Below are 55,772 nucleotides of genomic sequence, written 5' to 3' on the forward strand. Positions count from 1 at the left end.
CCGTACTGAATGCACCGCCATTGCCGCCGGTGTTGGCGGAAGGTGCTGTCCCGGCGTAATTTCCGCCCTGTATCCCGACGCGGCCTGCGATGCCGCCGTTCTGGCCACCGATACCGCCACCGCCACCACCGCCGCCACCGTAGTAGCCGTTGATTGCACCACCGCCACCACCACCGCCCGAAGCGACGTTGGAGGTGACTGAAACGTTCAGCAGGGTCAGGTTACCGGCGTTGACAATACCGGCGCCCATCGAGTCGGCAGCCGATAAGCCATTGTTGCCACCAGCACCGGCCACCAGACCTCGCGTAATCACCAGACCATCAAACGTGGCGGTAACCCCGGAATTGACCCTGATGACGCTCGTGCGGTACTGACCATCCAGCGTGACATCGGCAACACCGTCGTTATTGAGGTCGCCATCAATGGTGATGTTTCGGGTAACGGCCAGTTGAGACGTCAACTGGACTGTCATGTTGGTGCTGAACGTCACGATATCGCCGTTCTGGGCGTTGCCCAGCGCCTCACGCAAAGACCCGGTACCGGTGTTGTTGGTGGAGGTTACGGTAAAGGTCGCCAGACCCCACTGGTAGGAATCCATGGCTTGTCGGGACAGGGCACTGACACTTTCGATGCTGCCGGTCGCGATTTCCAGATCCCAGTCGCCGCCCACACCGGTGCGGTTGGTGGAGGCTGCGATATCACGGCCGGTGAGACCTGCCAGGGAATCGATGAAGCTCAGGCCCTGAGCGCCTTCGGCGGTATTACAGGCATAGATCAGAATATCGCCGCCGTCGGCCATGTCATTGCCGATCTCGGCCAGCAAGGCACTGCGCTGGGCAATATTGTCGGCCGACAGATAGCTGTTGCCCAGCCACAGATCGCCCGAGTTACCGTGGGCAATGATCTGCACCGAACTCGCGCCCTGGTGGGAATCCAGGTAATCCGCGATCTGTTGCAAACCGTCTTTGGTGGCATCCAGCACGACCACCTGAGCGCCGGGCGCGACGCCCGCCAGCAGGCTGTCGGAGTCCTTGACCCGCGAGTCGACGAAGACCACGGTGCTACCCGGTACGGCAGCGGCAGTCGTGGTCACCTCGGAGGTGGCAGCCGATTGCGCATGGCTGTCACTGCTGCTGTCTTTGGCAGCAGCATGATCGCTGGTCTTGGCAGCCTCGGCCGTCGCCGAGCTGTCCGCCTGGGCCGTGTCGGCAACCGTGGCAGCTACCGCGCCGTCGAACAGCATGCGCGGTTCTAGGAACATGATCATGGGGGCAGCGGAGGATTTCACACCCGAAGATGCCCGCTGTACAGTCGGCGACTTTTTCTTATTCCACCACATGCTGCTCACCAGAGATCGAACGTTGTAACACTGATATGGAAAACCGCGATCACTTGACCGCGGCGTCGGATTTCATGCGGATGACGTTGGCAGCGCTTGCCGAACCGTCATTCCAGAACGACAACTTTGAGTACTGCTCGAACAGGTCGGGCGGCAGAATCGTGCGCCGCTCTTCAAAGGCAACCCGGGGTTTAACCTTGTGCAGGCCGGAAACGCCCAGAGCATCGTCGAACTGCGGAGCGTCATAGGAAAGGTTGTTGAAGTCGTGCTCGAACCACGGCTCGCCGATAAAGTCATACACCAGCCTCATGACCCGATCCGGGGCCTGGGAAAGCAGGTCGTAATCGATCAGCAGCAGCGAATCGGCATGTTCGCCGTAATAGGCTTCCTTCAGCGAAGCCCAGGCAAAGCCAACCAGGCGGTTGCGCTGAGCCAGTGTCTCGACCCGGCTGTAGACAGTGCTGCGCTCGGTATCGTCGACAAACAGCTTGGTGTTCTCGAAAGGGTTGCCGCGATAGACCCGCTCGATGCTGTCCATGACCCAGGCCACATTACGCACGCAGGCAATGACCTTGGATTGCGGGAACAGATCCATCAGCGCAGGCAGGCGCGAGCACCAACTCCGGTTGGTATCGAAGACGATGGATTTATCGGCCTTGTCGGCGTAGTAGGAATCGAAAATTCCGCGCAGCAGGCGGCGGCGCGCACTGGTATCGATCACCGAGGAGAATTCGCTGCCGGCACTGCACTGGCCCAACACACTGGAAAACAGGGTTGCGACCGGGCTGCTCATGCCAGCATGAAAGCGGGGATTCTGCAGAAGAATGGCTGACAGCAGGGTAGAACCCGAACGTGGCAGACCCGATATGAAGTGGAAGTCGTGCATCCTTTCCCCTGCCCTGAACGTCCTGTCCCCCTTCTCGGGGCCAGTGTCAGCCTAACGTAACAAAATGTATGCGCATAGTAGTACTTCGACATCAGTTCCCTGAACTTAAGCCAGAAAATCCAAAAAACATGCCCCCCATGAATCAAAAGGCTCTATTCCGGGGACCTGGCGGCTTTTCAAATGACAGCTATCAGATGAACGGTCAAAAATCAGTCCGAAATAGCCGTCATCCACCTCCTCAAATACAGCAGGAACGGTCGCATAAACGGCACCCAGGCAAGTGATTGTTTCAATAGCGACATGCCTTGGTAAATCCTCTGCAACACTTCAAACAGCGTCTACGCTCTCACCTTGCCACTGACACAGGCAGGTGCCTGGGTGGCTCGCGCAACACCCCATAACATATGAAGGATGAGGGTTTATGGAAGTTTTTATGGGCTCGATCATGACGTTCGGTTTCCCGTTTGCGCCTTACGGCTGGGCGCAATGCAACGGCCAGACAATGAACGTCAACCAGTACAACGCCTTGTATGCGCTACTGGGAAACATTTATGGAGGGACTGCCCCGCAGAACTTCATGCTGCCCAATCTGCAAGGCCGGGTGCCTGTAAACCAGGGCCAGGGAGTCAGCCTGACCAATCGGGTGATCGGTACAGCTTCCGGCGTTGAAAAGGTCACCGTAGCGATTGCCAACATGCCGGCGCATGTTCACCCGATGACCACGCTGACAGCGAGCACCACCATCAATCTGGCTGCCCAGCCAAGCCCGACGGGATCTATCGTGCCCACCGCCACCAACTGCTACGTCGGTGGTTCAACGGCCGGTCCGACTTCTGCCAACATCTTTTCCCCTGACCTGGGCACCGGAGCTCCTATCGTGCAGAAGGGCGTCACAACAGCCATCAACGGCACCATGGGCTCCGTCGGAGGCAGCCTGCCTCTGGACAGCATGAACCCCTTCCTGGTCCTGAACTTCAGCATTGCCCTGCAGGGTCTTTTCCCTACTCGCAACTGACACGCCCGGGCCCAGGGAAGGGCTCTTCCACCTTGCTGGAGTCATTACATGCTGCAAAACGTTAACGCCGAACATTTTCGCGCATTGCTGGGCAATACCTGTTCGCTGCAACTGGACGATGGCAGCCAGTTGTCGATTGCGGTCTCATCCGTGGATGAAAAGCCCAACGCGCGGCTGTCCGACAACGAACGCCTGCCCTTCAGCGTGACCCTCAACTCGCTACAGCCCACCGACTTCGTCGATGGTCTGTGCACGATTGAATTACCCGAGCTGGGCAGGCTTGAAGAGGTTTTCGTCTCGCGCATCCCGCCCATGGGACGCGATGCCAACCAGGCCTATTACTGCATCAGCTTCAACTGATCAGGCAGTTCTGGCCTGGCCGGGATACCAGACCAGCCGCTCGGCCGCCACATCCCGTTCCTCGACCTGAAACCCAAGCGCCAGATAGTGCTGGCGCGCATGGGGGTTATTGGCCCATACCACCGTAGCCACCGGGCAGCAGATCTTTTCCGCAGCCTGCTGCACACCCTGCAATACCGTCCGCCCGTAACCCTTGCCCCGCGCTGCCGGGATGAACGCCAGATACAACACGCGAATTTCATTGGGGCCGAAGTCCGTCACCAGTGCGCCGATCAACGTCCCGAGCTTCTCGATCACGTAATGCATCGCATTGGGAAACTCGCCGCCCATGCCGGTTTCCTGCACCCGAAACTGCTGGGCAATGACCTCTTCGACAAACTCGCGCTCACCATCGATGAACTGCAAGTCCGGTCGGGCCGAATGGTAGAGCGACTGGATGAAAGCAGCATCCGAGTCACGGGAAGGCCGTACTTCCAGCCCGTCTGCATTGTTCAACATCAGTGTTGTCCTCTTCCCTAGAAACCACTTTCACGAACCCCCAGGGCCGCCAGTCGCCGCCAGGTTGCACCCAGCAACGATTCGCTGCGACCTTGCAGGACCGCCACGCCGCGCAACGGTTGAGTCGGTGCCTCGATATTCTCCAGGACTTTCAAGCGTGCGCCATATTGGGCCTGCACCGGCTCAGCACGCTGGTTTTCGTCGCGGCGTACGGCAATCGGTCCGTGGTGATCGGAGGTCAGGGCCTCCTGATCCAGATACGACACGCCATTGGCATCCACGTCCAGCAACTCCACTTGCAGCGAAGGGCGCATGGGGTCATCGGCGATAAAGCGACCCTTGTCGCCAGGAGCGATACGCCACAAGGCATCTTCGGCCAGATAACCACGAATCCGGGTGCCACCTTCGACGATGCGCGCCAGAGGCGCCTGTGTAGAAACCCAGCGTCCCGGGCTCAACTTTGGCATCAGATCACGCACCTGACCGGCCTGCGGAGCCCGCACCAGCAAACGTTCACGCTGGGCGGCCAGACCACGGTACTCGGCCACGGCACTGGCCAGCCGCTGCTCGATCACCCCGACATCGGCGACCGTTTCGCTACGTCCGGCCTGACGGCGGATCTGCAACTGCAGAATCTCGATTTCGCGGCGCACGATGGCCTGACGCGAATCGACATCCGGCGACTCCAGCTCCACCAGTACCGCGCCCTGCTCTACCGTCTGGCCATCCTGCACATTCACCTGTTTGACCCTTGCGGCGACCGGTGCATGCAAGGCCGTGACCCTGCCGGCCTCAAGCATCACCGGCAGCTCGACACTGCTGCGCCAGGGCACCGCCAGCAACAACACCAGCAGCAACAGCCCGGCGCCGCTGAGCAGCACCCGCGGGGTATGCGCCTGCTCACGGTTGGCCCACCAGTGCCGGGTTTCCTTGAAGATCGGCAGAAAGATGAACCAGCCCAGTTCCACCAACATCAGGAAGATCCCCAGCAACTTGAAGAACAGGTGATAGACCGCCAGCGCGATCCCGAAAAACAGCGCCGCACGCCACAGCCAGGACAGATAACCCCACCACAGCAGGCGCCGCTGCATGACCGGCGTCCACGGTTCAGGTGCCGGCAGGCCGTAACCGAACAGGGCTTCGCGCAAGCGCCAGCGGCACAGGGCAAAGGCCCGGCCCTGAAGGTTGTCGACTTCCCAGAGATCGCTGATCAGAAAGTAGCCATCAAAACGCATGAACGGGTTGAGGTTGACCACCACGGTGGTCAGCCAGGTCGCGCTGGCCAGCAGGAAAGCCGCCGTGCGCGCCGGACCGTCAGGCAACAGCGACCAGGCCAGCAAGGCAATACAGGCCAGCAGCATTTCCGCCAGCACGCCTCCCGCACCGATCAACAGCCGGGCGCGCCGGTCATTCACTCGCCAGGCATCGCTGACATCGGTATAGAACAGCGGCAACAGCACCATGAACGCGACACCCATGCTCTGCACCCGGCATCCGGCGCGCTTGGCCATGAACGCATGGCCGAACTCATGACACAACTTGGCGAAAAACAGTGCCACGCCGAACGCCATGGCGCCGCCCAGGCTGAACAGGTGCGGGAAGGTGCCAATGAAGCGCTGCCAGTCACGCGCCACCAGAAACACCCCAAGCAACAGCGTGAAAGGCAGGCCGTAGCGCAGGAGTGCCGGTCCGAAGCGTTTCATCCAGGGCCAGGCGCGATTGAGAAAGGCATCCGGGCGCCACAGGGGAATGCGGAAGAACAGATATTGATGCAACAGCATCTGCCACAGGCCTTGCCGTGAAGCCGCAGCCTTGTAGGCATAGCTGGCGCGCTGCTCAGGATCGACCGAGGTGATCAGGTCATGACTGCGCAGAAAGATCAGCAGCTCTTCGACTTCGCTACTGCCCAGCGGCAGGCCGGGCTCACGGTTGGCGGCCTGTAGCACCTGCGCGGGATCACCCAGCGACCAGTGGCGCAACAGGCGAATCGCCTGGGCCCCGAGCTTGAAATAACGCCCGCGCACCGGATCGGCCAGAGTCCAGCGCGGCGATCCATCGAGTGCCGGGGCCGCTGAAGTCAATTGCAGATCCGCCCGCAGGCTGGGCAGCGCCATTTAAAGACCTACGCTCTGGCGCAAACCGGCCAGGGGCCTGCGCAACAGATACAGCGCCAGCGGCGCACGCTCGCCAAAGACCTTCGCCGTACCGCGCAAACCGATACGCGGCGGCGGCGAATCAAGGAAGCTGGCATCCAGGCGATAGGCCAGTTGGCCGCCCGGCGTCGGCTGCGCCTCATAGGCGGCACGCTCCAGACGCGCCGAATGCCGATGCAGGGGATCGCTGTCGAGGAACAGAGCAATTTCGGCGTCCGGCTCAAGAGCAATCGCATCGCCAACCGCCAGCTCGATACGCAACTCGGCCTGGGCCGGATCGGCGATCTCCAGCAACCGCTCGCCGGTCTGCACCGGTTTGCCGGTCCAGCGCTGGGCATCGGCAAAGACTGCGATACCGTCACGCTCGGCACGCACTTCGCTGCGCTTGAGCAATTCGCGGGCGTAGTCGCGCTCTGCACGCTTCTGCTCGACCCGAGCAGCCAGCAAATCGATTCTGGAGTTCGACTCGGCATCGGCGAATGCACGCTGGGCATTGGCTTTCAGCTCGGCCTCGGCAACACCCAGCGTACGCTCGGCGACATCGGCCTGGGCCTTGAGCGTGGTGTTTTCAAAGCGCACCAACAGGTCGCCGGTCTTGACTGCCTGATTGGGTTTGATCAGAAATTCGGCAATCACGCCATCCAGCGGCGCGGCCACCACACGCCCGGCCAGCGGCACGACTTCGGCAGGAGCCAGAACCGACTGCCGCACCGGAATCAACAGACTCAGCAGCGCCACGGCCACCAGAGCGACCTGACGCTTGCGACTCAGGCGCAGACGCCACGGCTTGCGCGGTTGCAATGCCAGCCATGCATGGCTGTAGGTATCGCCGAGTTGCGAAAGCAGGACCTGCTCGGGGGTCGCCCAGGGCTTGTCGCGAGCCAGCCACAAGCCGCCGAATACCTCGCCTTTGTGGTCCAGCAACGGCAGCCAGAATACATGGGCGGCAGACAGGCTTTGCCAATCGTCACGCACTGAGGCGCTGAGGGTTTCCATGGCCACGACACTGGCCGGACTGGCCTTGTCGAGCTTGAACAATTGGGCAACCGCATGCTCGACGAAGGCGACAAAGGGCGCGTTGGGGTCAATCACGCTGACGCCGGTCACGGCCCGCACCTTGCCGGCGATCACCAGCGCCGCATGGCGAAAGCCAAACAGCGGCTGGCCGTCATTCACCAGGCTGTAAGCCAGTTGATCGGTGGTCCGCGCAGCGCGGGTCAGGCGTTCAAGATCGAGAAACTGGGCAAAGACCCGCTCCACTACCCCAGGAACGGAAGCGTTCACTTAAGCTCCGGGAAACGTGCGGTACCGCTCATGCCCGCCAGCAAGCCTTCGACTTTTGGCAATCCGGCCACCAGCAGCAAGGTCTGACTGCCCTCATCGATCCGCGCACCGAAGCGCTTGATGGTCGCGGTCAATGGCTTGCCGGTTTCGTCGGGAACGAAGCTGAAGGTCTGGCCGGCCTTGAGTTTGCCCATCCAGCGGGACGGCACCAGCAGATGGATTTCCAGGGTACGGTTATCGACGATTTCCATCAGCGGCGTGCCGGGGGCAACACTTTCGTAGCGCTGGACCTTACGCTCCACGATCTGCCCGTCATACGGCGCAATCACGCTGCAACGCTTGACCTGAACCTGATAGACACTGGATTGCGCCTGGGTTTCGGCAACCCTGGCTTCGGCACGGGCGACCTCGAAACGGCCGACCGAATTGAGCGCTGCCAGTTGTCGGTTATGCGCCAGTTCTTCACTGGCTCCGCGACTGGCAGCCTGGGAAGCGTTGAGCTGGGCCTGATAGGCCGAGCAATCGAAACGCGCCAGGGTATCGCCCTTGTTGAAGGTCTCGCCTTCACGCAACGGCAGGTCCACTACCCGCCCGGCCAGTTCGCTGGCCAGCACGGCCTGATCCTGCGCACGCAGGACACCACGCGCCTCACTGGAGGCCGCTGTCTGAGCGCCTGTCGCAGCGTTATCCAACAACGGATCAACCTCGGCAGGGGTTTGCGCCTGAGCCACGCACACCACACCGAACAAACCGAAAAACAAACCGTGCAAACACCGCATACCGGAGACTCCTTGTCGGATGAAGTCAGTCTACGGCAGCCGCGATGAGCGTCAAGCCAATAGCCAGTATCTTTGATCTGCGGTGGCTGTTATTTGTCTACACGGGCCTTGAAGTCTGTGTGGGAGCGGATTCATTCGCGAAAAGCCTCGCGAATGAATTGGCTCCTACTGATGACTGAGGTATCTCAAATCAATCCGGCATCCACGACCCATTGTTCCAGTGCCACAAGGTCCGGAATCCGCGCCACGTTTTCGCCGGCCTGCACGGCGGCCAGTTCCAGTTCGGCCAACGGAACGTCCACATAGCTCAACTGGCTGTCGACCTTGAAAGAACGCGGAATGCCCTGGGTCAGCAAGGCGATGAACCTGATCTCGTTGCGTCCGCCCAGGGCGTTGAGCACCACGATGCGGGCCCGGCCTCCCACGCGGGGGCGGCCGCCACAGGCTGCCTCGAAACTGATCAGCGGCAATTTCAGCTCACGCCAGCTGATCGGCCCCAGATACCACTCGGGCGTATCCGGCCCGGCCGTACAATCCTGATAGTCGATCAACTCTGCGACCGCGACATTGGGCAGCAACAGGCAGCGGTCGCTCAACGGCAGAACCAATCCTGTAAGCGTGGTCAGACGGCTGGCCTGCAAGGCTTTTTCAGACATCGACCTGACTCCAGTGCGCAATGCTTTCCAGCAGAGCCGACTCTTGATACGGCTTGCTCATGTACTCGTTGACGCCAATGGCCATGGCCCGGTCGCGGTGTTTCTGGCCGGAGCGGGAAGTGATCATGATGATTGGCAGGTCCTTGAGTCGTTCGTCCTGGCGAATCTGGCTGGCGACCTCGAAACCGTCCATGCGCGGCATTTCGATATCCAGCAGCATGACATCCGGCATGTGCTCCTGTAGCAGGCCCATGGCGTCGATGCCGTCCTTGGCGGTCAGCACATGCATGCCATGGCGTTCCAGCAGACGGCTGGTGACTTTACGCACGGTCACCGAATCATCGACCACCATGACCAGCAGAGGCCGGGTGTGTTCGACTTCACTGAAGGCCGGCGCGGCAATGCCCTGCACCTGCTGCATCTGTGCGCGGCTCTGCATGACCCGAATCTGTGCCAGCAGGTCAAGAATGAAAATCACGCTGCCATCGCCAAGAATGGTCGCTCCGGAGATGCCCTGTACGCGGAAAAACTGAGGGCCGAGGCTCTTGACCACGATTTCACGCGAGCCCGCCAGGGCATCGACCTGCACCGCCAGCCACTGGTCCTGCAAATGCACCAACAATACCGGCAATGGCTGTAACTGGCCGGCAAACCGGGGCTGGACGCCATGCAGCAACTCGCCCAGATAGCGCAATTCATAACTGCGTCCGCCATAGCGATAACGCGGCGGACTGGTCTGGTAGCAACTCTCCAGGTCGTTGGGCAGGACCTGCACAATGCCGTCGATGGTATTGAGCGGCACCGCATATTGCTCCTCGCCACACTGCACCATCAGGGCGCGGTTCACCGACACCGAATAAGGCAGGCGAATCCGGAAACTGGTGCCCTGTCCCGGCACCGAGTCGATGACGATCGAGCCGCCCAGTTGCTTGACCTCGGCATGCACCACATCCATGCCGACACCACGCCCGGAAATCTGGGTGATGATTTCGGTCGTGGAAAACCCGGCCTGGAGAATGAAGGGCAAGACCTCGTCATCGGACAGCTGCGCATCTTCCTGGATCATGCCGCGCTTGATCGCCTTGCGCCGCACGGCGGCAATATCGACGCCGGAACCGTCATCGCTCAGCTCGATAACGATATCGCTGCCTTCATGCATCAGGTTCAACTGGATATGGCCCTGCTCCGGCTTACCGGCAGCCAGGCGCTTTTCGGTGCTTTCCAGGCCATGATCCACCGCATTGCGCAGCATGTGCTCAAGGGGCGCGACCATCCGTTCAAGAATCGTGCGATCCATTTCGCCGTCGGCATTGCCGACATCGAAACCGACATTCTTGTGCAGTTGCGTAGCGACCTGGCGCACCACGCGGCGCAAGCGCGGCACCAGCCGCTCGAAAGGCACCATGCGGGTTCGCATCAGGCCTTCCTGCAACTCCGTATTGACCTTGGCCTGCTGCTGCAACAGCGTTTTCGCATCCCGGGCACGACTGCCGAGGGTTTCCTTGAGGTCCATCAGGTCGGAAGCAGACTCGAACAAGGCTCGCGACAACTGCTGAAGCTGTGAATGCCGATCCATTTCCAGCGGGTCGAATTCTTCGTAGCCCAGACGCTCGGCCTGTACCTGATCGCGACTGAGAATTCGGCCCTGAGTCTCGATATCCAGGCGCCGCAACTGGTCACGCATACGTTCGATGGTGGTTTCCATCTCTGCCAGAGTGACTTGCGAATCAATGATCTGCTGTTCGATGCGGCCACGGAAAATCGAGGTTTCACCAGCCAGGTTGACCAGCGTCTCCAGTTGTTCGGCGGCCACCTTGACCGTTTCCGGACCGCTGCGCTCGGCGTCAGGCTCGTTGCTGCCCGGCTGCGCGGGAGGCGCCACAACCGGCGCGGGCACCGGCACTTCAATGATCGGGGTGTGCACGACCGGGTCGAGGCTGGCCAGCTTGCGGATGTTTTCGATCAGCAAGGCAGCGCTGGGCAAAGGTTTGTCGGCACGCACGGCATCGAGCATGTCGAGCAACAGGTCATGGCCACTTTGCAGCAGGCTCAACATCAGCGGGCTCGGCTGCAGCTCGCCCCGTGAAAGCCCTTCGTAGAGGGATTCAAGTTCATGGGCCAGATCGCCGATGGGGGCAATCTCGACCATGCGTGCACCACCCTTGAGGGTGTGCAGGTCGCGCAACAGGTTTTCCACTTCCAGCAGGTTCTGCGGATCGGCCTGCCAGCGCGCCAAGGCTGCGCCCGAGCTTTCACTGAGGTCGAAGCCCTCCTCAAGAAAGATTTCCAGCAGTTCCGGGTCGCGCTCCGCCGAGTCCTCGACCGGAGATTCGACCGGTTCGCAAACCGCTTCGAGCGCACTGTCGGAGGCAATAAAGGTGCCCTGGCGAAAACTGCCGATGGCTTCGATCAGCGGCGCAGGATCGGTCAGTCGATGCTGGTTCTGCAGTTGTTCCAGCATGCGCGCCAGATGGTTGTGGCTGGCGCGCAGCAGACCCGCCAATTCAGGCGAGTAACTGTAACGGCGGTCCACCAGGCCTTCATACAAGACTTCCAGCTCATGACCCAGCGCGGCCACCGGCACGATTTCGGCCATGCGTGCGCCGCCCTTGAGGGTATGCAGGTCGCGTTGCAACGAAGACAGCGGCAGCGGGTTTTCCGGGTCCTCCAGCCAGCGCTGCAAGGCATGCCCGGCGCTGTCGAGAATATCGACGGCTTCTTCGAGAAAGATTTCCACGATCTCGCCATCAAGATCCGTCAGCTCGGCATTCGCCGTTTCGTTCGCCAGTTGTGCAGTGGCCGCATTGAATTCGGTAATGCTCGGCGCCCGCACGCCATCGCTCTTGATAAGGCCCATCGCAGAAGGGTCCAGTGCCTCGTCGAGCAGTTCATGCAAGGCACGAATACATTCCGGGCGCGGGTCGACATCCTGACCGGCGGCCACCTGATCGAGCATGTTGATCAAGGCTTCATGGGCATTCTCGGCTTCGCTGAAGAAGCGCTCGCTGACCGCAAGACTGCTTTCCTCAACCGCGCCATACAGGTCCAGCAAGGCCTCGCACAGCTCATCGACCTGGGGCAGATCGGCCAGATGGGCGCCGTGGCCGAGAGTCGTCAATTCATCGAGCAAGGCGCTCAGTTCCTGCCGCTCGCCGGGATGTTCGCGCCAGCGCTGCAACAGGTTCTCGGCGTCCAGAACGATATCCATGCCTTCGGCCAGAAAGGTGGCGATCAGCTTGGGATTGCGCTTGATGCGCAAGCCACTGTCCGACTCGCGCAATGCCGTGGTGAGTCGCTCATTGAGCAGCTTGTGGGCCGCATCGATCAATCTGGCCGCTCCGGGAATCTCGGCCAGAGGCTCGCTGTCCAGTTGTTCGAGTCCCTGGTGCAGCAACGGCTCGGCACTGCGCAGCAACTTGAGCTCCGGCGTGCCGATGGCAATCAGGTTGGCCTTGTACTCACGCACCAGTTGATCCAGCGGGCTGGCCAGTTCGGCAATCGGCAATACGCCAGCCATGTGTGCGCTGCCTTTGAGGGTATGCAGCGAACGCAACAAGGCGTCGCTGATCGAAGGCGCAGCACTGTGTTCGGCATGGTCGAGGTAACGAGCAAGCGCACCGAGATGCCCCAGTGCTTCCTGACGGAAGATCTCCACCAGTTGCGGGTCTAGATCCTCGCCATCACGAACAGTCGCGGGCATGCTTTGCGGCGCTTCCAGGCCATTGGCCAAGGCATGCGCACGGGCAGCCAACAGGTCGACATCGTTGCGCTGACGCTGCGCATCCTGTGCAAAATCACTGATCACCGAAGGCAGCAGGGCCAGCACTTCGTTCAACAACTGCTGCACTTCCAGGCCTGGCATGACGCTGCCTTCCAACACCCGGTTGAGCAGGTTTTCCACCGACCAGGCCAGTTCGCTCAGGACCAGCGCACGCACCATCCGCCCGCTGCCCTTCATGGTGTGGAAAGCCCGGCGCACTTCGGTCAATGCCGGGTTGTCGTCATTGCCCGCGCCAGCCAGAGAAGCAAACCAGCGCGGCAGGTATTCGCGTAGCGCATCCAGCACTTCCTCGGTTTCTTCGAGGAAGACTTCGCGCAACTCCTCGTCCACCGCGTCTTCACCGGCGGGCGGCGGCAACAGGCTGGCCGGCATGTTGCGGGCTGGCGGGTTGACCGCAGAAACCGGGCTGGCCAGCACCTGGGCGATGGTTTGTGCCGGGCTGACGAGCACCTGGCGTTCATCCAGTTCGAGCAATTCGTCCTGGGTAATGACTTCATCGAGCAACGGCACGTCCAGCGTGTCCGGAGCAGGCGAATAACCCAGTCGGGCGAGACTTTGCTGGGCCATGTCGAGGATCTGGTTGCCCGGCGCCTCGTGATCCTCGCCCATGCGTTCCAGGTAATACTCGATCCCGGTCAGCGTGTCGGCCAGGCAATCGAGCTGGGTCCAGGTGGGACGGTTATCGTCCACCAGCAATTGCTCGACAATGTATTCGTTGCAGGCCGCCAGCAGGCTCGCCGCACGGGCCAGCGGGATCATCGCCAGGGCGCCACGCACCTGGGTCAGCAAGGCACACAGTGGTTCAAGCCGCTGGCGGTCCCATTCACCATTGATGTAATCGAGGATCACATCCTTGGCCTGCTGCAGGACCAGTCGCGCTTCGCGAATCACCAGTTGATGGATCTGCATCAGGTCGGTGGTCGGCAGGCGGCTGTCTTCTTCGCTGGCCTGCTCGGCGCTGCCGATCATTCCGGCCAGGGTCGACTCGACATACAGCAGCGCGCCAGCCACATCCATCAGCGCAGCATCGCTGGCTTCGCGCTGCCCCTGTGCCAGCCCCAGAACCACCGCCAACTGATCGATGATCACCTTGCGCGGCTGGCCAAAACCGAGCACCGCCAGGGTATCGGCAATCTGCCGCAACGGCGGCAGCAGCGCATTGAGTTCACTGACGGACTGGCGGTCGCCACGCACGAAGACGTCCAGCCGTTCCTTGACCCGCACCAGACCTTCGCACAAGGCCACGATCACCGAACGCATCGCATCGCGATCCGGCCCGGCCATGCGCGCGCGTTCTTCATTGACCACGTCATTGCCAGGCAAGGCTTCGGCCAGGGCGTACTGATCCTTGAGGTCCTGCATCTTCGGCGCCTGACTGTCGGATTTGGCGATGTAGAACAGCAGGCTTTTCAGCAGCTCTTCAGGCGCGGCCTGGTTAATGCCTTCGATTCCCTGTTCCAGCAGACGCTTGAGTTCCTTGTCTGCATCCTTCAACAGGCTGCGCAACGCGGGACTGTTGGTGAAGTTGCCGTTGGCCATGGTTTCCACCAGCGCCGAGGCGATACGCCACAGCGGGCCGAGCGGTGCGTCTTCACACAACAGCTCCAGACGTGCAAAGACCCTGGCCATGAAACCCAGTTGGGTCTGCACATCCTTTTCACGCATCAGCCCCGCCAACGCGGCCTGCAGGGTCTGGCGCAACTTGCGCAGCAAATCGGGCAATTCCGGGGTGTTGCGCAACGCCAGGGTCTCGGCGTCGAGCGGCGGGACGCTGACCAGTTGTGGAGCGAACAGGCTGGTTTCGGACAACAGGCTTTCGCCACGGGCGCTGCGCAGGTCGTTGAGCAACGGCAGGACGATCAGGGGCAGATCGCGCCGGGCGGAATGAACCCGCTCCAGATACACCGGCAGTTGGGTCATGGCCTGATCCAGCAATTGCATGGACTCGGCCTGCTGGGTCACGCGATTCTGTTGCAGGGCCAGCGCCAGTTGTTCGATTTCCTCGGCGAGCAGTGCCGCGCCATAGAACTCGATCATTTGCAGGCTGCCATGCACCTGATGCACGAGGTTCAGGCACTCGGCCATGGCCGCAGTGTTCGCCGGTTCGCTGGCGAACTCGTCCAGCGCCTGACGGGCCTGCCGGAGGGTTTCCGCTATCTCGCCCTTGAGCCACTCCAGGGCGACATAATCGCGACGATCAGCCATGCAGAATCCTGCCTCTTGCCCAATCAAGACTGTTCATGTGCGCAGCATCATCCGATTTCCCGGGATGGCGGCAAGGCAAACCCCGAGACCGAGCGGCGCATTTCACTGGCCATTTTCGCCAGATTGCCGATGCTTTCGGCTGTGGCCGCCGTACCCGAGGTGGTTTGCGTGGTGGTCTGCTGAATCACGGTCATGGTCTGTGATATCTGCCCGGCAGACGACGCCTGTTGGCGCGCCGCATCGGTGATACTTTCGATCAGTTCGGCCAGCACTCGGGAAACGCCTTCGATTTCTTCCAGCGCCACTCCGGCATCCTGCGCCAGCCGGGCGCCACGCACCACCTCGCTGGTAGTCTGCTCCATGGAGATGACCGCTTCGTTGGTGTCGTTCTGAATGGCGCGTACCAGCATCTCGATCTGTTTGGTCGCGGACGATGAACGCTCGGCCAGCCGCTGGACCTCGTCGGCAACCACGGCAAAGCCGCGCCCGGCATCGCCAGCCATGGACGCCTGAATCGCCGCGTTGAGCGCCAGGATATTGGTCTGGTCGGCAATGTCGTCGATCAGGCTGACGATGTCGCCAATTTCCTGGGAGGACTCGCCCAGCCGCTTGATGCGTTTGGCGGTGTCCTGAATCTGTTCGCGAATGTTGTCCATGCCATGGATGGTGTTATGCACCACCTCGTTGCCCTTGTTGGCGATGGCTACCGAGCGCTCCGCCACTGCTGAGGATTCCGAGGCATTGGCCGAAACCTGATCGATGGAAACCGCAATGTCGGTGATCGCGGCCGAAGCGGCACTGATCTGCAACGCCTGATGCTCGGACGCCGCCGCCAGTTGCATGGCTGTGGCCTGGGTATCCTGGACCGCCGCCGCAACCTGCTCGGCGGTGAGGTTGATGGTCACCACCAGCTCGCGCAACTGGTCGATTGAGTAATTGATGGAGTCGGCAATCGCTCCGGTGAAATCCTCGGTTACCGAAGCGGTCACGGTCAGGTCGCCGTCGGCGAGATTTTCGATCTCATCGAGCAGGCGCATGATCGCGTGCTGGTTGCGCTCGTTCTTCTGCGCGGTTTCCCGCAACTGGCGATTGGTCTCGCGCACCATCACCAGACCGATGAGGATGATCGACATCAACGCCAGCAGGCCGAGCACGTACTCGCCGATGGAGTTGGCCGAGCGGGTGGTCGCCAGGTTTTCCAGGCCGTTGGCCAGGTTCGAGGCTTCATCGAGCAGTGTCTGGGAAGTATTGAAGATATTGCCCGACGCTTCACGCACCTGGAACAGCTCGGGAGAGGTTTCGAGAATCTCGTCGACCGAGCCGGAAACGAACTCGAAAAGCTCGGAGATTTCCGCCAGCCGCGCCCGTGCATCCCGGTCCTCGACCTGGGCGATGCGCATGCTCGGATTACCTTCGAGCATGCCATTGAGCACCCGCCCGAACTGGCTGGCATCGCGGCCAAAGGCGTCGGCGGCCTGCACTGCGGTTTCGTCTCCGGACAGAACCGTATTCACCGCACCAAGAATCCGTTCCGCCAACAGGGCCTGACGCTGCGCCAATACCACCTGACTGGCGGGCGCATGGCTCTTGAGCAGGATTTCAACGACCTTTTCGTACTCGACCTGCAATTGCGGAATGGTTTCGGACAGGGTCGCAGCCACTTGGTGCAGCGACAGGACCGTCTGTTCGCTGGCCAGAATCACATCGGCATTCTTGCGCAGGTTTTCCCAGTCGTTCTGTACCGTGTGCAGCTCTTCGCGCACAGCCGACGGCGCAGCCGGCAGCCCCGTGGCCGGATCGCCTTTTTTCAGGTAACCCCAGCGCAGATCGAAATCGTTGCGTGCATCGGTCAGCAACTTGAAGGCCTGCGCCTTGCCGGCCGCAGCCTCGGTGGCGTTCTTGGCAATACGCTGGGACAACACGCGCAGCTCACCGGCATGCCCGATGTACTGTTTGTCGTAGTTCGACTGGGTGTTGAGGTACGTAAAGTTGGCGAACAACAAAATAATGAAGACGATGAGCGCAACGAACAACAGAATGATCTGCGCCCGGCTCTGTGCGCCTTCCAGTGACCTGCCAGTCTTACTCATTAATCAGGCCCTCACCTGGACCAACCGCGATTCGTGAAACACAACACGCCCGACTATGCCGGGCCGACCTGTCACTCAAGATGCAACGTCCATGAAATCCGCGGATTGCGCCAGCGCCCAGGGGCTGAACACCAGCCAGGCCTGCTCGCGCAGGAACTGCCCGCGCAAGAACGGTGTCACCGCCGCGTCAGGTACGCCAAGCGTTTCGGGCATCAGGCTCAACTGACTGAAATGCTGCATGCCCAGGACTTCATCCACCAACAGGCCGGCGAACACGTCCTGGTGCTCCACGACCAGTACCCGTCGCTGCTTGCGCACTTGAGACAGTTCGTGACCGAAGAAACCGCACAGATCCAGAAGCGGCAACAGCCGTCCGCGCAGATTGGCCATGCCCACTACCCATGGCTTGACGCCGGGCATCACGGCATAGCGTGGCTCATGCAGAATTTCGGCGATTTCACCCATGGGAGCCACAAAACGCTGCTCGCCCATGCGAAAGCCGATACCGCTCCAGTCCTGCTGATGGGTTTCCTGTAAAGGCAAGCCTGCCGCCAGGCAACGGCACCGCTGATCGATATCGAGCAGCAGTTCAAAGGCAGTACGCGACTCGACCATGAAAGACCCGGCTATCAGCCGGCCAGCACCGCGTTCAGGGTTTTCATCAGGGTTTCTTCGTCCACCGGTTTGGTCAGATAATCCCTGGCGCCCTGGCGCTTGCCCCAGACCTTGTCGGTTTCCTGGTCCTTGGTGGTGATCATGATCACCGGGATCATGTTGGTGTCGGCGTCCTTGGTAAGCTGGCGGGTGGCCTGAAAACCGTTGAGCCCCGGCATGACGATATCCATCAGTACCGCATCGGGCTTTTCCTGACGGGCCAGGGCCACGCCATCGGCGCCGTTTTCCGCCTTCAAAACCTCATGCCCGTGCTTTTCGAGCATGCCGGTGAGTTTGTACATTTCGGTCGGCGAATCATCGACGATCAGTATTCGAGCCATGGTGTTCCCCATCAGGTTGCGAGCTCACGCTCAGGACGCAAGCATCACGATATTTGTTGTTCTACTGCAACGAAGCCAGGCACGTGCGCCTTGATGGCGTTCAATAGTTCTTCCTTGCTGAAAGGCTTGGTCAGGAACTGGTCGGAACCGACAATCCGCCCCTTGGCCTTGTCGAACAACCCGTCCTTGGAAGAAAGCATGATGACCGGAGTCGACTTGAAGGCCCGGTTGTTCTTGATCAACGCACAGGTCTGATAGCCGTCCAGGCGCGGCATCATGATATCGACAAATATGATTCGCGGATGGTTGTCGGCGATCTTGGCCAGCGCATCGAAGCCGTCGATGGCGGTAATGACTTCACAGCCGACGTTCTTGAGCAACGTTTCGGCGGTGCGGCGGACGGTCTTCGAGTCGTCGATGACCATGACCTTCAATGCTGTGGCGTACTGTTCCATATGTGTTCTTCCGTCGCCGCAGCGATTTCTGCGTGTTCTGCGCGGCACTGGAGCCGGATCGTGATCCATTAAGGCAGAAGACCGGATGCCGAGCCTTTTTAGCACACTCTCCAGACTCAATCCATAAAGCGCTGCCCCTTGACCCGAAGCAATCGGAGCGCCACCCTGACGCCTATTTCAAGGCCGCCGTGGCCGTTATCGATCAGAGGATATTACCCATGAGCGTTCGCTTAGGGATTGTCATGGACCCCATTGAGCGCATCTCCTATAAAAAGGACAGCTCGCTGGCCATGCTGCTTGCCGCACAGGAACGTGGCTGGTCGCTGTTCTACATGGAGCAGCAGGACCTGTACCAGAACGCCGGTCAGGCGCGCGCGCGGATGAAACCGCTGAAGGTTTTTGCCGACCCTGCGCACTGGTTCGAGCTGCAGGACGAAATCGATACCGGCCTGGACGATCTGGACGTGATCCTGATGCGCAAGGATCCGCCATTCGACATGGAGTTCGTCTACACCACTTACCTGCTGGAACAGGCCGAACGTGCTGGCGTGCTGATCGTCAACAAGCCGCAGAGCCTGCGCGACTGCAACGAAAAGCTGTTCGCCACGCTGTTCCCGCAGTGCACGCCGCCAACCCTGGTCAGCCGTCGCCCGGACATTCTGCGTGAATTTGCCGCGCAGCACGGCGATGTGATCCTCAAGCCGCTGGACGGCATGGGCGGCGCCTCGATCTTCCGCCACCGGGCAGGCGATCCGAACCTGTCGGTGATTCTGGAAACCCTGACCGCCCACGGCACCCAGCAAATCATGGCGCAGGGCTATCTGCCGGCAATCAAGGACGGCGACAAGCGCATTCTGATGGTCGACGGCGAACCTGTGCCCTACTGCCTGGCACGCATCCCGGCTGCCGGCGAAACCCGCGGCAACCTGGCGGCTGGCGGCCGTGGCGAAGCACGTCCGCTAACTGACAAGGATCGCTGGATCGCTGAGCAGATCGGGCCTACCTTGCGTGAAAAAGGGCTGCTCTTCGTCGGTCTGGACGTGATCGGCGAGCACCTTACCGAAATCAACGTCACCAGCCCGACCTGCATTCGCGAGATCGACAATGCTTTCGGCACCAACATCGGCGCCATGCTGATGGACGTGATCGAGAAGAAGCTGCAGGCGCGGTAAGCTCCTTCCGCGGATGAATTCGCTCCCGCAGCCTGTGTGCAGGAGCGGATTCATTCACGAAAAGACTATGATAAAACGGATTTTGAACGAGACACTGAACCGCCAATGACCTCCATGGCCAGAAACGACCTGCCCCTCGAACTGTCGACCGTGGGTGTGCGTCCAGCCGATCGTCTGGGCTTCACCATGATGATTGCCGCGCTGATCCATGCTGCGGTGATTCTTGGCGTGGGCTTCACTTATGTAAAACCGGAACAGATCTCCCAGACCCTGGAAATCACCCTCGCTACCTTCAAAAGCGAAGAAAAGCCAAAGCAGGCCGATTTCCTGGCGCAGGACGATCAACAGGGCAGCGGCACGCTGGACAAGGCCGAAACGCTGAAGACCACGGAAATCGCGCCCTATCAGGACACCAAGGTCAACAAGGTCACGCCGCCACCAGCCAACAAGCCCGTGGTCAAACAGGAAGCCGCGAAAACCGCAGTTTCCACAACGGCGCCTTCCCCGCAGCAAACCATCGCCAAGCGCGAGGAAGTCAAACCCGAGCCAGCCGTCAAGGAAGCGCCTTCCTTCGACAGCTCGCAACTGAGCAATGAAATTGCCAGCCTGGAAGCCGAACTGTCGGCCGAACAGCAACTGTATGCCAAACGACCGAAGATCCATCGACTGAACGCCGCCTCGACCATGCGCGACAAGGGCGCCTGGTACAAGGATGACTGGCGCAAGAAGGTCGAGCGGGTCGGCAACCTGAATTACCCGGAAGAAGCCCGCCGCCAGCAGATCTACGGAAACCTGCGCCTGCTGGTGTCCATCAACCACGATGGCTCGCTGTATGAAGTGCTGGTTCTGGAATCGTCGGGGCATCCCCTGCTGGATCAGGCTGCGCAACGAATTGTGCGTCTGGCAGCACCATTTTCGCCGTTCACCGGCGATCTGGCCGATATCGATCGACTGGAAATCATCCGCACCTGGAAGTTTGCACGCGGTGACAAGCTGTCCAGCAACTGACGGTCTCTTCACAAACCAGAGGGGATGCTACAACTGACAGTTGTCAGGCTGGCCCCGCAGCGCCACACTAAGGCTCATGAAAAACGTATCCCCAAGCTATCTCAAGCACCAGTTCCTGATTGCGATGCCGCACATGCATGATCAGAACTTCGCGCAGACCTTGACGTATATCGTCGAGCACAACGCCAATGGTGCAATGGGTCTGGTGATAAACCGCCCACAGAACCTGAATCTGGCCGATGTACTGGAACAACTGCGGCCGGAGCTGCCCGCTCCCGTACGTTGCCAGTACATCCCCATTCATGCAGGTGGTCCGGTACAGACTGACCGTGGTTTTGTGCTGCATCCTAGCGGCCAGGTATTCCAGGCAACGGTCGAGCTGGGCGGCGTCTCGCTGTCCACTTCCCAGGACGTGCTGTTCTCCATCGCCGACGGCTACGGTCCCGATCAGAATGTGATTGCCCTTGGCTACGCCGGCTGGGACGCGGGTCAACTGGATGCCGAAATGGCCGCCAATGCCTGGCTGACCTGCCCGTTCGATCCGGCAATCCTGTTCGATACCGACAGCGAACTGCGGCTCGACGCAGCGGCTGCGCGGCTGGGGATCAATCTCAATCTGCTTTCGACACAGGCGGGCCACGCCTGATGGCTGCATTGCGCCTGCTTCTGGGTTTCGACTACGGCACCAAACAGATCGGCATTGCGGTCGGCCAGGCCATTACCGGCCAGGCGCGTGAGCTTTGCACCCTCAAGGCGCAGAACGGCGTGCCGGACTGGGACAAGGTCCAGGCGCTGATCAACGAGTGGAAACCCGACGCTATCGTGGTTGGCCTGCCGCTGAACATGGATGGCACGCCCAGCGAAATGAGCGCCCGCGCCGAGAAGTTCTCGCGCAAGCTCAATGGCCGCTTCAATATCCCGGTCTACACCCACGACGAACGCCTGACCACCTTTGAAGCCAAGGGCGAGCGTATGGCGCGTGGCGGCCAGCGTGGCAGCTATCGCGACAACCCGGTGGATGCAATCGCCGCCGCACTGTTGCTGCAGGGTTGGCTCGATGCCAACTCCGAGTTGCTGAATGCGTGACTTTTTGCGTCGCAACAGCTTCGAGATACCCGGATTTCAAGTTTCCGCTTGAGCAACGCGCCCCTGGGCAGTGCTCAAGCCTTTCAAGGAGCAATCATGAGCTTGCCCAACCCTTCCAGTCTGATCAGTCAGATGGCCACCGATCTGAGCGCTCACCTGAGCAAGCGCGGCATCAGCGATCCTCGTTTCATCGGCATCCGCACCGGCGGTGTATGGGTCGCGCAGGCGCTGCTCAAGGCTCTGGACAACGATGCGCCGCTCGGCACGCTGGATGTTTCCTTCTATCGCGATGACTTCAGCCAGAACGGCCTGCACCCTCAGGTTCGCCCCTCGGAACTGCCCTTCGAGATCGAGGGCCAGCACTTGGTGCTGATCGATGACGTGCTCATGAGTGGCCGCACCATCCGCGCCGCCCTCAACGAACTGTTCGATTACGGACGTCCGGCCAGCGTCACGCTGGCCTGCCTGCTGGATCTGGACGCCGGTGAATTGCCGATTCGCCCCAATGTGGTCGGCGCGACACTGTCACTGGCACCCGACGAGCGCGTCAAGCTGACCGGCCCCGAGCCGCTGGCGCTCGAACTTCAAGACCTTTCCACCGCCTCAGCCCTTTAAGAGTCCCTTGCGATGACGCCTCTCGACGCCAAGCGCCCGCTGCAACTCAACCATCAGGGTCAGCTGCGCCATTTTCTGTCTCTGGACGGCTTGCCCCGCGAGCTGCTCACTGAAATCCTCGACACGGCTGACTCGTTCCTTGAAGTCGGCGCCCGGGCGGTGAAGAAAGTCCCGCTGTTGCGTGGCAAGACCGTCTGCAACGTGTTCTTCGAGAACTCGACGCGCACCCGTACAACTTTCGAGCTCGCAGCCCAGCGGCTGTCCGCCGACGTCATCACCCTCAACGTCTCGACCTCTTCCACCAGCAAGGGCGAAACGCTGTTCGACACCCTGCGCAATCTGGAAGCGATGTCGTACGGCATGCCGACTCCGGCGCGGCGCACTTCATTGCCGAGCACGTCTGTCCGGAAGTGGCGATCATCAACGGCGGCGATGGCCGTCACGCGCACCCGACCCAGGGCATGCTCGACATGCTGACGATCCGTCGGCACAAGGGCAGTTTCGAGAACCTGTCGGTGGCCATTGTCGGCGACATCCTGCATTCGCGGGTGGCACGCTCGAACATGCTCGCCCTCAAGGCACTGGGCTGCCCCGACATCCGCGTCATCGGGCCGAAAACCCTGCTGCCGGTCGGCATCGAACAATACGGCGTCAAGGTCTACACCGACATGGCCGCCGGCCTGAAGGATGTCGACGTAGTGATCATGCTGCGCCTGCAACGCGAGCGCATGACCGGCGGCCTGCTGCCCAGCGAAGGCGAGTTCTACCGCCTGTTCGGCCTGACCACGGCACGACTGGCCGGCGCGAAGCCGGATGCAATCGTCATGCACCCAGGACCGATCAACCGCGGCGTGGAAATCGAATCGGCGGTGGCCGACGGCCCGCATTCGGTAATTCTCAATCAAGTGACCTACGGGATCGCCGTGCGCATGGCCGTACTGTCCATGGCCATGAGCGGACAAACCGCACAACGACAATTCGAGCAGGAGAACGCCCTGTGAAGCTCAGCATTCTCGGCGCTCGCGTCATTGATCCGAACAGCGGTCTGGATAAAGTTACCGACCTGCACATCGAAGCCTGCAAAATCCTAGCAATCGGCGCGGCGCCTGCCGGCTTCGAGGCCGCGCAAACCATCGACGCCAGCGGCCTGGTCGCCGCTCCGGGTCTGGTGGACCTCAACGTTTCCCTGCGCGAGCCGGGCTACAGCCGCAAAGGCACCATCGCCAGCGAAACCCGCGCGGCAACGGCAGGTGGCGTGACCAGCCTGTGCTGCCCTCCGCGTACCAAACCGGTGCTCGACACGTCAGCGGTTGCCGAGCTGATTCTGGATCGCGCCCGCGAAGCCGGTTACAGCAAGGTTTTCCCGGTCGGCGCACTGAGCAAAGGCCTGGAAGGTGAACAACTGGCCGAACTGATTGCCCTGCGCGACGCCGGTTGCGTGGCTTTCGGCAATGGCCTGAGCAGCTTCAACAATACCCGCACGCTGTGCCGGGCGCTGGAATATGCCGCCACTTTCGACCTGACGGTGATCTTCAATTCCCAGGACCGCGACCTGGCTGAAGGCGGCCTGGCCCATGAAGGCCCGACTGCCAGCTTCCTCGGTCTGGCCGGAATTCCGGAAACCGCCGAGACCGTAGCGCTGGCCCGCGACCTGCTGCTGGTGGAACAAAGCGGCGTGCGTGCGCACTTCAGCCAGTTGACCAGCGCCCGTGGTGCCGCGCTGATCGCTCAGGCGCAAGCCCGCGGCCTGCCGGTCACCGCCGACGTGGCGTTGTATCAACTGATTCTGACCGATGAAGCGCTGATCGACTTCTCCAGCCTGTATCACGTCCAGCCGCCACTGCGCACCCGCGCCGACCGCGACGGTCTGCGTGAAGCGGTGAAATCGGGAGTGATTCAGGCGATTTCCAGCCACCACCAGCCTCACGAGCGTGACGCCAAGCTGGCACCGTTCGGCGCAACCGAGCCGGGCATCAGCAGCGTCGAGTTGCTGCTGCCACTGGCGATGACCCTGGTTGCAGATGGCCTGCTTGACCTGCCGACCCTGATCGCTCGCCTGAGCGCTGGCCCGGCAGCCGCCTTGCGCCTGCCGGCCGGACATCTGAGCGCAGGTTCGGCCGCCGATCTGGTGCTGTTCGACCCGACAGCCTCCACGGTAGCCGGCGAGAACTGGCTGTCCAAAGGCGATAACTGTCCGTTCCTCGGCCATTGCCTGCCGGGCGCGGTACGTTACACGCTGGTGGACGGCCGGATCAGTTACACCGCCTGACCCCGCCTCACGGATGAATACCGTCTTGCCCCGTCGCGGACAAGCCTCCTCCCACAGATTGAAATTCACCCTGTGGAAGGGAGCTTGCCCGCGACAGCGGCATTACAGGCATCAAAAACACATGGGAAGCGGATTCATTCAAGAACAACCTCAGCCGCGCTGCGCATTCCTGATGGAAATCTGGTTATTCATGGTCCAGAAGTCGTACAGCACGCCCAGCAGAAAAAGCCCGCCAGTCAGCAGATAGATCAGCCCGGTAATCCACTTGCCCTGATACATGCGGTGCACGCCGAAAATCCCCAGGAACGTCAGCAGCAGCCACGCCACACTGTAATCGGTGGAGCCCTGGGTGAAGCGCAGGTCGGCTTCACGGTCCATGGCCGGAATCAGAAACAGGTCGATCAGCCAGCCAATCCCCAACAGGCCAAAAGTGAAGAACCAGATGGTCCCGGTCACCGGCTTGCCGTAGTAAAAACGGTGCGCGCCAAGAAAGCCGACGATCCACAGCAGATACCCCAACACCTTGCTGTGCGTATCCGGACGATAGCTGTTCATTTCTTACCCCTTTGAACTGATAGAAAAAAATATGTGTGAGTTTTGTGACTTTCACGCCTTCTTCCGACGTATGGCACAACCCTCTGAATGGACAGGCCAACCCCTTGTAAGCAAAGGGATTGAGCAGAAACTGGAAAGAGTGTGTCGCATAAAACGTAAGGATGCGACTGTGATCGAGTCGACAAATGGGGTCAGGTTTTGTCAAAAAGCTGTTATAAAGTTGCGCGCTGACCACTACGAGCCCTGCCGCATGCGTCCTTTTTTCAAGACATGGCTAACCATTTGCCTATTTATGCCTCTGGCCGCCCACGCCACCAACCGTGAGCAACAGCTTCCTGCGAGCTTCACCGGCTACACCGCGAAGAGCCACTTTTCACCTGTTATCACGCCTCGCACGATTTCTCCGCAGACCACTATCCCGCTGAGCATTCAGAGCACAGCCGAGACTCAGATTCCGGCACCGCGAAAGAATTCAGCCAAGTCGGCAAAAGCCAGGACACTGCCGACCGCCAATGCAAATGCCAAACAAGGCAATGCCGTTGTGAAACGCGCCTTGCAGGCAGTCGGCACCCCTTATCGCTGGGGCGGCAACACGCCTGGCAAGGGACTGGATTGCAGCGGACTGGTGAAATACGCCTTCAACGATGTGCAGGAAGTCGATCTGCCACGCACCTCCAATGCCATGGCCGAAGGTCACGGCCAGAAAGTCGAGCGCAAGGACCTGAAACCGGGCGACCTGCTGTTCTTCAACATCAAGAGCCGCAAGATCAACCATGTCGCCATCTATCTGGGCAATGACCGCTTCGTCCATGCCCCGCGTCGCGGCAAGGCAGTGACCGTCGATACGCTGAAAAAGCCGTACTGGAACAGTCACTACAAGATCGCCAAGCGCGTACTGCCAAAGCAGACAACGCCGCTGCACGTCGCCCAGCGCTGAGAGCAAGGCCTGCCTTCCCGGGCAGGCCACTGCCTGACTAGAAGTTGTCAGGCACCTTGGCCCGTTCACGGGCACTTTCGCGGGTAACCAGCCCCCTCTTCACCAGATCTGCCAGACACATATCCAGGGTCTGCATGCCTATCGAGCCGCTGGTCTGGATGGTCGAGTACATCTGCGCCACCTTGTCTTCGCGGATCAGGTTACGAATCGCCGGGGTGCCCATCATGATTTCATGGGCCGCCACCCGGCCGCCGCCGACCTTCTTGAGCAGCGACTGCGACACCACCGCATGCAGTGACTCGGAGAGCATGGAGCGGATCATGGATTTTTCCTGCGCAGGAAATACGTCCACGACCCGGTCGATGGTCTTGGCTGCCGAAGTAGTGTGCAAGGTGCCAAATACCAGGTGTCCGGTTTCGGCGGCGGTCAGCGCCAGGCGAATGGTTTCCAGGTCACGCAGCTCACCGACCAGAATCACGTCCGGGTCTTCACGCAGGGCCGAGCGCAGGGCCTCCGAGAAGCCCAGCGTATCGCGATGCACTTCACGCTGGTTGACCAGACACTTCTTCGATTCGTGAACGAATTCGATAGGGTCTTCGATGGTCAGGATATGGTGATGCTTGTTGCAGTTCAGGTAATCGATCATCGCCGCAAGGGTGGTCGACTTGCCCGAGCCGGTCGGCCCGGTGACCAGGATCAGGCCACGCGGCACGTCGGTAATCTTGCGAAATATTTCCCCCATCCCCAGATCTTCCATGCTCAGGATCTTCGAGGGAATGGTCCGAAACACCGCGCCAGCACCGCGGTTCTGGTTGAAGGCATTGACCCGAAAGCGTGCGATCCCCGGCACCTCGAACGAAAAGTCGGTCTCCAGGTTTTCCTCGAAAACCTGACGCTGCTTGTCGTTCATGATGTCGTAGATCAGCGCCTTGACCTCCTTGGCATCCAGCGGCGGCAGGTTGATCCGCCGCACATCGCCGTCAACCCGGATCATCGGTGGCAGGCCCGCAGAGAGGTGCAAGTCCGACGCGCCCTGTTTGGCACTGAAAGCCAACAGCTCGGTAATATCCATACAGCTCCTCAATCACATAGAATGCCGCAGACTTTAGCCCTGCTGGCGCAAATCAATGTCCACGATAGCAGCGAACATTTCAACGCTCGAAGCACGAATTAGCGCAGCGGCCCACGCGGCGCAACGCGAACCGTCCGCCATCGGCCTGCTGGCGGTCAGCAAGACCAAGCCGGCCAGCGATCTGCGCGAGGCCTTTGCTGCCGGTCTGCGCGACTTTGGCGAGAATTATCTGCAGGAAGCCCTGGGCAAACAGCTCGAATTGGCCGACCTGCCCTTGTGTTGGCATTTCATCGGCCCCATTCAGTCGAACAAGACGCGCGCTATCGCCGAGAACTTCGCCTGGGTACATTCCGTGGATCGCCTGAAAATCGCTCAACGCCTGTCCGAACAACGGCCTGACAACCTTGAGCCGCTCAATATCTGCATTCAGGTCAATGTCAGCGGCGAAGCGAGCAAATCGGGTTGCACGCCCCAGGACCTCCCGGCGCTGGCTACCGCCATCGGCGAATTACCGCGCCTGAAACTGCGCGGGTTGATGGCAATTCCCGAACCGACAGAAGACAGCGCCGCACAGAACGCCGCGTTTGCTGCCGTGCGCAAGCTGCAAGAACAGCTGAACCTGCCACTGGACACACTTTCCATGGGCATGAGCCACGACCTGGAGGCCGCCGTTGCACAGGGCGCGACCTGGGTGCGGATCGGCACTGCTCTTTTTGGCGCCCGTGACTACGGCCAGCCATAACCCCACGTATAAGGACCCCTGTCATGAGCAAGACTCGTATCGCCTTTGTCGGCGCCGGAAACATGGCCGCCAGCCTGATCGGCGGGCTGCGCGCCCAGGGAGTGGAAGCTGCACAGATCCGCGCCAGTGATCCGGGCGCCGAAACCCGCGAGCGGATCGCCGCCGAACATGGCATTGTCGTCGTTGCCGATAACGCAGAAGCCATCGAAGGCGCGGATGTGGTGCTGCTGGCAGTCAAGCCGCAAATGATGAAAGCCGTTTGCGAAGCCTTGCGCCCGAGCCTGAAACCTCAGCAACTGATAGTCTCCATTGCCGCAGGTATCACGTGTGCCAGCATGACCCAGTGGCTGGGCGAACAGCCGATCGTGCGTTGCATGCCCAATACCCCGGCGCTGCTGCGCCAGGGCGTCAGCGGTCTGTACGCCACCGACAAGGTGAACGGCACGCAACGCGATCAGGCCGAGCAGTTGCTGTCGGCGGTAGGCATTGCGGTATGGCTGGATGAAGAGAAGCAACTGGATGCCGTGACGGCTGTTTCCGGCAGCGGTCCGGCGTATTTCTTCCTGATGATCGAAGCGATGACCACTGCGGGCGTAAAACTGGGGCTGCCTGAAGAGGTCGCGAAAAAACTCACCCTGCAAACCGCTCTCGGTGCCGCGTTGATGGCCACCGGAAGCGATGTGGATGCAGCCGAATTGCGTCGTCGCGTCACCTCCCCTGCCGGCACCACGGAAGCCGCCATCAAGGCATTCCAGGCGGGTGGTTTTGAAGCGCTGGTAGAAACGGCCCTCAGCGCCGCCGACAATCGTTCGGCAGAGCTGGCCGAACTACTGGGCAAATAATTTTCTAGGCCTTTCTGGAGCAGATCGATGATTGGATTGAACACCGCTGCAATTTACGTCTTGCAAACCATCGGCAGTCTTTATCTGTTGATCATCCTGCTGCGCTTCGTGCTGCAACTGGTGCGGGCGAACTTCTACAACCCGCTGAGCCAGTTCACCGTAAAAGCCACCCAGCCCTTGCTCAAGCCTCTGCGCCGGATCATTCCGAGCGTGTTTGGCCTGGACATGTCTTCCCTGGTGCTGGCGATCATCGTGCAACTGGTGCTCATGGCCCTGACCCTGCTGCTCAGCTATGGCACCACCGGTGATCCACTGCACCTGTTGCTGTGGGCGATCATTGGCGTGACCGCGCTGTTCCTGAAGATATTCTTCTTTGCCCTGATCATCAGCGTGATCCTGTCCTGGGTTGCACCGGGCAGCCACAATCCGGGCGCCGAGCTGGTCAACCAGATCTGCGAACCGGCACTGGCGCCGTTCCGCAAGATCCTGCCCAATCTGGGCGGCCTGGACCTCTCGCCGATCATCGCCTTCCTGGTGCTCAAGCTGCTGGATATGCTGGTCATCAACAACCTGGCGGCCATGAGCATGATGCCGCAGGTTCTGCGCATGCTGATCTGACTCTTTCGCGGATGAATTGGCTCCTACAGCCTGTGTGGGAGCGGATTCATCCGCGAAGACCATTTACTTTGTTGCCGCTCCCCCCCGCGATCTTTAGACTTACGCCTCATTCAAGCGAGAGCAGGGTCGATGCCCACGGTCTTCCCCCACGATTCTGTCGGTCTGGTCACACCGCAACTGGCGCATTTCAGCGAGCCCCTGGCCCTGGCCTGCGGTCGTTCCTTGCCAGCCTACGACCTCATTTATGAAACCTACGGCCAGCTCAACGCTGCGCGCAGCAACGCCGTACTGATCTGCCATGCACTCTCCGGGCATCATCATGCTGCCGGCTTCCACAGCCCGGAAGATCGCAAGCCCGGTTGGTGGGACAGTTGCATCGGTCCCGGCAAGCCTATCGATACCAACAAGTTCTTCGTGGTCAGCCTGAACAATCTGGGCGGCTGCAACGGCTCGACCGGTCCCAGCAGCATCGACCCGGAAACCGGCAAGCCGTTCGGCGCCAACTTCCCGGTGGTGACCGTGGAAGACTGGGTCAACAGTCAGGCACGGCTCGCCGACCGGCTGGGTATCGAGCAGTGGGCGGCGATTGTCGGCGGCAGCCTGGGCGGCATGCAGGCGCTGCAATGGACCATCAGCTACCCCGATCGCGTACGCCATTGCCTGGCAATCGCTTCGGCGCCAAAGCTGTCGGCACAGAACATCGCCTTCAACGAGGTCGCCCGTCAGGCGATTCTCACCGACCCGGAATTCCACGGCGGGTCCTTCCAGGAACAGGGCGTGATTCCCAAGCGCGGCCTGATGCTGGCGCGCATGGTCGGGCATATCACCTATCTGTCCGATGATTCCATGGGCGAGAAATTCGGCCGAGGCCTCAAGAGCGAAAAGCTCAACTACGACTTCCACAGCGTGGAATTCCAGGTCGAAAGCTACCTGCGCTATCAGGGCGAAGAGTTTTCCGGGCGCTTCGATGCCAACACGTATCTGTTGATGACCAAGGCGCTGGACTACTTCGATCCGGCAGCGAACTTCGATGACAACCTGGCAAAAACCTTCGCCGCAGCCACCGCGAAGTTCTGCGTGATGTCCTTCACCACCGACTGGCGTTTCTCGCCGGCCCGCTCGCGCGAGCTGGTGGATGCGTTGATGGCTGCGCGCAAGGACGTCTGCTACCTGGAAATCGACGCGCCGCAAGGGCACGACGCCTTTCTGATCCCGATCCCGCGCTACCTGCAGGCTTTCGGTAACTACATGAACCGAATTTCGTTGTGAGGACGCCATGAGAGCCGACCTTGAGATCATCCAGGAATGGATCCCCGCTGGCAGCCGCGTGCTCGACCTGGGGTGTGGCGATGGCGAACTGCTGACCTGGCTGCGCGACAACAAGCAGGTCACCGGCTACGGCCTTGAAAATGACCCGGACAACATTGCCGAGTGCGTGGCCAAGGGCATCAACGTGATCGAGCAGGACCTGGACAAGGGCCTGGGCAACTTTGCCAGCAACAGCTTCGATATCGTGGTCATGACCCAGGCCCTGCAGGCCGTGCATTACCCGGACAAGATCCTCGACGAAATGCTGCGCGTCGGTCGCCAGTGCATCATTACCTTCCCGAACTTCGGCCACTGGCGCTGCCGCTGGTATCTGGCGAGCAAGGGCCGCATGCCGGTGTCCGAGTTCCTGCCTTACACCTGGTACAACACGCCGAACATCCACTTCTGCACCTTTGAAGACTTTGAAGCGCTGTGCCGCGAGCGCGAGGCCCAGGTGATCGACAGGCTTGCCGTCGATCAACAACACCGCCATGGGTGGGCCAGCAAGCTATGGCCTAATCTGTTGGGTGAAATCGGCATTTACCGGGTCAGCAGCCCCGGTCTGCTCGATCATCAGGTCGCGGTCTGATCCATAGACTTTCAAGGAGAACGAACATGAGTCGCCTGGCTATTTTCCTGCTGACTGCCTGCCTGGGACTGCCTGTCGTGGCAGCCGACGCCATCAAGGGTGAGCGACAGGAAAGGTTTGGCGACACGACCGTTCACTACTCCACTTTCAACTCGACCTTCCTGCAGCCGGAAATCGCCAAGGGCACGGAGTTGATCCGCAGCAAGAATCAGGGCGTGATCAACATCTCGGTGCTCAAGGATGGCAAACCACAAGTGGCGCAGGTCAGCGGTACGATCAAGGACCTGACCAGTGCTTCGATCCCGCTGAGCTTCAAGCAGATCACCGAACGCGGCGCGGTCTACTACATCGCGCAATATCCTGTGCCGCAGCAGGAAAACCGAACCTTCGACATCCACGTTAAAACTGGCAGCGATACCCACAGCTTCAGTTTCAACCAAGAGCTTTTCCCGGGCCAATGATGAACCTTACGCAACTTGTATTGGCCAGCCACAACGGCGGCAAACTCAAAGAACTCCAGGCCATGCTGGGCGACAGTGTGCAACTGCGCTCCGTGGGCGAATTCAGCAAGATCGAGCCGGAAGAAACCGGCCTGTCGTTCGTCGAGAACGCGATCCTCAAGGCGCGCAACGCCTCGCGGCTGTCAGGCCTGCCGGCACTGGCAGATGATTCGGGGCTGGCGGTGGATTTTCTCGGTGGCGCACCCGGCATCTACTCGGCCCGCTACGCCGACGGCCAGGGCGATGCCGCCAACAACGCCAAATTGCTGGAAGTGTTGGAAGACGTGCCTGACGAGCAACGCGGTGCGCAGTTCGTCTGCGTGCTGGCGCTGGTTCGCCATGCCGACGATCCGCTGCCGATTCTCTGCGAAGGCCTGTGGCACGGGCGCATTCTGCATGCCGCCAGCGGCGCGCATGGCTTTGGTTATGACCCGCTGTTCTGGGTGCCGGAGCGCAACTGCTCCAGCGCCGAACTCAGCCCTGCCGAGAAAAACCAGCTCAGCCATCGCGCCCGCGCCATGGTCATCCTGCGTCAGCGCCTGGGTCTGCAATGATCCAGGATCCACCTGCGCAGCGCCTGTTTCCCGGTGAAACCGGTTTCTCGTCCGCAAGCCCAAGGGCTGCCCTGCCACAACTGCCACCGCTGTCGCTGTACATCCATATTCCGTGGTGCGTACGCAAATGCCCGTACTGCGACTTCAACTCGCACACCGCCAGCCCGGTGCTGCCGGAGCAGGAGTATGTCGACGCACTGCTGGCCGACCTGGATCTGGACCTGCCGCACGTGCATGGCCGGGAACTGCGCTCGATCTTCTTTGGCGGCGGCACGCCGAGCCTGTTCAGCGCCGAAGCCCTTGGGCGCCTGCTGGCCGGTGTCGAGCAGCGCATTCGTTTTGCCAGCGACATCGAAATCACCCTGGAAGCCAACCCCGGCACCTTCGAGCAGGTCAAGTTCAGTGCCTATCGCGGACTGGGCATCAATCGGCTGTCGATCGGCATCCAGAGTTTCCAGGAAGCCAAGCTCAAGGCTCTGGGACGGATTCACAACGGTGACGAAGCGATTCGCGCTGCGGACATGGCGCGCAGGGCCGGCTTCGACAACTTCAACCTGGACCTGATGCACGGCCTGCCGGACCAATCCCAGGACGAAGCGTTGAACGACCTGCGCCAGGCCATTGCCCTGGCGCCGACGCATCTGTCCTGGTATCAGCTGACGCTTGAGCCCAACACGGTGTTCTGGAACCAGCCACCGGTGCTGCCCGAAGACGATATCCTCTGGGACATCCAGGAAACCGGTCAGCAATTGCTCGCCGACAGCGGCTATGCCCAATACGAAGTCTCGGCCTATGCCCAGCCGGGCAAGGCGGCGCGGCATAACCTCAATTACTGGAGCTTCGGCGACTTCATCGGCATCGGCGCAGGCGCCCACGGCAAGCTCAGCCATCCGGACGGGCGCATTGTGCGCACCTGGAAGACTCGTCTGCCCAAGGATTATCTGAATCCGAAGAAGCCCTTCCAGGCAGGCTCCAAGCTGCTGAGCGTCGAGGAATTGCCCTTTGAGTTCCTGATGAATGCACTGCGCCTGACAAATGGTGTGGACGCTGCATTATTTGCCGAAAGAACAGGTCTAAGCGTCGATTCACTGGCCGAAGCCCGCAGACAAGCCGAACAACGCGGCCTGCTGCTGGCCGACCCGACACGTCTGGTCGCCACTCCCCAAGGCCAGCTTTTTCTCAATGACTTGCTGCAATACTTTCTGATCTAAGGACCCTGCATGGATCTCATACTCGATCTGCTCGCCACCGTCTCGCGCTGGAGTCGCAGCAATCTTTCAGAAATTTCCCTGGCACTGGTCGGCTGCCTGTTGGTGCTGTTTGGCTCGGACTTCAAGGTATGGATCGAACAGCGCATCAGCAGCATGACAGGTGCATTGCGCATCCCGCTGCTGGCCTTGCTGTGCACCATCGGCAGTGGCCTGGCTCTGATCTATGCCACACCCTGGGTGGTGCGCGGCCTTAGCCAGTTCAACAACTACAGCCTGGCGCCGGTATTGCTGGTGGTATTGGTGTTGATCGGCGTGATTGCAGACCGAAAATAGCTTTCGCGGACAACCCCGCTCCCACGACGTCTGAACTGCCCCCCAAGGGTTGGATTGTCCAACTCCTTGGGGGCAGTTCAGTCTGTGGGAGCGAATTCATTCGCGAACAGGATCAGGCCAGCTTCTCGAACTTCAGATCCCAGACGCCATGTCCAAGACGCTCGCCACGGCGCTCGAACTTGGTGATCGGGCGCTCCTGGGGACGCGGCACGTACTGGTTGTCTTCAGCCTGATTGCGATAACCAGGCGCGACGCTCATCACTTCCAGCATGTACTCGGCATAGGGTTCCCAGTCGGTGGCCATATGGAATACACCGCCGACCTTAAGCTTGCTGCGCACCAGTGCCGCGAATTCGGGCTGCACGATGCGGCGCTTGTGGTGACGGCTCTTGTGCCATGGATCGGGGAAGAACAGCATCAGGCGGTCGAGGCTGTTATCGGCCACGCAACGATTCAATACTTCAATCGCATCGCAATCGTAGACCCGCACGTTGCTCAGGCCCTGGGTCAGCACGCCGTTCAACAGCGCGCCCACGCCCGGCGAGTGCACTTCGACACCGATGAAATCGTGCTCGGGTGCAGCCGCGGCCATTTCCAGCAGCGAATGGCCCATGCCGAAACCGATTTCCAGGGTGCGCGGCGCAGAGCGACCGAACACCTGATCGAAATCCACCGGTGCATCGGTCAATTGCAGCCCGAACTTCGGCAACCCCTGATCCAGACCGCGTTGCTGGCCTTCGGTCATGCGCCCGGCGCGCATCACGAAGCTCTTGATGCGGCGGTGATGGCGCTCTTCGCCTTCTTCGGTAGCAGGCGACTCTGGGTGTGGAACGTGCGAATCAGTCATCAACGAGCTCTTACTTGATCAGGCCATCCAGCGGCGAAGATGCGCTGGCATAGAGTTTTCTTGGCATACGCCCGGCGAGATAGGCCAGGCGACCGGCAATTACAGCGTGTTTCATGGCCTCGGCCATCATGACCGGCTGCTGGGCATGGGCGATGGCCGAGTTCATCAGCACGGCTTCGCAGCCCAGCTCCATGGCGATGGTGGCATCGGACGCAGTGCCGACACCGGCATCGACCAGCACCGGCACCCTGGTTTCTTCCAGGATGATCTGCAGGTTGTACGGGTTACAGATCCCCAGGCCACTGCCGATCAGGCCGGCCAGCGGCATGATTGCGATACAGCCGATTTCCGCCAGTTGCCGGGCGATGATCGGGTCGTCGCTGGTGTAGACCATCACGTCGAAGCCATCCTTGACCAGCACTTCGGCGGCCTTGAGGGTTTCGATCACGTTGGGGAACAGGGTTTTCTGGTCGGCCAGCACTTCCAGCTTGACCAGATTTCGGCCGTCGAGCAGTTCGCGGGACAGGCGGCAGGTACGCACCGCTTCGACCGCATCGAAGCAACCGGCGGTGTTGGGCAGAATGGTGTAGCGGTCCGGCGGCAGGACGTCGAGCAGGTTCGGCTCGCCCGGGTTCTGGCCCAGGTTGGTACGCCGCACGGCAACCGTGACGATTTCTGCGCCCGAGGCTTCGATGGCCAGGCGGGTCTGTTCCATATCCGCGTACTTGCCGGTACCTACCAGCAGGCGCGATTCAAAAGTCCGACCGGCCAGGATGAATGGCTTGTCGCTGCGAACATTGCTCATCGGAAATCCTCTTTAACTAGCACAATGGGGTCATTGCGGTGCCGGGGGCTAGCCGCCGCCGATGGCATGTACCACTTCGACCTGATCGCCTTCGGACAGGACCGTGGATACATGCTGGCTGCGGGGCACGATATCCAGGTTCAGCTCGACGGCTACCCGGCGCCCGGCAAGATCCAGACGAGCCAACAACGCCGCGACGGTTTCACCATCGGGCAATTCAAAGGATTCACCGTTCAACTGAATGTGCATGCGCGACTGCAGCCATCATTTTAGGGGCCAGCATTCTAGCCCGATCAGCCGGTATGACCAAGGCAAAGCCGCGCCATTCGTCTCAAGCGCGGCCAGTCGTTACTGGGAGATGCCGCCCAGGCGCCAGGCTGCAACACCCAGCGTCAGCCAGCCGATCAGGAAAGCCAGCCCGCCGAACGGCGTCACGATCCCCAGCTTGCTGATGCCGGTCAGCGTCAACAGATAAAGGCTGCCGGAGAACAGCACGATACCAATCGCAAACGAAAAACCGGCCCAGGTCACCAGCCGGCCGGGAATCTGTGCCGCCAGCACCGCCACACCCAGCAAGGCCAGCGCATGCACCAACTGGTAGAGCACGCCGGTATGGAAAATCGCCAGATACTCAGGCGTCAGGCGACCTTTGAGGCCATGGGCGGCGAATGCCCCCAGCGCCACGCCGGTAAAACCGAAAAAGGCAGCCAGCATCAGAAAACTACGAAGCATCAGGATCTCCAGTCAAAAATCGTCCAAAGGCGCACGGTCTGTATAATGGCCCGCTCAACGGGTTCGGCCAAGCCATCTCTATGCTGCGTTATCTCTTGCATCGTATCGCCAAAGCCCTGCTGTGGTTCGCAGCGGGTAGTTTCGTTCTGGTTCTGGTCCTGCGCTGGGTCCCGCCTCCGGGCACCGCGCTGATGGTCGAGCGCAAGATTGAATCATGGGTCGATGGCGAACCTATTGACCTGCAGCGCACCTGGCAGCCGTGGGGGCGGATCTCCGACAGCCTGAAAATCGCGGTCATTGCCGGTGAAGACCAGAAATTCGCCGAGCACTGGGGCTTCGATATCAGCGCAATCCAGGCGGCGATCCTGCACAACGAACGTGGCGGCTCGATCCGCGGCGCCAGTACGTTGAGCCAGCAGGTCGCGAAAAACCTGTTCCTGTGGTCCGGGCGCAGCTACCTGCGCAAGGGGCTGGAAGCCTGGTTCACGGCACTGATCGAGCTGCTGTGGTCCAAGGAACGCATCCTTGAGGTGTACCTCAACAGCGTCGAATGGGACGAAGGCGTCTTTGGTGCCCAGGCCGCCGCGCAGCATCACTTCCGCATCAACGCCAGCGCCCTGTCGACCCAGCAGGCCAGCTATCTGGCCGCCGTACTGCCCAACCCACGCCAATGGAGCGCCAGCCACCCCAGCAGCTACGTCTCGCGCCGCGCCGGCTGGATTCGCCAACAGATGCGTCAGTTGGGTGGGGACAGTTATCTGGCGGGGCTGAACAACAGCCGCCGCCTGTAGGAACGAACTCATTCGCGAATGAAGGCTTTCGCGGATAACTCCACCTCCACATCCAGAAACAAAAACGCCCTGATGATCAGGGCGTTTTCTTATGCGGCTATCGAGGTCTTGAGCTTGTTCATCGCGCTCTTTTCGAGCTGGCGAATACGCTCGGCGGAGACGTTGTACTTCTGCGCCAGATCATGCAGCGTGGCCTTTTCTTCTGCCAGCCAGCGCTGGTAGAGGATGTCGCGGCTACGCTCGTCCAGTACATCCAGGGCCTGATGCAGGTTGGCCGTGGAGTTGTCGGTCCAGTCGGAGTCTTCCAACTGTCGCGCCGGATCGTAGCGATGATCTTCAAGGTAGTTGGCCGGCGACTGGAACGCGCTGTCGTCGTCAGCTTCGGATGCAGGATCGAAGGCCATGTCCTGACCGGTCAGGCGACTCTCCATCTCGCGCACTTCACGCGGCTCGACCCCCAGGCTTTCGGCGACACGATGCACTTCATCGTTGTTCAGCCAGGCCAGACGCTTCTTCTGGCTGCGCAGGTTGAAGAACAGCTTGCGCTGCGCCTTGGTCGTGGCGACCTTGACGATGCGCCAGTTGCGCAGGATGAACTCGTGGATTTCAGCCTTGATCCAGTGCACGGCGAACGACACCAGACGCACGCCCATCTCGGGGTTGAAGCGTTTGACGGCCTTCATCAGACCGACGTTGCCTTCCTGGATCAGGTCGGACTGTGCCAGACCGTAACCCGAATAACTGCGTGCGATATGCACAACGAAACGCAGGTGGGCGAGGACCATTTGCCGGGCAGCGTCCAGATCCTGCTCGTAGTAGAGACTCTCAGCCAGTTCACGCTCCTGCTCCGGCGTAAGCAGCGGAATGCTGTTCACCGTGTGCACATAGGCTTCCAGGTTCGCACCCGGGACCAAGGCATATGCAGGTTGCAAAGAAGTGGTCATACGAAAAAACCTCCAGCTCACATGACTCGTGCAGTTCAGCACTGCAAAATTGACCGGGAACCGCTATTCAAGTTCCCTAAGCTCAAAGTCAATCAGGTTAAACAAAATTCATTTCAGCGTGGCGCCAGCTCTCGCAAATGGCGGGCCACCGCAATCCATGCACCGATATACCCTAACAACACCGCTCCAAGCAAGAGCGACAGACCGTCGGCCAATGGAACCCCGGCCAGCGAAAAGTCGCTGCCGTAAAGCCCCGCCAGCCCGACGACCGAATCATTCAGCCAGTCCAGGCCAAACGCCAGCACTCCCCAGGACAGGAAGCCCGCCCCGAAACCATACAGCGCGCCCATATAAAGGAAGGGCCTGCGCACATAGCTGTCGGTACCGCCAACCAGCTTGATGACTTCAATCTCGGTACGGCGGTTCTCGATATGCAGACGAATGGTGTTGCCAATCACTAGCAGCAAAGCGGAAACCAGCAAGACCGTCAAGCCGAAGACGAAACGATCACCGAGCTTGAGAATCGCCGCCAGACGCTCAACCCAGACCAGATCGAGCTGGGCCTGCTGAACCTTGGGCAGTTCGGCCAGTCGGCCACGCAAGGCTTCGAGAGCCGGCTTGTCGACTTCATTGGGAGTGACAAGCACCACGCCCGGCAACGGGTTCTGCGGCAATTCCTTGAGCGCTTCGCCCAGGCCGGATTGCTGCTGGAACTCGCCCAGCGCCTGCTCGCTGCTGATGTACTCGGCCTCGGCAACGCCCGGCATGCCTTTGATTTCATCACGCAACCGGGCGCCATCGGCGCTGCTGGCGTTCAGGTCCAGATAGATCGAAATCTGCGCAGCACGCTGCCATGAACCACCCAGACGCTCGACATTGCTCAACAGCAATGACAGGCCCATAGGCAGGCTCAAGGCAATGGCCATGACCAGACAGGTAAAGAAACTGCCAATCGGCTGTTTGCCCAGACGGCGCAGGCTGTCGAGCAGGCTGGAACGGTGGCTTTCCAGCCATGCCGCCAGCAAGGTGTTGAAATCCGGACCATCGTCGTCATGGTCCTGACGTTTTTTCGGTTTCTGCGGAGACGGTTCTGCGGCTTTCGGCGCAACGCGATCCGATACCTTGGGACTGCGGGTGGCGCTCATGCTCCAGCCTCCCCGTCACCGATCAGACGGCCACGCTGCAAGGTCAGCATGCGGTGGCGCATACGGGCGATCAGCGCCAGGTCGTGACTGGCGATCAGCACGCTGGTCCCCAGGCGGTTGATATCTTCGAACACACCCATGATTTCCGCTGCCAGTCGTGGGTCGAGGTTACCGGTCGGCTCATCGGCCAGCAGCAAGGCCGGACGATGGACGATGGCACGGGCAATACCGACGCGCTGCTGCTGGCCGGTGGACAAGTCACCGGGATATAGCTGGGCCTTGTCGGAAAGAGCCACCCGCTCCAGCGCCGAATCGACACGCTTGGCGATATCGACCTTGGACAGCCCGAGGATCTGCAAGGGCAGCGCAATGTTGTTGAACACCGTGCGGTCGAACAGCAACTGGTGGTTCTGGAACACCACGCCGATCTGCCGCCGCAGGAACGGGATCTGGGCGTTGCTGATCTGCCCGAGGTCCTGGCCCGCCAGCATCAGTTTGCCTGTGGTCGGGCGCTCCATGGCCAGCAACAGGCGCAGCAAAGTACTTTTACCGGCACCGGAATGGCCGGTGACGAACAGGAACTCACCGCGACGCACTCGAAAGCTCAGTTCATGCAATCCGACATGTCCATTCGGATAACGCTTACCGACCTGCTCGAAACGAATCATGTACGCTCCCGCTCCGCAAACAGAGCCTGAACAAAGGGTTCGGCCTCGAAGGTACGCAGATCATCGATGCCTTCACCCACACCGATATAACGAATCGGCAAACCGAACTGCTTGGCCAGGGCGAAGATCACGCCGCCTTTTGCCGTGCCGTCGAGTTTAGTGAGTGCCAGGCCGGTCAGCGCGACCGTCTGGTGGAATTGCTTGGCCTGATTGATTGCGTTCTGCCCGGTACCGGCATCGAGCACCAGCAAGACTTCGTGAGGCGCTTCGCCATCCAGCTTGCCGATGACCCGGCGCACCTTCTTCAGCTCTTCCATCAGGTTGTCTTTGGTGTGCAGGCGGCCAGCGGTGTCGGCGATCAATACATCGATGCCACGCGCCTTGGCGGCCTGCACGGCGTCGAAGATGACCGAGGCCGAATCGGCACCCGTGTGCTGGGCAATCACCGGAATCTGGTTGCGCTCGCCCCAGACCTGCAATTGCTCGACAGCCGCGGCACGGAAGGTATCGCCCGCCGCGAGCATGACCTTCTTGCCTTCGAGTTGCAGCTTCTTGGCCAGCTTGCCGATGGTGGTGGTCTTGCCCGCGCCATTGACGCCCACCACCAGAATCACGAACGGCTTGTGCTCGGACTTGATGACCAGCGGCTGTTCGACCGGCTTGAGCATCGCGGCCAGTTCACCCTGCAGCGAGGTATACAGCGCCTGCGCGTCGGTGAGCTGCTTGCGCGCCACCTTCTGGGTCAGGCTCTGGATAATCACCGAGGTCGCCTCGACACCCACGTCGGCGGTCAGCAGACGGGTTTCGATCTCTTCAAGCAGGTCATCGTCGATGGCCTTCTTGCCCAGGAACAGACTGGCCATGCCTTCGCCAATGCTGGCGCTGGTTTTCGACAAACCTTGCTTGAGGCGCGCAAAGAAACCCACTTTTGGGGCTTCTGCCTGCGGATCGACTGGCACCGGAACAGTATCGGCAACAGGCTCGACGACCGTGGACACAGGCTGTTGCACTTCAGGTGCGACGACTGGCGGCGCAACTTCCACTACAGGCGCAGCAACCGGCTCGATCACCGGCTCGGCGATCTGCTGCACGGCTGGCTGCTCGGGAATCGGCGGCGTGACATGCGCTTCACGCTCGTCAGTGAATGCCACGGGCTCTTCAGCCACAGGCAACGTCAGCCACGGCTGCGGAGCAGGCTCACCCGGTTGCACGGAAGCCTGAGGCTCCGGCGCGGCAACTTCGGATGCAGGCTCGGGAGTGGGTAGCGGGGCGAGTTGCGGCTCAGCAGAGGGCGGCGCTTCGACGACCGGCTCGGGCTGGGCTGTGGATAACTCTTGCTCGGGCTGAACGGTTTCCTGCGGTTTCTTGCGCAGCCATCCGAACAGGCCTTTCTTTTCCCCGGCCGCGGCTGGGGTCTTCTTGTCGTCGTTGGAACCAAACATGGAGGACGGCTATCTCAAGGTAGCGAAACGCCATAGGGCGATTCGGAAAATTCTGACATTACCAAGACTGCTTTCAGGGCTGCTTGTTCACCAGGCATTTGTTAACGAGCCTGATGTTTGACCGTGATTTGAACAGGTTTCACTCGCACTTGGCTAATGAAGGCTGTTTCTGTAGCAAACGGATCAGTATCCTAACACCCCCGCGCCCGCCGACGCTAAGTTCAAGCGGGCAGTCCTACAGGTTCAAATAACGAATGAATGCTCTAGCCCGCCGCGCCGCTGGCCTGCTGCTCAGCACAATTTGTCTGCCCCTGACAGCATTGGCCGCCGATCCACAGCCTACTCATGAATTCATGCTCGACAATGGCCTGAAAGTCATCGTCCGGGAAGACCATCGCGCTCCGGTCGTCGTTTCGCAGATCTGGTACAAGGTCGGCTCCAGCTATGAGACGCCGGGCCAGACCGGTCTGTCCCACGCCCTTGAGCACATGATGTTCAAAGGCAGCAGCAAGACCGGTCCAGGTGAGTCCTCGCTGATCCTGCGTGATCTGGGTGCCGAAGAGAACGCCTTCACCAGCGACGACTACACCGCTTACTACCAGCTTCTGGCCAAGGACCGCCTGAGTGTGGCCCTGGAACTGGAAGCCGATCGCATGGCAACCCTCAAGCTGCCTGCCGACGAGTTCAGCCGCGAGATCGAAGTCATCAAGGAAGAGCGCCGCCTGCGCACCGATGACAAGCCCTTGAGCAAGGTCTTCGAGCGTTTCAAGGCCATGGCCTACCCGGCCAGCGGCTATCACACCCCGACCATCGGCTGGATGAAAGACCTGGACCGCATGCAGGTCGAGGAACTGCGCCACTGGTACGAATCCTGGTACACCCCCAACAACGCCACGCTGGTGGTAGTGGGCGATGTGCAGCCGGACGAAGTCAAAGCCCTGGCCGAACGCTTTTTCGGCCCGATTCCGCGTCGTGCTGTGCCACCGGCGAAAAAGCCGCTGGAACAGGCAGAGCCCGGCGAGCGCCGCTTCAGCATGCACGTCAAGACTCAGCAGCCAAGCCTGGTTCTCGGCTTCAACGTGCCAAGCCTGAGCACCGCCGAAGACCCGCGCCCGATCAACGCCCTGCGCCTGATCGCGGCCCTGCTTGACGGTGGTTACAGCGCGCGCATCCCGACGCGCCTGGAACGTGGCGAAGAACTGGTTTCCGGTGCATCGTCCATGTACAACGCCTTCACCCGTGGCGATAGCCTGTTCCTGATCAGCGCCACCCCCAACGCGCAGAAGAAAAAGACCCTGGCCGATGCCGAAGCGGGTATCTGGCGTCTGCTCAATGAACTGAAAACCAAGGCACCTTCGGCCGAAGAGCTGGAGCGCGTGCGGGCCCAGGTCATTGCCGGCGTAGTCTACGAGCGCGATTCGATCACCAGCCAGGCCACCACCATCGGCCAACTGGAAACCGTCGGCCTGTCGTGGAAACTGATCGACGAAGAACTGGCCGCCCTGCAAAGCGTGACGCCGCAGGACATCCAGCAAGCTGCCAACACCTATTTCACCCGTGAACGCCTCAGCGTTGCACACGCTCTGCCTGAGGAGAAAGCCAAATGATCAAGCGCACTACTCCCCGCCACGCCCTGCTGGGCCTGGCACTGAGCGCGACCCTCGGCGCACTGGCCACCCAACCGGTACTGGCAGACAATGCCGCCGCCAGCAGCAGCGCTCAGGCCACGCCGCAACTGGGCAGCCAGTTGCAGACCCTCAAGGAACTGGACGGCAAGGCCCCGGCCCGCCGCACGCTGAACATCCAGACCTGGAACACCGCCGAAGGCGCCAAGGTGCTGTTTGTCGAGTCCCGCGAACTGCCGATGTTCGACCTGCGCCTGATCTTCGCCGCAGGCAGCAGTCAGGACCAGGCCTCTCCGGGCATCGCCCTGCTGACCAATGCCATGCTCAACGAAGGCGTCAAGGGCAAGGATGTCAGCGCTATCGCCCAGGGTTTTGAAGGCCTTGGCGCCGATTTCAGCAACGGTTCCTACCGGGACATGGCCGTGGCCTCGCTGCGCAGCCTCAGCGCGACGGACAAACGCGAGCCGGCCCTGAAACTGTTTGGCGAAGTGGTCGGCAAGCCCACCTTCCCGACTGACTCGCTGGCCCGTATCAAGAATCAGTTGCTCGCCAGCTTCGAGCAGAAAAAACAGAACCCGGGCGCAATTGCCGGCCAGGAACTGTTCAAGAAGCTGTACGGCAACCATCCTTACGGCCACCCGAGCGATGGCGATGCGAAAAGCATCAACGCCATCACTCTCGCGCAACTCAAGGCCTTCCATACCAAGGCTTATGCGGCTGGCAACACGGTAATTGCACTGGTCGGCGACCTGTCGCGTGACGAAGCGCAAGCCATCGCCGCAAACGTCTCGGCTTCGCTGCCAAAAGGCCCGGCGTTGCCGAAAATCGCCAAGGCTGTCGATCCCGAACCTGGCAGCACGCATATCGAGTTCGCATCCAACCAGACACACCTGATGCTCGCGCAGATGGGCATTGACCGGAATGACCCGGACTACGCCGCGCTCAGCATTGGCAACTCGGTATTGGGGGGTGGCGGTTTCGGCAGCCGCCTGATGACCGAGGTCCGGGAAAAACGCGGGCTGACCTATGGCGTGTCGTCCGGGTTCAGCCCGATGCAAGCGCTGGGGCCTTTCACGATCAGCCTGCAAACCCGCGCCGACATGAGTGAAAACACTCTGAAACTGGTGCAGGACATCGTGCGCGACTTCCTCGCCAATGGCCCGACCCAGAAAGAAATCGACGACGTCAAACGCGAGCTCACCGGCAGCTTCCCGCTGACCGCCGCCAACAACTCGGCGATTGTCGGCCAGTTGGGCTCCATCGGTTTCTATGACCTGCCACTGACCTTCCTGGAGGATTACATGACCCAGGCCCAGAGCGTGACGGTCGAGCAGGTCAAGGCAGCCATGAACAAACACCTGAGCGCCGACAAGATGGTCATCGTGACCGTCGGCCCGAACGTGCCGCAGAAACCGCTGCCAGCGCCGACCGATAAACCCGTTCAACGACCTACAGGGGTTCCGGAACACTAATGGCCAATCCACGTCCAAAGAACCACAACGGTCTGGGTCAACTGCGCATCATCGGCGGGGAATGGGGCAGCCGTCGGCTGACCTTCCCCGACGCTCCCGGCCTGCGCCCGACACCGGATCGCGTGCGCGAAACCCTGTTCAACTGGCTGGCCCCGCACATTGCCGGCGCCAGGGTGCTGGATGTCTTCACCGGCAGCGGCGCGCTGTATTTCGAGGCGCTGTCGCGTGGCGCCAGCATGGGCCTGGCGCTGGACAGCAACGCCGCTGCCATCGCCAGCCTGCGCCAGAACCTCAACCTGCTGAACTGCACCACCGGCCAGATCGCCCAGGCCGACGCCTTGCGCCACCTGGAAACGGCCGTGGCCACGCAGTTCGACGTCGTCTTCCTCGACCCGCCCTTCCATCAAGGATTGCTGGCATCGGCCTGCGCCCTGCTGGAAAGCCACGGCTGGCTGGCCGACAACGCCTGGATCTACACCGAAAGCGAAAACGCCCCCTCCACCACCGGCCTGCCGGGTAACTGGAGACTGCATCGCGAGAAAAAGGCCGGACAGGTTTATTACGCGCTTTGGCAGCGGGGGTAATTCCACACGGCAGGAGCGGTTTTAAGCGCGAAAATGTTGTCCAGAACGCCATATATATGGGATTCCGACGACTTCTTCGCGAATGAATTCGCTCCTGCGGGTGGCTCCGGATTCAAGACAGATATCCATAGAAGCCACTCAGCCAAAAACCTCTTACATCTCGCATCACTTAGTGGCAACGTACGTCTGTACATTCCTTGATGAGCAAGACCGTGTCAGCCAGCCCTATCCAACGCTCTCTAGCGAGTCATTTCGTCCCGGCTTCAGGCCTGGGCAATCCGCACCTGCAAACCCTGTGGGGGCCTTTATGGCGCAAGCGCACGCTGCTTGAGCGTACCCGTGAGCGGATGTGGCTGGAAGATGGCGATTTTCTCGACATGGACTGGCACGGCCCGCATCAGGTCGATGCGCCTCTGGTGCTGGTCCTGCACGGGCTGACCGGCTCGTCGAATTCGCCTTATGTTGCCGGCCTGCAAAAGGCCCTGGCCGCGCAGGGCTGGGCCAGTGTGGCGCTGAACTGGCGTGGCTGTTCCGGCGAACCGAATCTGTTGTCGCGCAGCTATCACTCCGGTGCCAGCGAAGACCTGGCCGAGGTGATTGCCCATCTGCGCGCCTTGCGTCCTCTGGCGCCGCTATATGCCGTGGGTTACTCACTGGGCGGCAACGTGCTGCTCAAGCATCTGGGCGAATCGGGCACAGACAGCGGTTTGCTGGGCGCGGTGGCGGTGTCGGTGCCGTTTCGTCTCGACGAATGCGCCAACCGTATCGGCCAGGGATTTTCCAAGGTCTATCAGCGGCATTTCATGCGCGAAATGCTCGCCTACATCCGCGACAAGCAGCAGCGTTTCCAGCATGAAGGGTTGAGCGAAGGCCTGGCGGAACTGGCGGCTCTGGGCTCGCTGGAGAATATGCGCACCTTCTGGGATTTCGATGGCCGGGTCACCGCCCCCCTGCATGGTTTCGCCAATGCCGAGGATTATTATCGCCGGGCGTCGAGCCGCTATTTTCTGGGGCAGATTCGCACACCGACGCTGATTATCCAGGCGGCCGACGATCCTTTCGTATTTATCCACAGCCTGCCAGAACCCGGCGAGCTTTCAGCGTGCACGGAGTTCGAGTTGCAGGCCAAGGGCGGTCATGTGGGATTTGTCGACGGTTCGCTGAAGAACCCCGGTTATTACCTGGAGCGAAGAATTCCGCTCTGGCTGAGCATTGCTCATGAGCGGGATAATCCTTACAAGGCCTCCGCTCCTGATGGCAATCTGTAGGAGCGGATTTATCCGCGAAAAATCTACTCGCGAATGAATCAGCTCCTGGCGATCAGGACCCGGTCGCGACCTCGCGGGCGGGGTCGGTAATCCATTCGCTCCACGATCCGGCATACAGCGTTCCCAGGGGATAACCGGCCAGGCACAGGGCGAACAGGTTATGACAGGCCGTCACGCCCGAACCGCAGTAGGCAACCAGATCGCTGGCTGAACGACCTTGCAGCGTATTGGCAAAACGCTGCTTGAGTTGTTCGGCAGGCAAGAAACGCCCGTCCGGCCCCAGGTTTTCATTGAAGGCGACGCACTGCGCGCCCGGAATATGGCCGGCAACCGGGTCGATGGGCTCCACTTCGCCACGAAAACGGGCTTCGGCACGCGCATCGATCAGGGTCATTTCTGCACGACCAAGACGACCCTGCAAACGACTGGCACTGAGTACCAGCGACATGTCGGGCTCGCCGGTGAAAGTACCGGGTTTGTTGCCCGGGGCATCGAGACTCAAGGGCAGTTTCGACGCATGCCAGGCTTTCAGGCCGCCATCGAGCAGGTAGACGCCGGTGCGCTTGCCAAGCCAGGCCAGCAACCACCAGGCCCGGGCGGCAAAGGCACCGGGACCATCGTCATACAGTACGATTTCGCTGTCCGGGTGAATGCCCCATGCCTGAAAACGCTGCACAAGGACCTTGGGATCCGGCAGCGGATGACGCCCGGTCCTGCCTTTGCTGACCGGACCGCTGAGGTCACGTTCCAGATCCGCGAAGGACGCCCGTTCGATATGTCCCTGCGCGTAGCTGCGCTGGCCATAATCGGGATCTTCCAGGGCAAAACGACAATCGAGAATCACCAGCCCTGGCTCTTGCTGGCGCGCGGCCAATTGCTGCGGGCTGATCAGTTGCGCGATGGACATGACTCACTCCTGTAGGCAGAAAACCGGATATTGATTGCTGGACTCAGCCGTTTTCCCCCAGCACCTTGGGCAGGGGCGTATAGAAAGCTTCGCACAAGGCACTGAATTCGCTGCGGGCCTCGGCGCTGATGTAGCCGGACTCAAGCATAAGCACCTGATAGACACCACGTCGAATGGCATCTTCATTCAAATGCGTGGAATTTTCCCGGGTGGTGCACAGAAAGCGCACCCAGGAAGTGAGGATGATCCAGGTGTTGAGGGTCAGCGATTCGACCTGCAGCTTGTCCATGTTCAGAACACCGGCCTCGACGAATGCACTGTAGATCGCCATGGCCTGGGTCAGGCAACGCTGGGAGAAGCGCCGATAGCGGGTCGCCATTTCCGGGTCGCAGGCCAGCAGATGCTCAAGGTCGCGATGCAGGAAACGGTAACGCCACATGCCGTCGAGGATCGCCAGCAGGTAGTTGCGCTTGTCTTCAATCGTGGGCTGCCGCCCTTTCGGGGGAAACAGGAACCCGTCCACCAGAGCTTCGTACTCGCTGAACAGCGAGGCAATGATCGCCTGCTTGTTGGGGAAGTGGTAATAGAGATTGCCCGGCGAGATTTCCATATGCGCGGCAATATGATTGGTGCTCACGCTACGCTCGCCCTGCTGATTGAACAGCTCCAGACTGACCTGCACGATGCGTTCACGGGTTTTGATGCGTGGAGCCATACTCAGCTCGACCCCTCGGGTATGTTGAGAATGGGATGTTAGCGCAAGCCGTCGCAAGATATGGAGTGATGTGCGTCAACTCCTCAGACTAAATCGTGCAGGTCATTTGACTTTATAGAGCAACAACTCTAAAACACTCGAAATCCCTGCAAGGAACGCCCTGCATGCCTGACGCCCCGCACCTTTTCAGCGAGCTGGAAAACACGTTCGCTCTTCAGCGCCAGGCCTTCGCAGCCAATCCCATGCCGAGCGCAGGCCAGCGCCAGCAATGGCTCAAAAGCCTGGGTGAACTGCTCGACAGCCATCGTCAGGCGTTGATCGACGCCATCAGCCGTGACTTCAGCCATCGCAGCGCCGATGAAACCCTGCTGGCCGAGTTGCTGCCCAGCCTGCTGGGGATTCGTGATGCCCGCAGGAAGCTCAAGCGCTGGATGAAACCTTCGCGTCGTCATGTCGGGCTGGCCTTCCAGCCAGCCTCGGCCAAAGTGGTGTATCAACCCTTGGGCGTGGTCGGGGTGATCGTGCCATGGAATTACCCTTTGTTCCTGGCCATCGGGCCGATGATTGGTGCCCTGGCGGCGGGCAATCGGGTGATGCTCAAGCTCAGCGAATCCACTCCTGCGACGGGCGAATTGCTCAAGCGCCTGTTCGCCCGGATCTTTCCGGAGGATCTGGTGGCGATCGTGCTGGGCGAAGCCGATGTGGGCATGGCGTTCTCGAAGTTGCCGTTCGATCATCTGCTGTTCACCGGCGCGACCAGCATCGGCAGGCATGTCATGCGCGCTGCAGCCGAGAACCTGACACCGGTCACTCTTGAACTGGGCGGCAAGTCTCCTGTGATTGTGTCCCATGATGTCCCGCTCAAGGATGCTGCCGAACGCATTGCCTTCGGCAAGACCCTGAATGCCGGGCAAACCTGTATCGCGCCGGATTACGTACTGGTGCCCGAAGAACGGGTGCAGGGTTTTGTCGACGCCTACAGGCAGGCAGTCCAGGGTTTTTATCCGACGCTGGCCGACAATCCCGATTACACGGCGATCATCAATCAGCGGCAACTGGCACGACTCAATCATTATCTGGACGACGCCACCCGCAAGGGCGCAGAGGTGATTGCCCTGTACGACCAGGGCCAGGCGCAACGCATGCCGTTCAGTCTGCTGCTCGGCGTCAATGACGACATGCTGGTGATGCAGGATGAAATCTTCGGACCGCTGCTGCCCATCGTGCCTTACCGGCATATCGATGAAGCGTTCGCCTACATCAATCAGCGCCCTCGCCCACTGGCGCTCTACTATTTTGGTTACAACAGGGCCGAACAGAACCGGGTGCTGGAGCAGACCCATTCCGGCGGCGTATGCCTGAACGATACGCTGCTGCATGCCGCTCAGGACGACTTGCCATTTGGTGGCATCGGTCCTTCCGGCATGGGGCATTATCATGGTCGCGAAGGCTTCCTGACCTTCAGCCAGGCCAAAAGCGTGTTCATCAAGCAGCGGTTCAACGCAGCGCGCCTGATTTACCCGCCGTACGGCAAGGCTATTCAACGCTGGGTGTATAAGCTGTTCTTGCGCTGAATGGAGTCCGGCATTCGGGCATCAAGATGCCATCAGCCTGATAAAAAATCGCCGATAATCGGCACAATAAGAGCTTGTCTGCTACACCTCGACTTGGCCCACCGGGGCGGCTGCGATAACATCCGAGTCCCCAACCGGACTCCGACCAGGACGACGCGATGAACCGAGTGTTGTACCCAGGCACCTTCGACCCTATAACCAAGGGCCATGGCGATCTGGTCGAACGCGCCTCGCGCCTGTTCGACCAAGTGGTCATTGCCGTTGCTGCCAGCCCGAAGAAAAACCCGCTGTTCCCGCTGGAACAACGTGTAGAGCTGGCACGAGAGGTCACCAAACACCTGCCCAATGTCGAAGTCGTGGGCTTTTCGACCTTGCTTGCACAGTTCGCCAAGGAGCAGAACGCCAATGTCTTTCTGCGCGGCCTGCGGGCGGTTTCGGATTTCGAGTATGAATTCCAGCTGGCCAACATGAACCGACAACTGGCACCGGACGTCGAGAGCCTGTTCCTCACTCCGTCGGAACGTTATTCGTTCATTTCTTCGACGCTGGTCCGCGAAATTGCCGCTTTGGGCGGTGATATCAACAAGTTCGTGCACCCGGTCGTGGCCCAGGCTCTGACCGATCGCTTCAAACGCTCGTAACGTCGAGGTGCATCGCAGGCGCTAATGCGGCACAATTCGCCGCATTGGTTTTCATACGCCCCGGTACAACCCGCGGCTGGAGTGCTTCATGTCCCTTATCATCACTGACGATTGCATCAACTGCGACGTCTGCGAACCCGAGTGCCCGAACGAGGCTATTTCCCAGGGAGAGGAGATCTACGTGATCAACCCCAACCTGTGCACCGAATGCGTCGGCCATTACGATGAACCGCAATGCCAGCAGGTCTGCCCGGTGGATTGCATTCCGCTGGACGAAACCCGCGTCGAAAGCAAAGACGAGCTGATGACCAAGTACAAGCTGATCACCGGCAAGGCGTAACCTTCATCCGTCAGCGATGAAGGCTGTCCGAGTCATTCCTTCTTGCCATACCCGTCGCCGGTGCAGCCCAGGCACCTGACGAAGGCCGCCTTGCCCGGATCGACCACCAGCGCCTTGCCGGTTGCCCCCAGGTTGCCGCCCGCCGCAGCGAAAGGCGCAGCAATCACGAACAGCCCCGTGCCGATGATGGTTGCCGCGATCAGCAAGGGACGGGCGATGAGCAGGTCGCCGATCATGGCGAAAGCAGGCGGGGTCTGGATGTCGTAGACCGGATCACCACTGCCCGCAGGCAGATCGGCAGCCACGGCAGGCACGGCCTGTAATCCGATCAACAGGGCCAGCGTGGCGGCAATAATACGAAACGGGCTCATGGCGTGGTCCTTCAGGTGTCGCAAAGTAGAGTGCTGATAACTATAAACAGCACTGGGGCTTAAGCAAGCGGCGCAGTATTTCAGACAATGAGCCTGCCCGCCTTCAGGCCATCGCGGTCAGGTCTGGCAACGCGGACAATAGACGCTCGCCCGCTGGCCCAGCTTGATCTCACGCAAGGTCGTACCGCACACCTTGCAGGGCTGATCGCCACGTCCGTATACGAAAAGCTCCTGCTGGAAATAGCCTGGCTTGCCGTCGCCACCGATGAAGTCGCGCAAAGTGGTGCCGCCGCGCTCGATGGCATAGGCCAGGATGCGTTTGATCTCGATGGCCAGCTTCAGATAACGCGCCCGGGAAATGCCCTTGGCCTCGCGACGCGGATCGATCCCGGCGGCAAACAGCGCTTCGGTCGCGTAGATATTGCCAACACCGACCACCACCGCGTTGTCCATGATGAAAGGCTTGACCGCAATCGACTTGCCTCGGGAGCGCTCATAAAGCCGTTCACCATCGAACAGATCGGTCAGCGGCTCAGGCCCCAGGCGAATCAGCAGTTCATGACTGTGCGGCTCCAGACTCCAGAGCATCGCCCCGAAACGCCGTGGATCGGTGTAACGCAGCGCCAGCCCCGACTCCAGCTCGATATCCACATGCTCATGCTTGAGCGCAGGCAAGCCGGCCTCGACCAGACGCAGGTTGCCCGACATGCCCAGATGACTGATGAGCGTCCCGACTTCAGCCTCGATCAGCAGGTATTTGGCCCGCCGGCCAACCTGCACGATCCGCTGCCCGGAAAGACGCACATCGAGGTCTTCGGGAATGGGCCAGCGCAAACGACGATCACGCACGATCACGCGGCTGACGCGCTGCCCTTCGAGGTGCGGGGCAATGCCTCGGCGCGTGGTTTCGACTTCAGGTAATTCAGGCATGGATAACTCGGTGAGGCAGAAGAGAAAAGCCGAGAGTGCGCGGTATTACTTCGCGCCAAGCTCACGAATGCTTTCCTTGAGGTATTCAAAATCGTACTCGGACAACCCGACATAATCGAGCACCAGGTGGCCGATGCTGTTCCACTCATGATCCTCGTCCTGATTGCCCAGCACCCGGCTGGACTCGCAGATATGTTCGGCCATTTTCAGCGGTGCCAACAGATTCTTCAGTGTGGCGTTGCGGCTCGAATCGTCCTCGAAAATTGCCAGGGCATTGTGATGATTGGCGATGGCACTGCAGACATGTTCCGGCAAACGCCAGGACTTGGCAGTGAAATAGCCGACAACTGCATGGTTGGTGTCGAACGCGCTGTTTTCGGTATCCACCACCCGGCAGTCCGGACCGGCCTTGGCGTAGGAGTCTTCCAGCACCGGCATGTAATCGGGGAAACGCTTTAGCATCAGCGGAATTCCGCAGTCATGGAACAAGCCCAGCGCGTAGGATTCGTCCACGGTTTGCGAGCCGATGCGCTTGGCCAGGGTCAGACTGGTGATTGCCACATCCTGGGCGCTGTCCCAGAAACGATTGAGCGTCACGATGGTTTCGTCGCTCATCTCGCCCTTGATCGACTGTGCGTTGATCAGGTTGATGACGGTACGACTGCCAAGAAGATTCACGGCCTTCTGGATAGAGGCGATCTTGTTGGACAAGCCGTAATGCGGCGAATTGACGATCTTGAGCAGCGCGCCGGAGAGTCCCGGGTCCTGGGAGATCAACCGCGCGATCACCGCCAGATCGGGATCAGGCATGTACTGCTCCATCTGCAGGTCCACCATGATCTGGGGCTGCGGCGGCACACTGATGCCCTGAAGGGCTTTGTGGATCTGCTCGGGGGTCAATTCTTCGGACATAGGTACTTATCTCAAGGCCATATGAAGATTTTGCCCGCTTAATGAGAGTCGGTCCACAAGCTGTTGGGCACAAGGCTATGACTTTAGCCAAGTTTCATGATTCCAAATGTTTGCTCCGCTTAATTGACGGGATGCCTCTCCGATAATCCAATCACAGGCTATAATCCCGCTCTTTTTTCCGGAGCGACGTCATGTCCCTGCCTAGCTTGCGCCTCAAAGCCAACGCCGACCGTCGCCTGCGCGCCGGCCACCTGTGGGTCTACAGCAATGAAATCGATGTAGCCGCCACCCCACTGAACGGTTTTGCGGCAGGTGACCAGGCGCTGCTGGAAGCCGCTGGCGGCAAGCCATTGGGCATCGTGGCCATGAGCCCCAACAACCTGATCTGCGCCCGCCTGCTGTCGCGTGACATCAAGCTGCCGCTGGACAAATCCCTGCTGGTTCATCGCCTGAACGTGGCGCTGTCGCTGCGTGAGCGCCTGTTCGACAAGCCGTTCTATCGCCTGGTCTACGGCGACTCGGACTTGCTGCCGGGTCTGGTAGTCGATCGTTTCGACCATATCCTGGTCGTGCAACTGGCTTCCGCGACCATGGAACATCACAAGGAAGACGTGATTGCCGCGCTGGTTCAGGTACTCAAGCCTAGCGGCATCCTGTTCAAGAACGACTCGGCGGCCCGCGATGCCGAAGGCTTGAACCGCTACGTGGAAACCGCCTACGGCACCGTGCCGGAGTGGGTTGCACTGGAAGAGAACGGCGTCAAGTTCGAGGCTCCGGTATTCGGCGGCCAGAAGACCGGCTGGTTCTATGACCATCGCATGAACCGCGCGCGTCTCGCGCCTTACGTCAAAGGCAAGCGCGTCCTCGACCTGTACAGTTACATCGGCGGCTGGGGCATCCAGGCAGGTGCCTTTGGCGCCAGCGAAGTCACCTGTGTCGACGCTTCGGGCTTTGCCCTGGACGGCGTTGAGCGCAATGCGGCGCTGAACGGTTTCGCCGAGAAGGTCACCTGTATCGAAGGCGACGTGTTTGAAGCGCTGAAAGAGCTCAAAGCCGGCGAAGAGCGTTTTGACGTGATCGTGGCCGACCCGCCAGCCTTCATCAAACGCAAGAAAGACCTGAAAAACGGCGAAGGCGCCTACCGCCGCCTCAACGAACAGGCCATGCGCCTGCTCAGCAAGGACGGCATCCTGGTCAGCGCTTCCTGCTCGATGCATTTGCCTGAGGACGACCTGCAAAACATCCTCCTCACCAGCGCCCGCCATCTGGACCGCAATCTCCAGTTACTGGAACGCGGCGGCCAGGGACCGGATCATCCGGTGCACCCGGCCATTCAGGAAACCCGTTATATCAAGAGCATTACCTGCCGGTTGTTGCCGAACAGCTGAAGCGCTCGCAGAATTTACGACTGCTGAGCAGCCGGTCGCGGGCAAACGCGCTCCTACAAACGCTGTAGGAGAGCGCTTGCCCGCGACCGGCTCACAACCAGATCGCATCCCAAAGCGGATAGTCTCCAACCTTGCTTACCAATCCAGGCATCAACGGATTGGCCACGATATACCCTGCAATACTCCGTAAATCCTCTTCCTGCCTGACTGCAACTCGTCCAACCAATGAAAATGGTCTGGCATCACAACCCATGCCAATGAATCCACCCTTCCCTCTTGCTGAGCTTTTCGGAATTCACTCACCAGCAAGCGTCCCATTCGCCAATCCTGGAATAGCGATCGACGCTCATGAACAACAGATGTCAGCAAATAAATACGTCCGCTTCGGAGTACCGCCCTTTACGCAAATCGGCTCCACGACTGGATATGGACAAATCACACCTCTTCCCTGATGGCTCTCGATCAGATTAGTGGACGTGTGAATATCCCCACCCCGATTAGCTGCTCAGGATGTGTCCGCAAGACTGTCGACCCGTGTAGAATCGACCCTATTCATCGCCAGTCATCCCCCGGCGGGTTTATGAGCTCAGGCCGAGTACGCGGTGATCCCGCGGCGTTCGGTTTCTTCGCTGCATCCGGTCACTACCGTTTGCGTGTGACGTCAATAGAAGCTCACTCCCCTTATTGATTAGCCTTATTTTGCCGGAGTGCTCCAATGCCTGATTACCGCTCGAAAACGTCCACCCACGGTCGCAACATGGCCGGCGCTCGTGCCCTGTGGCGCGCTACGGGGATGAAGGACGAAGATTTCAAGAAGCCGATCATTGCCATCGCCAACTCGTTCACCCAGTTCGTACCAGGGCACGTCCACCTCAAGGACATGGGCCAACTGGTCGCCCGGGAAGTCGAGCGCGCAGGCGGTGTGGCCAAGGAATTCAACACCATCGCCGTGGATGACGGTATCGCCATGGGTCACGACGGCATGCTGTACTCGCTGCCGAGCCGCGAAATCATCGCCGACTCCGTGGAGTACATGGTCAACGCGCACTGCGCCGATGCTATCGTCTGTATCTCCAACTGCGACAAGATCACTCCCGGCATGCTGATGGCGTCGTTACGCCTCAATATCCCGGTGATCTTCGTTTCCGGCGGCCCGATGGAAGCCGGCAAGACCAAACTGGCCAGCCACGGCCTGGATCTGGTCGACGCGATGGTCATTGCCGCCGACGCCACCGCCAGCGATGAAAAGGTTGCCGAATACGAGCGCAGCGCCTGTCCGACATGCGGTTCGTGCTCGGGCATGTTCACCGCCAACTCGATGAACTGCCTGACCGAAGCACTGGGCCTGGCATTACCGGGCAACGGTTCGACACTGGCCACCCACAGTGATCGCGAACAACTGTTCCTGACGGCCGGGCGCACCATCGTCGAGCTGTGCAAACAGTATTACGGCAACAACGACGAGTCGGTTCTGCCGCGCAACATCGCCAATTTCAAGGCATTCGAGAACGCCATGATGCTGGACATCGCCATGGGCGGTTCGACCAACACCATCCTGCATTTGCTGGCTGCTGCCCAGGAAGCCGAAATCGCCTTCGATCTGCGCGATATCGACCGTCTGTCGCGCAAGGTTCCACAGCTGTGCAAGGTGGCACCGAACATCCAGAAGTACCACATGGAAGACGTGCACCGCGCTGGCGGCATCTTCAGCATCCTCGGTTCTCTGGCCCGTGGCGGCCTGCTGCACACCGACCTGCCGACCGT

55 protein-coding genes and 2 pseudogenes (1 of these 57 running past the window's edge) are annotated in these 55,772 nt (G+C 60.4%); 29 read left to right on the forward strand and 28 right to left on the reverse strand.

The annotated features are described in order from the left end of the window. Both ALQ04_RS06440 and ALQ04_RS06445 read right to left on the reverse strand, forming a co-directional pair. Positions 1-1,243: DUF4347 domain-containing protein (locus ALQ04_RS06440; RefSeq protein ID WP_122314998.1), on the reverse strand; the 1,243-nt coding region annotated here is incomplete at its 3' end. Positions 1,244-1,388: 145 nt separating this feature from the next. Further along, positions 1,389-2,225, reverse strand: coding sequence for a sulfotransferase (locus ALQ04_RS06445; RefSeq protein ID WP_122314999.1), 837 nt, complete (start codon positions 2,223-2,225; stop codon positions 1,389-1,391). Positions 2,226-2,646: 421 nt separating this feature from the next. Between ALQ04_RS06445 and ALQ04_RS06450 the strand changes: the two genes are divergently transcribed. After that, positions 2,647-3,240 (forward strand): phage tail protein, encoded by a 594-nt coding sequence (locus ALQ04_RS06450; RefSeq protein WP_122315000.1) that lies wholly within the window; start codon positions 2,647-2,649, stop codon positions 3,238-3,240. A 48-nt stretch (positions 3,241-3,288) separates the two neighbouring features. Then, positions 3,289-3,600 carry a DUF6916 family protein gene (locus tag ALQ04_RS06455; protein WP_122315001.1) on the forward strand — a complete coding sequence of 104 codons (312 nt, stop codon included), beginning with the start codon at positions 3,289-3,291 and terminating at the stop codon, positions 3,598-3,600. Here the strand turns inward: ALQ04_RS06455 and ALQ04_RS06460 are convergent, their stop codons facing one another. The 10 genes from ALQ04_RS06460 to pilG all read right to left on the reverse strand — a co-directional run bounded on the left by ALQ04_RS06460 (position 3,601) and on the right by pilG (position 18,496). Beyond that, positions 3,601-4,098, reverse strand: coding sequence for a GNAT family N-acetyltransferase (locus tag ALQ04_RS06460; protein WP_122315002.1), 498 nt, complete (start codon positions 4,096-4,098; stop codon positions 3,601-3,603). A 17-nt stretch (positions 4,099-4,115) separates the two neighbouring features. Continuing rightward, positions 4,116-6,212, reverse strand: a complete 2,097-nt coding sequence (locus tag ALQ04_RS06465; protein ID WP_122315003.1) for an HlyD family efflux transporter periplasmic adaptor subunit — start codon at positions 6,210-6,212, stop codon at positions 4,116-4,118. Next, positions 6,213-7,535: an efflux RND transporter periplasmic adaptor subunit gene (locus tag ALQ04_RS06470; protein ID WP_122315004.1), complete on the reverse strand. Its 1,323-nt coding sequence runs from the start codon at positions 7,533-7,535 to the stop codon at positions 6,213-6,215. Next, positions 7,532-8,314 carry an efflux RND transporter periplasmic adaptor subunit gene (locus tag ALQ04_RS06475; protein WP_122315005.1) on the reverse strand — a complete coding sequence of 261 codons (783 nt, stop codon included), beginning with the start codon at positions 8,312-8,314 and terminating at the stop codon, positions 7,532-7,534. Before ALQ04_RS06475 ends, ALQ04_RS06470 begins: the two co-directional genes overlap by 4 nt. Positions 8,315-8,499: 185 nt before the next feature. Continuing rightward, entirely contained in the window at positions 8,500-8,970 is a 471-nt protein-coding gene (locus ALQ04_RS06480) for a chemotaxis protein CheW (RefSeq protein WP_122315006.1), read from the reverse strand. After that, the gene (locus ALQ04_RS06485) at positions 8,963-14,956 is read right to left on the reverse strand and encodes an Hpt domain-containing protein (RefSeq protein WP_122315007.1); all 5,994 of its coding nucleotides are present in this window, start codon (positions 14,954-14,956) and stop codon (positions 8,963-8,965) included. The genes ALQ04_RS06480 and ALQ04_RS06485 overlap by 8 nt, the downstream gene beginning before the upstream one ends. 47 nt (positions 14,957-15,003) lie before the next feature. Next, the gene (locus tag ALQ04_RS06490; RefSeq protein ID WP_122315008.1) at positions 15,004-17,046 is read right to left on the reverse strand and encodes a methyl-accepting chemotaxis protein; all 2,043 of its coding nucleotides are present in this window, start codon (positions 17,044-17,046) and stop codon (positions 15,004-15,006) included. A 75-nt stretch (positions 17,047-17,121) separates the two neighbouring features. Beyond that, positions 17,122-17,661 carry a chemotaxis protein CheW gene (locus ALQ04_RS06495; protein ID WP_122315009.1) on the reverse strand — a complete coding sequence of 180 codons (540 nt, stop codon included), beginning with the start codon at positions 17,659-17,661 and terminating at the stop codon, positions 17,122-17,124. Between the two features lie 14 nt (positions 17,662-17,675). Then, positions 17,676-18,041: a twitching motility response regulator PilH gene (gene pilH / locus ALQ04_RS06500; protein ID WP_002551739.1), complete on the reverse strand. Its 366-nt coding sequence runs from the start codon at positions 18,039-18,041 to the stop codon at positions 17,676-17,678. Positions 18,042-18,085: 44 nt separating this feature from the next. Next, positions 18,086-18,496: a twitching motility response regulator PilG gene (pilG, locus tag ALQ04_RS06505; protein ID WP_025262261.1), complete on the reverse strand. Its 411-nt coding sequence runs from the start codon at positions 18,494-18,496 to the stop codon at positions 18,086-18,088. A 218-nt stretch (positions 18,497-18,714) separates the two neighbouring features. Here pilG and gshB point away from each other — a divergent pair, with 218 nt between their 5' ends. The 7 genes and pseudogenes from gshB to ALQ04_RS06540 all read left to right on the forward strand — a co-directional run bounded on the left by gshB (position 18,715) and on the right by ALQ04_RS06540 (position 24,646). After that, positions 18,715-19,668, forward strand: a complete 954-nt coding sequence (gshB, locus tag ALQ04_RS06510) for a glutathione synthase (RefSeq protein WP_122315010.1) — start codon at positions 18,715-18,717, stop codon at positions 19,666-19,668. 105 nt (positions 19,669-19,773) lie between these two features. Beyond that, positions 19,774-20,676 (forward strand): energy transducer TonB, encoded by a 903-nt coding sequence (locus tag ALQ04_RS06515; RefSeq protein ID WP_122315011.1) that lies wholly within the window; start codon positions 19,774-19,776, stop codon positions 20,674-20,676. 76 nt (positions 20,677-20,752) lie between these two features. Further along, a complete protein-coding gene (locus tag ALQ04_RS06520) occupies positions 20,753-21,322 on the forward strand; it encodes a YqgE/AlgH family protein (protein WP_122315012.1) in 570 nt (189 codons plus the stop codon). Next, positions 21,322-21,762 carry a Holliday junction resolvase RuvX gene (gene ruvX / locus ALQ04_RS06525; RefSeq protein WP_122315013.1) on the forward strand — a complete coding sequence of 147 codons (441 nt, stop codon included), beginning with the start codon at positions 21,322-21,324 and terminating at the stop codon, positions 21,760-21,762. Before ALQ04_RS06520 ends, ruvX begins: the two co-directional genes overlap by 1 nt. A gap of 96 nt (positions 21,763-21,858) precedes the next feature. Beyond that, positions 21,859-22,377 (forward strand): bifunctional pyr operon transcriptional regulator/uracil phosphoribosyltransferase PyrR, encoded by a 519-nt coding sequence (pyrR, locus tag ALQ04_RS06530; RefSeq protein WP_122315014.1) that lies wholly within the window; start codon positions 21,859-21,861, stop codon positions 22,375-22,377. Positions 22,378-22,389: 12 nt separating this feature from the next. Then, positions 22,390-23,378 (forward strand): annotated as a pseudogene (locus ALQ04_RS06535) (aspartate carbamoyltransferase catalytic subunit). Further along, positions 23,375-24,646, forward strand: coding sequence for a dihydroorotase (locus ALQ04_RS06540; RefSeq protein ID WP_122315015.1), 1,272 nt, complete (start codon positions 23,375-23,377; stop codon positions 24,644-24,646). Before ALQ04_RS06535 ends, ALQ04_RS06540 begins: the two are co-directional and overlap by 4 nt. Positions 24,647-24,796: 150 nt before the next feature. Here ALQ04_RS06540 and ALQ04_RS06545 read toward each other — a convergent pair whose 3' ends face one another. Beyond that, complete coding sequence (locus ALQ04_RS06545) at positions 24,797-25,201, reverse strand: TM2 domain-containing protein (protein ID WP_122315016.1); 405 nt, start codon at positions 25,199-25,201, stop codon at positions 24,797-24,799. A gap of 250 nt (positions 25,202-25,451) precedes the next feature. Between ALQ04_RS06545 and ALQ04_RS06550 the strand changes: the two genes are divergently transcribed. After that, entirely contained in the window at positions 25,452-26,138 is a 687-nt protein-coding gene (locus ALQ04_RS06550; protein ID WP_122315017.1) for a C40 family peptidase, read from the forward strand. Between the two features lie 37 nt (positions 26,139-26,175). Here ALQ04_RS06550 and ALQ04_RS06555 read toward each other — a convergent pair whose 3' ends face one another. After that, positions 26,176-27,210 (reverse strand): type IV pilus twitching motility protein PilT, encoded by a 1,035-nt coding sequence (locus ALQ04_RS06555; protein ID WP_122315018.1) that lies wholly within the window; start codon positions 27,208-27,210, stop codon positions 26,176-26,178. A gap of 55 nt (positions 27,211-27,265) precedes the next feature. Between ALQ04_RS06555 and ALQ04_RS06560 the strand changes: the two genes are divergently transcribed. The 9 genes from ALQ04_RS06560 (at position 27,266) to ALQ04_RS06600 (ending at position 33,907) form a co-directional block, all read left to right on the forward strand. Then, positions 27,266-27,952 carry a YggS family pyridoxal phosphate-dependent enzyme gene (locus tag ALQ04_RS06560; protein WP_122315019.1) on the forward strand — a complete coding sequence of 229 codons (687 nt, stop codon included), beginning with the start codon at positions 27,266-27,268 and terminating at the stop codon, positions 27,950-27,952. Between the two features lie 23 nt (positions 27,953-27,975). Next, positions 27,976-28,794 carry a pyrroline-5-carboxylate reductase gene (gene proC, locus ALQ04_RS06565; protein WP_122315020.1) on the forward strand — a complete coding sequence of 273 codons (819 nt, stop codon included), beginning with the start codon at positions 27,976-27,978 and terminating at the stop codon, positions 28,792-28,794. Positions 28,795-28,821: 27 nt separating this feature from the next. After that, positions 28,822-29,412 carry a YggT family protein gene (locus ALQ04_RS06570; protein WP_122315021.1) on the forward strand — a complete coding sequence of 197 codons (591 nt, stop codon included), beginning with the start codon at positions 28,822-28,824 and terminating at the stop codon, positions 29,410-29,412. Positions 29,413-29,541: 129 nt separating this feature from the next. Next, entirely contained in the window at positions 29,542-30,681 is a 1,140-nt protein-coding gene (locus tag ALQ04_RS06575; RefSeq protein ID WP_122315022.1) for a homoserine O-acetyltransferase, read from the forward strand. A gap of 7 nt (positions 30,682-30,688) precedes the next feature. Then, entirely contained in the window at positions 30,689-31,309 is a 621-nt protein-coding gene (metW, locus tag ALQ04_RS06580) for a methionine biosynthesis protein MetW (protein WP_122315023.1), read from the forward strand. Positions 31,310-31,335: 26 nt separating this feature from the next. Beyond that, a complete protein-coding gene (locus tag ALQ04_RS06585; protein WP_122315024.1) occupies positions 31,336-31,770 on the forward strand; it encodes a DUF4426 domain-containing protein in 435 nt (144 codons plus the stop codon). Continuing rightward, on the forward strand, positions 31,767-32,363 hold the full coding sequence (gene rdgB, locus ALQ04_RS06590; RefSeq protein WP_183142123.1) for an RdgB/HAM1 family non-canonical purine NTP pyrophosphatase: 597 nt from the start codon (positions 31,767-31,769) through the stop codon (positions 32,361-32,363). Before ALQ04_RS06585 ends, rdgB begins: the two co-directional genes overlap by 4 nt. Further along, the gene (gene hemW / locus ALQ04_RS06595) at positions 32,360-33,574 is read left to right on the forward strand and encodes a radical SAM family heme chaperone HemW (RefSeq protein ID WP_122315026.1); all 1,215 of its coding nucleotides are present in this window, start codon (positions 32,360-32,362) and stop codon (positions 33,572-33,574) included. The genes rdgB and hemW overlap by 4 nt, the downstream gene beginning before the upstream one ends. Positions 33,575-33,583: 9 nt before the next feature. Continuing rightward, positions 33,584-33,907 carry a DUF3392 domain-containing protein gene (locus ALQ04_RS06600; RefSeq protein ID WP_122315027.1) on the forward strand — a complete coding sequence of 108 codons (324 nt, stop codon included), beginning with the start codon at positions 33,584-33,586 and terminating at the stop codon, positions 33,905-33,907. Between the two features lie 112 nt (positions 33,908-34,019). Here the strand turns inward: ALQ04_RS06600 and trmB are convergent, their stop codons facing one another. From trmB to ALQ04_RS06620, 4 genes are all read right to left on the reverse strand, one after another. Further along, positions 34,020-34,667 (reverse strand): tRNA (guanosine(46)-N7)-methyltransferase TrmB, encoded by a 648-nt coding sequence (gene trmB / locus ALQ04_RS06605; protein WP_221033392.1) that lies wholly within the window; start codon positions 34,665-34,667, stop codon positions 34,020-34,022. A 97-nt stretch (positions 34,668-34,764) separates the two neighbouring features. Further along, a complete protein-coding gene (locus ALQ04_RS06610; RefSeq protein ID WP_122315029.1) occupies positions 34,765-35,559 on the reverse strand; it encodes a thiazole synthase in 795 nt (264 codons plus the stop codon). A 48-nt stretch (positions 35,560-35,607) separates the two neighbouring features. Next, positions 35,608-35,808 carry a sulfur carrier protein ThiS gene (gene thiS, locus ALQ04_RS06615; RefSeq protein ID WP_122315030.1) on the reverse strand — a complete coding sequence of 67 codons (201 nt, stop codon included), beginning with the start codon at positions 35,806-35,808 and terminating at the stop codon, positions 35,608-35,610. A gap of 99 nt (positions 35,809-35,907) precedes the next feature. Beyond that, positions 35,908-36,291, reverse strand: a complete 384-nt coding sequence (locus ALQ04_RS06620; RefSeq protein WP_122315031.1) for a DUF423 domain-containing protein — start codon at positions 36,289-36,291, stop codon at positions 35,908-35,910. 80 nt (positions 36,292-36,371) lie between these two features. Here ALQ04_RS06620 and mtgA point away from each other — a divergent pair, with 80 nt between their 5' ends. Further along, positions 36,372-37,082 (forward strand): monofunctional biosynthetic peptidoglycan transglycosylase, encoded by a 711-nt coding sequence (gene mtgA / locus ALQ04_RS06625; RefSeq protein WP_122315032.1) that lies wholly within the window; start codon positions 36,372-36,374, stop codon positions 37,080-37,082. A gap of 89 nt (positions 37,083-37,171) precedes the next feature. Here the strand turns inward: mtgA and rpoH are convergent, their stop codons facing one another. From rpoH to ftsY, 4 genes are all read right to left on the reverse strand, one after another. Then, the gene (gene rpoH / locus ALQ04_RS06630) at positions 37,172-38,026 is read right to left on the reverse strand and encodes an RNA polymerase sigma factor RpoH (RefSeq protein WP_122315033.1); all 855 of its coding nucleotides are present in this window, start codon (positions 38,024-38,026) and stop codon (positions 37,172-37,174) included. A 113-nt stretch (positions 38,027-38,139) separates the two neighbouring features. Beyond that, positions 38,140-39,171 (reverse strand): permease-like cell division protein FtsX, encoded by a 1,032-nt coding sequence (gene ftsX / locus ALQ04_RS06635; RefSeq protein ID WP_122315034.1) that lies wholly within the window; start codon positions 39,169-39,171, stop codon positions 38,140-38,142. After that, a complete protein-coding gene (ftsE, locus tag ALQ04_RS06640) occupies positions 39,168-39,839 on the reverse strand; it encodes a cell division ATP-binding protein FtsE (protein ID WP_122315035.1) in 672 nt (223 codons plus the stop codon). The genes ftsX and ftsE overlap by 4 nt, the downstream gene beginning before the upstream one ends. Beyond that, positions 39,836-41,281 (reverse strand): signal recognition particle-docking protein FtsY, encoded by a 1,446-nt coding sequence (gene ftsY / locus ALQ04_RS06645; RefSeq protein WP_122315036.1) that lies wholly within the window; start codon positions 41,279-41,281, stop codon positions 39,836-39,838. Before ftsY ends, ftsE begins: the two co-directional genes overlap by 4 nt. Positions 41,282-41,535: 254 nt before the next feature. Between ftsY and ALQ04_RS06650 the strand changes: the two genes are divergently transcribed. The 4 genes from ALQ04_RS06650 (at position 41,536) to ALQ04_RS06665 (ending at position 46,230) form a co-directional block, all read left to right on the forward strand. Beyond that, positions 41,536-42,888, forward strand: coding sequence for a pitrilysin family protein (locus tag ALQ04_RS06650; RefSeq protein WP_122315037.1), 1,353 nt, complete (start codon positions 41,536-41,538; stop codon positions 42,886-42,888). After that, on the forward strand, positions 42,885-44,378 hold the full coding sequence (locus ALQ04_RS06655) for a pitrilysin family protein (protein WP_122315038.1): 1,494 nt from the start codon (positions 42,885-42,887) through the stop codon (positions 44,376-44,378). The genes ALQ04_RS06650 and ALQ04_RS06655 overlap by 4 nt, the downstream gene beginning before the upstream one ends. Next, positions 44,378-44,962, forward strand: a complete 585-nt coding sequence (gene rsmD / locus ALQ04_RS06660) for a 16S rRNA (guanine(966)-N(2))-methyltransferase RsmD (RefSeq protein WP_122315039.1) — start codon at positions 44,378-44,380, stop codon at positions 44,960-44,962. The genes ALQ04_RS06655 and rsmD overlap by 1 nt, the downstream gene beginning before the upstream one ends. A gap of 200 nt (positions 44,963-45,162) precedes the next feature. Continuing rightward, positions 45,163-46,230 (forward strand): hydrolase, encoded by a 1,068-nt coding sequence (locus tag ALQ04_RS06665; protein WP_122315040.1) that lies wholly within the window; start codon positions 45,163-45,165, stop codon positions 46,228-46,230. A 52-nt stretch (positions 46,231-46,282) separates the two neighbouring features. Here the strand turns inward: ALQ04_RS06665 and ALQ04_RS06670 are convergent, their stop codons facing one another. Further along, a complete protein-coding gene (locus tag ALQ04_RS06670) occupies positions 46,283-47,137 on the reverse strand; it encodes a sulfurtransferase (RefSeq protein WP_122315041.1) in 855 nt (284 codons plus the stop codon). A 43-nt stretch (positions 47,138-47,180) separates the two neighbouring features. Continuing rightward, positions 47,181-47,852 carry a TetR/AcrR family transcriptional regulator gene (locus ALQ04_RS06675; protein ID WP_122315042.1) on the reverse strand — a complete coding sequence of 224 codons (672 nt, stop codon included), beginning with the start codon at positions 47,850-47,852 and terminating at the stop codon, positions 47,181-47,183. 164 nt (positions 47,853-48,016) lie between these two features. On the opposite strand from ALQ04_RS06675, the gene ALQ04_RS06680 reads away from it, so the two are divergent. The 3 genes from ALQ04_RS06680 (at position 48,017) to ALQ04_RS06690 (ending at position 50,407) form a co-directional block, all read left to right on the forward strand. Next, a complete protein-coding gene (locus tag ALQ04_RS06680; protein ID WP_122315043.1) occupies positions 48,017-49,426 on the forward strand; it encodes a coniferyl aldehyde dehydrogenase in 1,410 nt (469 codons plus the stop codon). A gap of 158 nt (positions 49,427-49,584) precedes the next feature. Beyond that, positions 49,585-50,067, forward strand: coding sequence for a pantetheine-phosphate adenylyltransferase (gene coaD / locus ALQ04_RS06685; RefSeq protein ID WP_122315044.1), 483 nt, complete (start codon positions 49,585-49,587; stop codon positions 50,065-50,067). 88 nt (positions 50,068-50,155) lie between these two features. Next, the gene (locus tag ALQ04_RS06690; RefSeq protein ID WP_122315045.1) at positions 50,156-50,407 is read left to right on the forward strand and encodes a YfhL family 4Fe-4S dicluster ferredoxin; all 252 of its coding nucleotides are present in this window, start codon (positions 50,156-50,158) and stop codon (positions 50,405-50,407) included. A gap of 32 nt (positions 50,408-50,439) precedes the next feature. Here the strand turns inward: ALQ04_RS06690 and ALQ04_RS06695 are convergent, their stop codons facing one another. The 3 genes from ALQ04_RS06695 to ALQ04_RS06705 all read right to left on the reverse strand — a co-directional run bounded on the left by ALQ04_RS06695 (position 50,440) and on the right by ALQ04_RS06705 (position 52,566). Further along, positions 50,440-50,778: a multidrug transporter gene (locus ALQ04_RS06695; RefSeq protein WP_122315046.1), complete on the reverse strand. Its 339-nt coding sequence runs from the start codon at positions 50,776-50,778 to the stop codon at positions 50,440-50,442. A gap of 117 nt (positions 50,779-50,895) precedes the next feature. Continuing rightward, positions 50,896-51,708: a bifunctional DNA-formamidopyrimidine glycosylase/DNA-(apurinic or apyrimidinic site) lyase gene (gene mutM, locus ALQ04_RS06700; protein ID WP_122315047.1), complete on the reverse strand. Its 813-nt coding sequence runs from the start codon at positions 51,706-51,708 to the stop codon at positions 50,896-50,898. Positions 51,709-51,753: 45 nt separating this feature from the next. After that, entirely contained in the window at positions 51,754-52,566 is an 813-nt protein-coding gene (locus ALQ04_RS06705; RefSeq protein ID WP_183142125.1) for an HDOD domain-containing protein, read from the reverse strand. A gap of 245 nt (positions 52,567-52,811) precedes the next feature. Between ALQ04_RS06705 and ALQ04_RS06710 the strand changes: the two genes are divergently transcribed. After that, positions 52,812-54,008: a class I SAM-dependent rRNA methyltransferase gene (locus tag ALQ04_RS06710; RefSeq protein ID WP_122315049.1), complete on the forward strand. Its 1,197-nt coding sequence runs from the start codon at positions 52,812-52,814 to the stop codon at positions 54,006-54,008. Positions 54,009-54,099: 91 nt separating this feature from the next. Here the strand turns inward: ALQ04_RS06710 and ALQ04_RS27150 are convergent. Then, a pseudogene (locus ALQ04_RS27150) lies at positions 54,100-54,442 on the reverse strand (transposase). A gap of 281 nt (positions 54,443-54,723) precedes the next feature. Here ALQ04_RS27150 and ilvD point away from each other — a divergent pair. After that, positions 54,724-55,772, forward strand: partial view of a dihydroxy-acid dehydratase gene (gene ilvD, locus ALQ04_RS06720; RefSeq protein WP_122315050.1) — the 5' portion only. 799 nt of this gene lie beyond the right edge of the window; 1,049 of the gene's 1,848 nt are visible here — the first part of the coding sequence; the start codon lies at positions 54,724-54,726; its stop codon lies off the right edge, out of view.

The organism is Pseudomonas cichorii, from assembly GCF_003700275.1.
Taxonomy (GTDB): domain Bacteria; phylum Pseudomonadota; class Gammaproteobacteria; order Pseudomonadales; family Pseudomonadaceae; genus Aquipseudomonas; species Aquipseudomonas cichorii_B.

What these genes read in the sequence shown, in the direction of transcription:
- ALQ04_RS06445 (WP_122314999.1), bottom strand. Translation starts at nt 2,225, where the DNA reads ATGCACGACTTCCACTTCATATCGGGTCTGCCACGTTCGGGTTCTACC.
- ALQ04_RS06450 (WP_122315000.1), top strand. Translation starts at nt 2,647, where the DNA reads ATGGAAGTTTTTATGGGCTCGATCATGACGTTCGGTTTCCCGTTTGCG.
- ALQ04_RS06455 (WP_122315001.1), top strand. Translation starts at nt 3,289, where the DNA reads ATGCTGCAAAACGTTAACGCCGAACATTTTCGCGCATTGCTGGGCAAT.
- ALQ04_RS06460 (WP_122315002.1), bottom strand. Translation starts at nt 4,098, where the DNA reads ATGTTGAACAATGCAGACGGGCTGGAAGTACGGCCTTCCCGTGACTCG.
- ALQ04_RS06465 (WP_122315003.1), bottom strand. Translation starts at nt 6,212, where the DNA reads ATGGCGCTGCCCAGCCTGCGGGCGGATCTGCAATTGACTTCAGCGGCC.
- ALQ04_RS06475 (WP_122315005.1), bottom strand. Translation starts at nt 8,314, where the DNA reads ATGCGGTGTTTGCACGGTTTGTTTTTCGGTTTGTTCGGTGTGGTGTGC.
- ALQ04_RS06480 (WP_122315006.1), bottom strand. Translation starts at nt 8,970, where the DNA reads ATGTCTGAAAAAGCCTTGCAGGCCAGCCGTCTGACCACGCTTACAGGA.
- ALQ04_RS06485 (WP_122315007.1), bottom strand. Translation starts at nt 14,956, where the DNA reads ATGGCTGATCGTCGCGATTATGTCGCCCTGGAGTGGCTCAAGGGCGAG.
- ALQ04_RS06490 (WP_122315008.1), bottom strand. Translation starts at nt 17,046, where the DNA reads ATGAGTAAGACTGGCAGGTCACTGGAAGGCGCACAGAGCCGGGCGCAG.
- ALQ04_RS06495 (WP_122315009.1), bottom strand. Translation starts at nt 17,661, where the DNA reads ATGGTCGAGTCGCGTACTGCCTTTGAACTGCTGCTCGATATCGATCAG.
- pilH (WP_002551739.1), bottom strand. Translation starts at nt 18,041, where the DNA reads ATGGCTCGAATACTGATCGTCGATGATTCGCCGACCGAAATGTACAAA.
- pilG (WP_025262261.1), bottom strand. Translation starts at nt 18,496, where the DNA reads ATGGAACAGTACGCCACAGCATTGAAGGTCATGGTCATCGACGACTCG.
- gshB (WP_122315010.1), top strand. Translation starts at nt 18,715, where the DNA reads ATGAGCGTTCGCTTAGGGATTGTCATGGACCCCATTGAGCGCATCTCC.
- ALQ04_RS06515 (WP_122315011.1), top strand. Translation starts at nt 19,774, where the DNA reads ATGACCTCCATGGCCAGAAACGACCTGCCCCTCGAACTGTCGACCGTG.
- ALQ04_RS06520 (WP_122315012.1), top strand. Translation starts at nt 20,753, where the DNA reads ATGAAAAACGTATCCCCAAGCTATCTCAAGCACCAGTTCCTGATTGCG.
- ruvX (WP_122315013.1), top strand. Translation starts at nt 21,322, where the DNA reads ATGGCTGCATTGCGCCTGCTTCTGGGTTTCGACTACGGCACCAAACAG.
- pyrR (WP_122315014.1), top strand. Translation starts at nt 21,859, where the DNA reads ATGAGCTTGCCCAACCCTTCCAGTCTGATCAGTCAGATGGCCACCGAT.
- ALQ04_RS06545 (WP_122315016.1), bottom strand. Translation starts at nt 25,201, where the DNA reads ATGAACAGCTATCGTCCGGATACGCACAGCAAGGTGTTGGGGTATCTG.
- ALQ04_RS06550 (WP_122315017.1), top strand. Translation starts at nt 25,452, where the DNA reads ATGCGTCCTTTTTTCAAGACATGGCTAACCATTTGCCTATTTATGCCT.
- ALQ04_RS06555 (WP_122315018.1), bottom strand. Translation starts at nt 27,210, where the DNA reads ATGGATATTACCGAGCTGTTGGCTTTCAGTGCCAAACAGGGCGCGTCG.
- ALQ04_RS06560 (WP_122315019.1), top strand. Translation starts at nt 27,266, where the DNA reads ATGTCCACGATAGCAGCGAACATTTCAACGCTCGAAGCACGAATTAGC.
- proC (WP_122315020.1), top strand. Translation starts at nt 27,976, where the DNA reads ATGAGCAAGACTCGTATCGCCTTTGTCGGCGCCGGAAACATGGCCGCC.
- ALQ04_RS06570 (WP_122315021.1), top strand. Translation starts at nt 28,822, where the DNA reads ATGATTGGATTGAACACCGCTGCAATTTACGTCTTGCAAACCATCGGC.
- ALQ04_RS06575 (WP_122315022.1), top strand. Translation starts at nt 29,542, where the DNA reads ATGCCCACGGTCTTCCCCCACGATTCTGTCGGTCTGGTCACACCGCAA.
- metW (WP_122315023.1), top strand. Translation starts at nt 30,689, where the DNA reads ATGAGAGCCGACCTTGAGATCATCCAGGAATGGATCCCCGCTGGCAGC.
- ALQ04_RS06585 (WP_122315024.1), top strand. Translation starts at nt 31,336, where the DNA reads ATGAGTCGCCTGGCTATTTTCCTGCTGACTGCCTGCCTGGGACTGCCT.
- rdgB (WP_183142123.1), top strand. Translation starts at nt 31,767, where the DNA reads ATGATGAACCTTACGCAACTTGTATTGGCCAGCCACAACGGCGGCAAA.
- hemW (WP_122315026.1), top strand. Translation starts at nt 32,360, where the DNA reads ATGATCCAGGATCCACCTGCGCAGCGCCTGTTTCCCGGTGAAACCGGT.
- ALQ04_RS06600 (WP_122315027.1), top strand. Translation starts at nt 33,584, where the DNA reads ATGGATCTCATACTCGATCTGCTCGCCACCGTCTCGCGCTGGAGTCGC.
- trmB (WP_221033392.1), bottom strand. Translation starts at nt 34,667, where the DNA reads ATGCGCGCCGGGCGCATGACCGAAGGCCAGCAACGCGGTCTGGATCAG.
- ALQ04_RS06610 (WP_122315029.1), bottom strand. Translation starts at nt 35,559, where the DNA reads ATGAGCAATGTTCGCAGCGACAAGCCATTCATCCTGGCCGGTCGGACT.
- thiS (WP_122315030.1), bottom strand. Translation starts at nt 35,808, where the DNA reads ATGCACATTCAGTTGAACGGTGAATCCTTTGAATTGCCCGATGGTGAA.
- ALQ04_RS06620 (WP_122315031.1), bottom strand. Translation starts at nt 36,291, where the DNA reads ATGCTTCGTAGTTTTCTGATGCTGGCTGCCTTTTTCGGTTTTACCGGC.
- mtgA (WP_122315032.1), top strand. Translation starts at nt 36,372, where the DNA reads ATGCTGCGTTATCTCTTGCATCGTATCGCCAAAGCCCTGCTGTGGTTC.
- rpoH (WP_122315033.1), bottom strand. Translation starts at nt 38,026, where the DNA reads ATGACCACTTCTTTGCAACCTGCATATGCCTTGGTCCCGGGTGCGAAC.
- ftsX (WP_122315034.1), bottom strand. Translation starts at nt 39,171, where the DNA reads ATGAGCGCCACCCGCAGTCCCAAGGTATCGGATCGCGTTGCGCCGAAA.
- ftsE (WP_122315035.1), bottom strand. Translation starts at nt 39,839, where the DNA reads ATGATTCGTTTCGAGCAGGTCGGTAAGCGTTATCCGAATGGACATGTC.
- ftsY (WP_122315036.1), bottom strand. Translation starts at nt 41,281, where the DNA reads ATGTTTGGTTCCAACGACGACAAGAAGACCCCAGCCGCGGCCGGGGAA.
- ALQ04_RS06650 (WP_122315037.1), top strand. Translation starts at nt 41,536, where the DNA reads ATGAATGCTCTAGCCCGCCGCGCCGCTGGCCTGCTGCTCAGCACAATT.
- ALQ04_RS06655 (WP_122315038.1), top strand. Translation starts at nt 42,885, where the DNA reads ATGATCAAGCGCACTACTCCCCGCCACGCCCTGCTGGGCCTGGCACTG.
- rsmD (WP_122315039.1), top strand. Translation starts at nt 44,378, where the DNA reads ATGGCCAATCCACGTCCAAAGAACCACAACGGTCTGGGTCAACTGCGC.
- ALQ04_RS06665 (WP_122315040.1), top strand. Translation starts at nt 45,163, where the DNA reads ATGAGCAAGACCGTGTCAGCCAGCCCTATCCAACGCTCTCTAGCGAGT.
- ALQ04_RS06670 (WP_122315041.1), bottom strand. Translation starts at nt 47,137, where the DNA reads ATGTCCATCGCGCAACTGATCAGCCCGCAGCAATTGGCCGCGCGCCAG.
- ALQ04_RS06675 (WP_122315042.1), bottom strand. Translation starts at nt 47,852, where the DNA reads ATGGCTCCACGCATCAAAACCCGTGAACGCATCGTGCAGGTCAGTCTG.
- ALQ04_RS06680 (WP_122315043.1), top strand. Translation starts at nt 48,017, where the DNA reads ATGCCTGACGCCCCGCACCTTTTCAGCGAGCTGGAAAACACGTTCGCT.
- coaD (WP_122315044.1), top strand. Translation starts at nt 49,585, where the DNA reads ATGAACCGAGTGTTGTACCCAGGCACCTTCGACCCTATAACCAAGGGC.
- ALQ04_RS06690 (WP_122315045.1), top strand. Translation starts at nt 50,156, where the DNA reads ATGTCCCTTATCATCACTGACGATTGCATCAACTGCGACGTCTGCGAA.
- ALQ04_RS06695 (WP_122315046.1), bottom strand. Translation starts at nt 50,778, where the DNA reads ATGAGCCCGTTTCGTATTATTGCCGCCACGCTGGCCCTGTTGATCGGA.
- mutM (WP_122315047.1), bottom strand. Translation starts at nt 51,708, where the DNA reads ATGCCTGAATTACCTGAAGTCGAAACCACGCGCCGAGGCATTGCCCCG.
- ALQ04_RS06710 (WP_122315049.1), top strand. Translation starts at nt 52,812, where the DNA reads ATGTCCCTGCCTAGCTTGCGCCTCAAAGCCAACGCCGACCGTCGCCTG.